Origin of the sequence: Sphingomonas sp. BK345 (genome assembly GCF_014193845.1) — a bacterium.
In the GTDB taxonomy this organism is placed as follows: Bacteria; Pseudomonadota; Alphaproteobacteria; order Sphingomonadales; family Sphingomonadaceae; genus Sphingomonas.
Map to the genome: position 1 here is coordinate 1 of NZ_JACHZX010000002.1, position 56514 is coordinate 56514.

Here is a 56514-nt window from a genome sequence, read left to right on the forward strand (position 1 = left end):
TCGCCCTCGCCGCCGTCATGCGAAAGATCGTCACCATCGCCAACGCGCGCCTCCGCGACCTCCCACACCCCGCGTCACAACTGACTTGATGACGCCGGCAGGAGGAGCAGGGCGGCCGCCGGCTCCAACCTCACCCAGCCGGGCAGGTGTCGCCCGCCCCCGCGTCGAGATCGAGGCAGCGGCCGTCGAGGCCGCTCACCTTCAGCCCGATCGTCGCCGCCAGCGTCGGCGCGATGTCGACCGTCTCCACCGACAAAGGCTGCTCGAATCCGGCCATCCCCTTGCGCCAGAACAGGATCGGCACGCGGCGGTCATAGTCCCATGGGCTGCCATGGGTCTCGACATAGCCCGGTCCCGGCGCCTTGATCGTGGTGACGCGCGGGCGCAGCAGCACGGTCAGGTCACCCGAGCGCTCCGGATCGAACGAGGCGCGCGCGCGCTCGATCAGCGTCCAGGTCTCGGGCGGGGTGGTGGCCATCCGGGTGGCGGCGAGCTCGTCGCGGGTGAAGGCGGCGGCGACCTGCGGCTGCGCGAGGAAGCGCTTCTTCGCTTCCGCCAGCACCTGGGCGCGCTTCGTCGCGGGCACCGAATCGGCGAGATAGACGTCTCCTTCCGGCCCGAGCAGCACCGGGCCGGCGATGCCGAGGTCGCGCCCGATCGCGGCGCCGATCGTTGTCGCCGAGGTGTCGGGCGCGACATGCTGCTCCATCGGCATCGCGCGCTGCTGCTGGCGCTCGGTCATGTCGTGCGCGCCGTGATCGGCGGTGAGCACCACCTCATAGTCGATGCCGGTGCGATCGAGCTCGGCGAGGAAGCCGCCGATCGATTCGTCGAGCTGCGCCATCTGGATGCACATTTCCGACCCCTGCGTACCGAGCGAGTGGCCGACATAGTCGGTCGCCGAGGCACCGACCGCGATCAGGTCGGTGGCGGGGCCGCGGCCGAGCTTCATGTCCTCGATCATCGCCGCCGCGAGCGCGAACACCGCGCCGTCGAGCGCGGGCGAGGCGCGGAACACCTTGGCGTCGCCCGCGGCGCGCTCGAACCGCCCGGTGCCGAGCGTCTGGCCGCCGACCGCGATCGGTCGCGACAGCGTCTTGCAGTAACCGGGCAGCGGCAGCGCCTCCTGCGGCTTGGCGAGCAGCGCCACGACGGCGGCGTTGGCGCGGGCCACCACCGCTGGTTCCTGCCGACCCGCCAGGGAGATGAACTTCTGCCCGCCCCAGAACCAGATCTGGTCGGTGCTGTGGCCTCCCATCATGATCGCGGCGCGGTCCTTGCCCGCCACCGCGACGACGCGCGACTGCGGGTTGGCGCGCTTCATCATGTCGCCGAGCGTCGGCACCTTCAGGTGGAGATCGGAGGGAGTGTAATGCTCGTGGTCGCCGCCGGCGCGCTCATCCTCGGCGCAATAGACCGTCTTGTCGGCGCGGCCGACCTTCTGGTCGAGCCAGTTGTTGGCGATGATCCCGGTATGAGCGGGCCGCATGCCGGTCAGGATGGTCGAGTGACCCGGGCAGGTCTCGGTCGCGGCATGGCTCTGATAACCCGAGGGGAACACCACGCCGGTCAGCAGCCGCGCCATGCCGTCGGTGAAATGGTTGCGATATTGCGCGAACAGGTCGGCGGAGAACTGGTCGACCGAGATCGCCACGATCAGCTTGGGCGGCGTGCGCGGCGCCGCGGCAGACGCCGGCGCGGCGGGGGTGGCAGTCTGCGCGGTCGCGGGAACCGCGGTGGCGGTGGCGAGCAGGGCGAGGAGGAGCGATTTCATGGCCAACCTTGATGCATGCGGGAGCGACCGCGGCTATGGTCCGCGTCCGATGGTCAGGCAAGCTGTGCGCGTGGCGCTTTTCATCCTCGTGACACTGCTCGGCGGCAGCGGTGCGCTCGCGCAGCCCGCGCGCCATGTCGCGCTGACTTTGGTGGCGGAGAGCGACCGCCCCGCCGCGGGCAGCGCGGTGGCGCTGGCGTTCCGCGCCGTACCGCAGCCGGGATGGCACGGCTATTGGCGCAACCCCGGCGACGCGGGTGTGCCGACTCGCGTGACCTGGACGCTGCCCGCCGACGCGCGCGCGGGTGAGCTCGACTATCCGGTGCCGTCGCGGCTGCTGATCGCGGGGCTGATGAACTATGTCTACGAGAAGCCTTGGGCGCTGCTGACCACGCTGCGTGTCCCCGCGGGGCTGGCGCCGGGCACGCGGCTGCCGCTCGTCGCCAAGCTCGATTATCTCGTCTGCACCGCGGAGATCTGCGTTCCCGAGACGCAGACGCTCACGCTCGACCTCGCCGTGGGTGACGGCGCGATCGATCCGGCGCGTCGCGCCGCGTTCGACGGCTGGCGCCGCGCGCTGCCGCGCCCGCTCTCGACGCCGGCGACGTGGCAGCACGCCGGCGATCGCTTCCGGCTTGCCGTGCCGTTCCCGGCCGACGCTGCCGCGAGCGGCGTGTGGTTCTATCCGGCGAGCGGCGGCGCGATCGACTATGCCGCGCCGCAGGCGGTCACACGCGACGGCGACACGCTGACGCTGGAGACCAAGGCCGCGGCGCAGCCGGCGACGGGCGAGATCGCGGGCGTGCTGGCCACGGGCGAGGGCGGCGGGCTGGCGCTCACCGCTCGGCCGGGCACGGTCGCGGCGCCGCGCGGCGGTGAGGGGATGCTGGCGACCGCGCTGGTCGCCTTCGCCGGGGCGGTCCTGGGCGGGCTGCTGCTCAACGTGATGCCTTGCGTCTTCCCGATCCTCAGCCTCAAGGCGCTCGGCCTCGCCCGCTCGGGCGAGAGCGCGGCGCACGCGCGGCGCGAGGCTCTGGCCTATACCGCGGGCGTGCTGCTGGTGTGCGTCGGGCTTGGGGGCGGGCTGCTGGCCCTGCGTGCGGCCGGATCGAGCGCGGGTTGGGCGTTCCAGCTGCAGGACCCGCGCGTGATCGGCGCGCTGCTGCTGCTCGTCACCGCGATCGCGCTCAACCTCGCCGGGCTGTTCGAGCTGCCGACTCCGCAGTTCGCTGCGAAGGGCGGCGCGGCGGGGGCGTTCGCGACCGGGGCGCTGGCGGCGTTCGTCGCGACGCCGTGCACCGGGCCGTTCATGGGCGCCGCGCTCGGCGCCGCGCTGGTGCTGCCCGCCGCGGCAGCGTTGGCGGTGTTCGCCGGACTGGGGCTGGGGATTGCTCTGCCTTTCCTGCTGATCGGCTTCGTACCCGCGCTGCGCGCCCGGCTGCCGCGCCCCGGCGCGTGGATGACCCGGCTGCGGCGCATCCTTTCGCTGCCGATGTGGCTGACCGCGCTCGCGCTCGCCTGGGTGCTGGGGCGCCAGGCCGGGGTGGACGGGATGACGCTCGGCCTCGGCGCGACCCTGCTCGCCGCGGTCGGTCTGTGGTGGACCGGACTGCGCCAGCACGCCGGGCGCGGCGCGACCTGGTGGCCCGCCGGCGTCGCGCTGCTGCTCGCGCTCGGCGGCGTCGCGCTGGTGCGACCGGCGGCGAGCGGCGCCAGCGCGGTGGCGGGGCTGCCCGGCGCGGAGCCGTTCAGCGAGGCGCGACTCGCCGCGCTGCGGGCGGAGGGCAAGCCGGTCTTCGCCTATTTCACGGCCGACTGGTGCCTCACCTGCAAGGTAAACGAGAAGGCCGCGATCGAGACCGCCACCACCGCCGCCGCGTTCAAGCACGGCAAGGTGGCGGTGCTGGTCGGTGACTGGACCGACGGCGACCCGGTGCTCGGCCGCTTCATCGAGGCGCACAACCGCGCCGGCGTGCCGCTCTACCTCTGGTACAAGCCCGGCGGGGGCGCGCCGCGCGTGCTGCCCCAGGTGCTCACCAGCGGGATGCTCGCCGCCCTGCCGGCCGAGCGCTGAGCCGGATCGGAGGCGATATGCCGCTTGTGCAGCGCAACCAACTTCGCCAGCATGGGTCGAAATCTCGGCTTGTGAGTTGACGGGGGTAGATGGGGACAGCGGCGTTCGACGAGATCATGGGGGCGGCCGATCGCGACGGTGCCCGCCCCGAGCTGGCGGACCTGTGTCGCTGGCTCGACGAGACGCCGTCCGACGAGCTCCGCCGGCGCCAGCGCTCCGCCGAGGTCACCTTCCGCCAGCTCGGCATCACCTTCGCGGTCTACGGTGAGAGCGAGGCAAGCGAGCGCATCATCCCCTTCGACATCGTGCCGCGCGTCTTCCTCGCTGACGAATGGGCGCGCCTGTCCGAGGGACTGGTGCAGCGGGTCGAGGCGATCAACGCCTTCCTTGTCGACATCTACGGCGAGCGCCGCATCCTCAAGGAAGGCGTGCTTCCCGCCGACCTGATCCTCGGCAACCCGCAGTTCCGCCCCGAGATCGCGGGCATCCGCCCGCCGCACGACGTCTGGGCGCATATCTGCGGCATCGACCTGGTGCGCACCGGGCCCGATCAGTTCTACGTGCTCGAGGACAACGCGCGGACGCCTTCGGGGGTGAGCTACATGCTCGAGAACCGCGAGGCGATGGTGCGGCTCTGCCCCGAGCTGTTCGCCAAGTTTCGCGTCGCCGCGGTCGACAGCTACCCCGACATGCTGCTCGAGACGATGAAGTCGGTCGCGCCGCGCGGCAGCGGGCAGCACCCCAATTGCGTGCTGCTCACGCCGGGCCACTATAATTCGGCCTATTACGAGCACAGTTTCCTCGCCGACTCGATGGGGATCGAGCTGGTCGAGGCCGCCGACCTCGTCGTCGACGACGATCTCGTCTACATGCGCACCATCGCCGGGCGCGTGAAGGTCGACGTGATCTACCGCCGCGTCGACGATGACTTCCTCGATCCTCTGGTGTTCCGCCCCGAGTCGCTGCTCGGCGTGCCCGGGCTGATCGCCGCCTATGCCGCGGGCAATGTCGCGATCATCAACGCGCCCGGAAACGGCATTGCCGACGACAAGGCGATCTACAGCTACATGCCCGAGATCGTGCGCTTCTATTCGGGCGGCGAAGCCAAGCTGCCGATCGTCGAGACGTGGCGCTGCCGCGAGCCCGACGCGCTGCGCTACGTGCTCGACCATCTCGACGAGCTGGTCGTCAAGCTGGTCGACGGCTCGGGCGGCTATGGCATGCTGGTCGGGCCGACCGCCTCCAAGGGCGAGATCGAGCGTTTCCGCGCCGCGCTGGTGGCCGAGCCGCATCGCTATATCGCACAGCCGACGCTGGCGCTCTCGACCGTGCCGACGTTGGTGGAGCAGGGCGTCGCACCGCGCCACGTCGACTTTCGCCCCTTCGTGCTGAGCGGCGCGCGCGGGGTGCAGGTGGTGCCCGGTGGACTGACCCGAGTCGCGCTGCGCGAGGGCTCGCTGGTGGTCAACTCGTCGCAGGGCGGGGGTACCAAGGACAGTTTCGTGCTGATGCCGGGCGCGCCTTCCATGTCCCAGTCCGCCGGCACCCAGACGATGGGCGGCATGACCCAGACGCTCGGCGGGCAGGGCTGATGCTCAGCCGCACCGCCGCCTCGCTTTACTGGCTCGGTCGCTACGTCGAGCGTGCCGACTTCATCGCGCGGCTGGTCGAGGCGACACTGCGGCTCGACGTGCTCTCCACCCGCCCCGCGGGCGAGGACGCGTGGCGCTCGGCGCTGGCCGTGACCGAGACTGAGCCCGCCTTCGCCGCGGTCGGCGGCGAGCTGACCCGCGAGGAGGTGGCGCGCTTCCTGCTCGCCGACGCCGGCCACCCCGGCTCGATCCTGCGCTGCGTTGGCATGGCGCGCGACAACGCCCGCGCGGTCCGCACCGCGCTCAGCCGCGAGGCGTGGCAGGCGATCAACGGCGCCTGGCTGCTGTTCGACCAGCGCGTCGCGCGGCTCGACCCCGCGACGACACTGGCGCTGGTCGATTCGGTCAAGGCGGAGACGCGCGGCTTCGAGGGCGCGGTCCACCGCATGCTGCGCAACCAGACGACCCTGTTCATCCGGCTCGGCCAGGCGGTGGAGCGCACCGACAACACCGCGCGGCTGCTCGACGTGAAGTATCATCTGCTGCTGCCCGCGGGCGAGCCGGTCGGCGGCACGGTCGACCGCGACCAATGGACCACGATTCTCCAGACCGTCTCGGCGGTGACCGCTTACCGCTGGCTCTACAGCGACGGGCTCGCCCCGGCGAACGTGATCGACCTGCTGCTCAGCCGCGGCGAGCTACCACGCAGCGTCGCCGCCGCGACCGAGGAGACCGTCACCGCGCTCACCGGCCTGGCGCGCTCGAGCGGCACCCAGGGGGAGGCGGACCGGATGGCGCGCACGCGCTCGGCGCGGATCGCCCGCACGCGCACCAGCGATGTGATCAGCGCCGGCCTGCACCAGCACCTCCAGGCCGTGATCGCCGAGAACGCGCACCTGCACGTTGCCATCGGCCGGCAGTTCAAGTTCGCCTGATGCGCCTCTCGATCGAGCATCGCACGAGCTATCGCTTCACCGCCCCGCAGGCGCGGATCGTCCAGCTGCTGCGCATGACGCCGCGCAACAGCCACGACCAGACCGTCGCCGAGTGGCATATCGCGGTCGACTGCGACGCGCGCCTCCGCGAGCACCGCGACGGTTTCGGCAATCGCACCACGATGCTCTACGCCGAGGGGCCGCTCGACGTCATCGAGATCGCGGTTGCGGGAGAGGTGGTGACGAGTACGTCGCGGGGCGTGCTGCACGGCACGTTCGAGCCGCTGCCGCCCGCGCTCTACCTGCGCGCGACCCCGACGACGGCGGCCGACGCGGCGATCGAGGACTTCGCGCGCGCGGCGGTCGGTGGCGCCGCGCCGATCCCCGCGCTGCACGCGCTCAACCGCGCGCTGCACGAGCGCTTCGCCGTCTCGTCGGAGCGCCCCGATCCGGGTCTCGCCGCGATCGACGCCTTCGCGCGCGAGAGCGCGACCCCGCGCGACCTGGCGCAGCTGTTCGTCGCCGCTGCGCGCGCGCTCGCGGTGCCGACGCGCTACGTCACCGGCTATTGCGACCTGCAGGACGGGCGCCGCGCCACGCCGCACGGCTGGGCCGAGGCCTGGGTCGACGATCTCGGCTGGGTCGGGTTCGATCCGACGCTGGGCGAGTCGCCCGAGGAGCATCACGTCCGCGTCGCGGTCGCGCTGGATGCGACCGGCTCGTCGCCGGTGGCGGGCTCGCGGCTCGGCGAGGGGCGTGAGTGCCTCGAAGTCGAGGTGCAGGTCAGCGCGCAGGAGTAGAGCGGCGGCTCACCCCAGCGCCCAGCGCGCCACCGCCTCGTAGCGCGCGCCCGCGGCGGTGAGGTGGCTCTCGTATAGCAGCAGGTGCTCGAGCCGGAAGTCGGGCGTCGTGAGCGCGGCATGCGCCTCGATCCAGCGCGCCACCGCGGCCGGGTCGGCTCCGCGGCGGGCCAGCCGCGCCAGCGTGATATGCGGCAGGTAGCGGCGATGATCGGGTACCACCGCGGCGCGGGTCAGCGCCTGGTCGACCTTGCGGTGGAGCGCGGCGAGCGGCTCGGCGGGCACGACCCGCGCCCACAAGGTGTCGACCCGCCCGCGCTGGTCAAACGCGCCAACGCCCTCAACCCGCACCGTTGGTACCGGTGCGGTAACGCCAGCGAGCGCGGCGGCGACGTCCTCGGCCTGGGCACGCTCGACCTCGCCGATGAAGCGCAGCGTCAGGTGTAGCTGCTCGTCGTCCTGCCAGCGCACCCCCGCGACCCCATCGCCCGTGGCGGCGAGCAGCGCGGCGCGGATCGCCGGGGGAGGGCGGAGAGCGACGAACAGGCGGTGCATGAAATCTCTGTAACGAACGGTTGCTGTCGTCGGAACGGGGAGGCCGTTCCTTGAAAAGGAAACGGCGCGCGGCGATATTCGAGCCATCCGGCATGAGTGCCGGGCGAAGGAGTTTTAAGACAATGGCCAACTGGTCCGATCCCCGGCCCTCCGCCGCCGCGTTCGGCGGAACCGCTTCGGGCACCCGCGACGCGGCGTTCGACGCCGGGCTGCGGTCGTACATGCTGTCCGTCTATAATTACATGGCGTCGGGCGTGCTGCTCACCGGCATCGTCGCGCTGGCGTTCGCGCTGTCGGGCTATGCCCAGGCCGCGTTTCAGTCACCGCTGCGTTGGGTGATCGCGCTGCTGCCGCTCGGCTTCGTCTTCGCGATGAGCTTCGGGCAGGGCAAGTTCACCACCTCGACGCTCAAGGCGATGTTCTGGGGCTTCGCGGTGGCGATGGGTCTGTCGCTGTCGTCGATCTTTTTCGTCTACTCGCCGGTCGCGATCGCGCAGGCGTTCGCGGCGACTGCGGCGGGCTTCGCCGCGCTGAGCCTCTATGGCTACACGACGAAGCGCGACCTGTCGGCGTTCGGCGCGTTTCTTATCATCGGTCTGGTCGGCCTGATCGTCGCCAGCCTGATCAACTTGTTCGTCAACTCGGGCCCGCTCGGCCTGGTGATCTCGATCGTGGGCGTGCTGCTGTTCGCCGGCCTCACCGCCTATGATACGCAGCGCACCAAGAGCCTGTACTTCCAGGTCGCGGGCTACGGCCCTGAGATGGTCGGCAAGGCGGTGGTGATGTCGGCGCTGAGCCTCTACCTCGACTTCATCAACATGTTCCTCTTCATCCTGCGGCTGTTCGGCGGCAATCGCGACTGAGCCGCGTAGCCGATCCCCGATCGGCGGCGTTACGGAGGGGCTCGGCGGGCGACCGTCGGGCCCCTTCCCTTGTGGGTTCGCGGTGGCGGGCCGGAGACCCGTTCCATGCGCCTGTCGATCCAGGTCCTTCTCGACTACGGCTTCCCGGAGCCGGCCGACGTGTTGCTCCAGATCGAGGCCGCGGCGCTGCCGGCGCAGCGGCTTGAAACGCAGGCGCTGATGATCGAGTCGGATCATCCGATCCGCGCGGTGGGGGGCGAGGAGGGGGTCGGGCAGCGCTGCTGGGCACGCGGTGAGGGTCGGCTCGTGGCACGCTACGAGGCGGTCGTGGCGATCGAGCGCGCCGTACTCGACCTTGCCGCCTTGCCGGCGACGCCGGTCACGTCGCTGCCCGCGGCGACGATCCCCTACCTTCTGCCGAGCCGCTACTGCGAGTCGAACCGCTTCGAGCATCTCGTCCGTCGCCGCTTCGCGGGACTGAGCGGCGGTGCGCTGGCACTCGCGCTCGCCGACTTCGTGCGCGGGCACCTACATTACGACGGCAGCGACACCGACTCGCGCACCTCGGCGATGGAAACCTTCGCGTCCGGGCGTGGGGTCTGCCGCGACTATGCGCACCTGCTCGTTTCATTGGCGCGCGCAGCCGAGATCCCGGCGCGCTGCGTCTCGGTCTACGCCCCCGGCGTCGACCCGCCCGACTTCCACGCGGTCGCGGAGCTGTGGCTCGATGGCAGCTGGCACCTGGTCGATGCCACCGGCATGGCGCGCGCCGACGAGATGGCGGTGGTGACCGTCGGCCGCGACGCCACCGACATCGCCTTCATGACCGTCTTCGGCACCGCCAACCTGTGGACGCAGACCGTGCGTGTCGAGCGCCTGACCGATTGATCGCGCAGGAACGCGCACCATGCGCGCCGCGTTGGGCGTGTCAGACTGTTGCCAGCATCGCAGGAGAGAGACATGACCGACCAGAGCCCGATCGATGACCGCGCGCTCGACAGCCTCTCGGTAGCGCCGGAGGCCGGCAACGCTGGCGGATCAAAGGACCCGCGGCAGGACGCCGGGCAGGATCGCTCGATCGAGAAGCGGCTGCAGAAGCACCCCGACAGCGCCGACGCGAAGGTCGACCAGGGCCTGGACGAGTCGATGGACGCCTCCGACCCGGTCTCGGCGACGCAGCCCGGCCGGAACGATCCCGCGCCGTCGTCGGGCTATGACGAGGCGGAGGAAGCGGAGCGTCAGCGCGACGCGTGAGAGTAGCGGGCGGGTCGTGGAAGTCGCGGCCCGCGCGTAAAACTATCGCCATTCCGGTTTAGTTCGGGGATCGGTGGGAGGCTGGCGCGGAGCGCGCGTCCGTCTCCTAGCATCGTTGCCTCTCCTGATCTGACGCCCGTATGCGCTAAACCGCGTCGGCGTTTTGATCCAACCCGCCACTTCGAGTAACCAACGCCAGCGTTCGAATGTTGCCCTAAAGTCGCGCCTCAGAGGTCTTTTCCGCCATGATACAACCGCTGGTCGCATCCATGTTGCGGTGCGGCACAGATCGTGATGGATTGATGACAATCGGAAGGCACGCGCGTTAAGGGCTGCGTTAACCCTTTTCGCGCATGATCCTCCCGGTTGAAACGCTGGGGCGGGGTACGGATCATGGGTGCCAGAAGGAAGCCGGCCGAGGGCGCGATGACATTGGCCGAGATGAAGGAGTTCGCGGGCTTCGCGGCGGCGACGCAGCGGTATGTGCGCCGCAGCCTCGACGTGGGCCTCGATCGCGACGACGCCATGACTCGTTGGTCGCGCGACGTCGTCGAGGCGGCGAGCATCCGCGCGCAGGCGCATCATTATCGCCGCCTGCCCGCGATCCGCGCACTGGTTCCGGACGACAGCGGGCTCGAGGCGGCCGAGCAGCTGCTCGCGCCGCTCATCACGCTCTCCGCCTTCGACCTCGGGCAAGGGCGGATTACCACCTTCTCGGCCTATCGCTTCCTCTACGAGCGGCTGGTCGGCGCGCAGGTGCGGCCGTGGCTGCCCTCCGCCTTCTGCGCCGCGGCGGCGATGCCGCATCTCCACCCCGAGCTGCGCCGCGCGCTGCTCCAGTCGATCAGCGAGGCGGCGGCGACCGCCTCGGGCTGGTCGTCGCGGCAGCCCGCCTTCTTCCCGGCCTGGGTCGAGAAGGTCGATGTCACCGCGCTGCCCAACTGAGCGCTGCTAACGCCACGACCGCGCCCGAGGGGGGCGCGATCGCGGCGGGGCGGGCGTGAAGCGCAGCTCGGCCTTCTCGCCCAACGCAGCGCCCGCGTCGGCGAACACCTCGCGGACTCGGGTCAGATACGCCACGAGCGCCGCAGGGCATTGTGCCGCGCCGACCAGCTCCAAGAGCAGCGGCGGGCGCACGCGATTTAGCCCTGATACCAGCGAGTCGAACAGCGCGTCGAGGCTGTCACCGTGCCACGCGGGCGCGCCGAGCGCGTCGAGCAGCGCGCGCCACATCGCCTCGCGTGAGTCCCAGCCGCGTGCGTCGAGGCGAAGGGTGAGTGGAGCCCTCATCCGCACGTCATTCGGGCGCGCGGACGGGACGGTACCGACGCGTCAATGACCTTGACGCATCCCTGTTGCGAGATCCCTGACTTACCGACACGCACGCCAGCCCGTCGCGCCGCGCGTGGCCTGGTCGAGGTGGAGGTGATCACGATGAGCGGCGTTATAGTCGGGCGAGAGCACCGTGGCGAATACGCGACAGGCGCCGTCGCGCACGTCGCGCAGGAACGCCGCTTTGGCACCGCCGCTACGCCAGTCGCGCAGCACACTGACGCGCGTGCCATCGTCGAGTTTAAAAGCGGCGATATCGAGCGCGTTGGCGGTAGCGTGCTCGCTCCAGCCGCCGCTGCTGCGACCGTACATGCGACGGCAGGAGTAGCTGCCGAGATGCTCGATCCGGCTGACGCGCGTGCCGAAGTGACGCTGCGCCGCGGGCGCGACCACGTCCCATTCCCACACGGCCAGCGCCGCGGCGACGGGGCAGGCGACTGCGACGCTGGCGGGGGCGAGTGCGATCCGCCGTGCGCCACCGTTCTCGAGCCGCACCGCCGAGTCATAGCCGCACTGCGACTCCGCGGGTCGCCGTGCCGGCACGGCGGCGTACCGCACCCCCGCCTGATGGAGCAGCGCGGCGCAGCGCGCCGGCGCGCCGTCGAGCGCGGCGAGCTTGCGACCGGTGAACAGGCCGATCGGCTGGCCGAGGTCGAGCGGCGTCCAGGGCAGGTCCTGCGGGCGCCCGCGCAGGTAGCTCCACGCCATCAGCCCCGCCGCGGCGAGCAGCACCAGCACCACCACCGTCGCGAGCGCGCGGCGCGTGCCGCGCATCAGGCGTGCGCCCGCGGTCAGCCGCGTCGCGCGACGGCCACCGGCTCGGCGGTGATGGGATAGCCGAGATCGTCGGGGATGCAGAGGTAGTCGACTCCGTCGCGCGGCTCGATCCACGGCGTGATCCGCCGCACCGGCGTGGCACGCGCGTGCGCCATCGCCTCGTCGTAGCTGGCAAACTGCGCCAGCCGCTCGAGGTTGCGGCGCGTCGGGAAGATCAGGGTACGATCGCCGCGCGCGGCCGCGTCGAGCGTCTCGCGCGCGCTGGCCCAGTCGAGCCGCACGTTCTCGGTCGAGTCGACGCGGGCGGGCAGGGCGTCGGTAGGCAGGCGCGCGAGATAGAAGAGCGCATCGAACACGCGGGCGTGGTTCTCGCGCGGCCGCCAACGCGCGAACGGCACCAACTGGCCCAAGTCAAGCGCGCTGCCGTCCAGCGCCTCGCGAAGCGCCGCGCCGTCGCGGAGCGCGGCGCGGATCGAGTCGACGGCGGCTGGTTCGGCCACGCCGATCGCGACGCCGGTCTCCTCGATCGTCTCGCGGATCGCGGCAATGCGCGCGGCGGCGTCGGCCGGGGCGGTCGGCCCGAGCGCGCCGGCGAGCGCCACGTCGCCCGGGTCGACCCGCCCGCCGGGGAAAACGGTGGCGCCGGGCGCGAAGGCGAGCCGCGGCGAGCGCTCGACCAGCAGCAGCTCGGGCGGCAGACCTGCGCGGTCACGAAACACGATCAGCGTCGCGGCGGGGATCGCCGGCGGCAGCATCGCGTCATCGTTGTGATCGGTCATGCGTGTTCCCGCGAATGCGCCTCATCGGCGGGGCGGGGAGCGATCGGGCGGGTGGTGGAGCTGAGGGGAATCGAACCCCTGACCTCTGCAGTGCGATTGCAGCGCTCTCCCATCTGAGCTACAGCCCCGCCCGCTTCCCCGGCATCGCCGGGGAGCGCCGCCCTTAGCCGGCGTGTCCGAGGGGCGCAACACGAAATCGTCGAAGTCTTAGAAATCCTGTCGCGCGGGCGAGCTGTTGGCCGGCTGCGACGAGGAGCTGTTGCGCGCGCGCAACGGTCGGAACGATCGGCCCAGTTGATCCTTGTCAGTCTGCCCGCTCGCGACGACGCAAGGCGCCGCGCGACGTGTCACGTAGGAGAACCATCATGGGTTACGAACGCTATCCGCGCGGTACCAATCCCCAGGGCGACTATTACGGCCGCAGTGAGACACAGGACTATGGTCGCGACTATGGGTCTGGCCGCAACCAGAGCTACTCCAGTGCGCGCGATTATCAGGCGTCCGGCGCGTTCGACCGCGACGATGACGACCGCGGCTCCTACGGCCGCCGCGAGTACGGCAACGCCGGTTATGCGAGCAGCTACCGCGACGACAATCGCGGCGATCGCGGCGATCGCGGCTACGGCGACCGCGGCTATGGTGAGGGCGGCTTCGGCGGCGGTGACCGCGGACGCTTTGGCGCGCAGCAGTACGGCCGGTCTGGTTCGAGCCAGGACCGCGACCGCTTCCAGCGTCAGGACTATGGCAATCAGAATTATGGCAACCGCGGCTACGGCCAGCAGGGCTATGGCTCGCAGGGCCGTAACTATGGCCAGCAGGGGCAAGGCTCCGAGTATCATGGCAGCTATGCCTCCGACGGGCGTCGCTTCGAGGACGTCGGCTCGCGCCGCCACGCCGACGACGACAATTATCGCGGCGGCCGTCAGCAGGGCGGACGCGACTATGGCCGCCAGCCGCAGGGCTATGATTACGACGAGCGCGGCTTTCTGGCCCGCGCGGGTGACGAGGTCCGCAGCTGGTTCGGCGACGAGGACGCCGAACGCCGCCGCGAGGCCGATAACCGCTACGACGAGCGCTATTACAACCAGCGCAACGAAGGTGATCGCGATCGCGACGGCGACTATCACAGCTGGCGTTCGAGCCAGATCGCGTCATTCGATCGCGACTATGATGAGTATCGGCAGGAGAACCGGACGAAGTTCCACAACGAGTTCGCCTCGTGGCGGACTGAGCGTCAGGGCCAGCGCGACTCGCTCGACAAGGTGCAGGAGCATGACGAGGTCGTCGGCTCGGACGGCAGCCATGTCGGGACCGTCGACAAGGTACGCGGCGACCGCATTCTGCTGACCAAGAACGACGTCGACGCGGGTGGGCAGCACCACTCGATCCCGTCGCGCTGGATCAAGTCGGTTGAGGACAAGAAGGTCACGCTGAGCAAGACCGCGGATGAGGCCAAGCAGCACTGGCGCACCGAGGAGAAGAACCAGGCGATGTTCGGCTACGGCGATCGCGGCAACGACAGCGACCGCCAGCGCGACGGTTCGCTGAGCCGCGGCGCCACGTCGGGCACGAGCGCGACCTCGGGCAGCAGCATGGCGGCGTCTGGTTCGACCACCGGCTCGTCAACGTCGGGTTCGGCGACGACCGGCGATGACAGCGGCTCGACCAACCTCAACCGTAGCTTCTCGGGCACGTACTGAACCGAGTCGGCTGCGCGTGCGGGTCGTTGACCTGCGCGACACGGAAGCCCCGGGCGGTGACGCCCGGGGCTTTCTCTATGCGCTCGAGCTCGCGGATCGTGTCGGACGGTGGCTCGCTGCGCCACGCGGTTGGCGAGCTGAAGACTCGCTCTACCGGATCGCTTTCGCGTCGAGCGTCACCTGTTTCCCCAGCGCGCTGCCGAGTGGCCGCTGCTTGACCACGTCCTCGTACACCTGCTTGGGCGATGGCAGTGCGGTGAAGGACGGGAAGGTGAGCGTGCGCCCGTCGACGTCACTCAGCGTCACGGCAAAGCTGGGGGCTTTGACCAACTTCTCGCCTTTGGTCTGCTGTGCCGCGAATTGAGAGGCCACGCTCAGCCGAGTCCAGGCGATCCGCCCGGCGTCGTGGATCGCCACCGCATAGCCGTCGGTCTCGTCCTCGTGGCGATAGGCGGCATAGCCGTCGCCGGGCTCGCCCTCGCGGCACAACGGTCGATACGAAGCAGGGGCGGCCTGGTCCGTGGGCTTCTTCTCCTCTGCCGCGATCGCCCCGATGAAGGACAGCAGCAGATCGGTCGTCTCCGGCTTGACCATCTTCGCCTTGCCGTAGGCGAGCGTGCTCGGGCAGGCGGCGATCGGCGTGACAGGACGCGCCGTGGCGTCCGCGGGCAGGCGGAGCGCGGCGATGACGTCGGTGAGCTGGCGATCGAGCGCGGCGCTGTTGCCGCGGCTCGTCATACGCAGCACCACCAGCCACTCGCCGAGCGGCATGACCGCGAGCGCGGTGCTGCGGTTGGGGCCGTCGACGATCGCGTAGGTCTGGCGCAGCGCGGCGGCGACGGTGCCGCTCGCGGCGAACGCGATCGGAGCCTCACTCGCCGGTGCGGCGTGGCGGAAGAGGTCGCGTGACTCGAGCGTGGCGCGGGCGCGATCGAACCACAGCGACACATCCGGCACCGCGGAGTGGAACAGGTACAGGGTCGCGACGGTAGCACGGTCGGCGCTCTCGAACTGTGCGGTGACGTCGTGCTCGGTGGAGGTCGAGTCGGTCAGCGACAGTCGAGTCAGGTCGGCGACCTGCGGGCGCAGTACCGGGCGGGTCTGCGCGTGCATCCATCCCTTGTCCGCCGGCACGGCGAGCGTGCGCGGCGCGGCGATCGCGGGGCTGGCCAACGTCATCGCCAGCGTCAACGCTACTCCCCAGATCGTCCGCATCCCGCGCCCCATGCGGGTTGATCCCGCTGGTCATCAGTCTAGCGCCGGCGCGCGACGCGCGTCACCACCATCCCATCCAGATCGGGTCAGGCCGCGAGCGCGCGACGCGGTGCCTCGGCGCGGCCGAGCGCGCGCGTGTCGACGACGAAGCGCGATACTTCCTGCGTGAGCGAATCGGCCTCGCTCTCGAGGTTGCGCGACACCGCGGTGATCTCTTCCACCATCGCGGCATTCTGCTGCGTCACGCCGTCGATCTGGTTGAGCGCCACGTCGATCTGGTCGAGCCCGCTGGCCTGCGCACGGGCCGACGTCGCGATCTCCGCCACGAGGCCGCCGATCGCGCCGATCTGCCCGGTGATCCGCCCGAGCGCGGCGCCGGTCTCGTTGACGAGGCGGACGCTGGCATCGACCTGCTCGCCGCTCTGCGTGATGCGCTGGCGCACGTCGGTAGCGGCGTCGGCGCAGCGCGCGGCGAGCGCGCGCACCTCGTTGGCGACCACCGCGAAGCCCTTGCCGGCGTCGCCGGCGCGTGCCGCCTCGACCCCGGCGTTGAGCGCGAGCAGGTTGGTCTGAAAGGCGATCGCATCGATCACCGCGATGATCGCGCCGATCTCGGCCGAGGCCTGCTCCAGCCGCCCCATCGCCGCGACCGCGTCGCGCACCACCGCGCCGCCGCGCTGCGCCTCGTCATGGACCGTCTCCATCGCCTCATGCGCCTTGGAGGCGCCGTCGGCGGCCTGGCGCATGGTGCCGGCGATCTCGCTCATCGCCGCCGACGTCTCCTCGAGGCTGGCGGCCTGGTGTTCGGTGCGGCGCGAGAGGTCGTCGGACGCCTGGCTCAGCTCGGCGGTGTGACCATGCACCGCGGCGCTGCCGTCGCGAATCGCGCCGATCGCGCCGCGGATCTCGTCGAGCGCATTGTTGTAGTCGGCGCGAAGCCGCTCGTAGCTGTCGGGAAAGGTGCCCTCGATGCGCGCGGTGAGCTGCCCAGCGGCGAGCGCGGCGAGGTGGCGTGCGAGCGTCTCGACGACCTCGTGCTGCTCCGCGTCGGCACGGGCCTTGGCCAACGCGCCCTCCCGAAAGACGCTGACCGACTTGGCCATGGTGCCGATCTCATCGCCGCGGTCGAGCCCGGGGACGGTGACCTGGAGCTCCCCGCGCGCGAGCTGCTCCATCGCGCCGCGCATCTCACCCAGCGGCCGGAACATGCGCCGCGTCACGGCGAGGCAGGCCAGCGCCGCCGCGACGGTGACGAGCAGCGCGGCGAGCGCGATGCTGAACTGCACCTCATGGAGGTCGGCGAGGAACTGCGCCGCGGGAATGCCGACGTAGAGCACGCCGATCACCTTGCCACTGGCGTCGATGATCGGATCATAGGCGGTGAAAAACGGAGTGCCGAGGATGTCGGCGCGGCCGCGATAGGGCTTGCCGTCGCGCAGCACCGCGTCGCGCACCGCCTGACTGGTGAGCGTGGTGCCGACCGCGCGCGTGCCGTCGGGGTTCTTGACGTTGGTGGCGACGCGCGTGTCGCCGCGGAAGATCGTGGCGGTGCCGCCGACCAGCGCCTTGACATGGTCGACCGCGTCATTGTCGCCGTTCAGCGCGTGCGCGCCCATCACCAGCCTGTCGCCCTCGACGTGAGCGGCGCGGCCGTGGCGGTGAAGCACGTCCCAGGCGACGCGCATGTTCGCTTCCTGGCGTTCGGTGGCGCGCTGCTCGGCATTGGCGCCCAGGATCGTCGCGGTGACGCCGGCGGTCACCAGCGCGAGCAGACCGAGCGATAGCACGATCAGCATCGTTACCTTGGCGGACAGGCTCCGCCCCACCAGCGTCTTCGCCACTGCTCGCATGTAAAGACCCGATCTTCATTCAGCTTAGGGAGGCGCGCCGCGCGCGCCGATCTTGGCCGTACGTGATCGAAAATGCTTAAAATGCGGCTACTAACCTGGGTGAGTACCGGTCGGCGGAGGAGGCGACCTTATCTTCTTACCGTCACCCCGGACCTGTTCCGGGATGACAGTGACAGAGGAGGGGAGAGCGCATCCGTTTCAGATCGCGCCCGAGAAGGTGTCGCATTGCGCCGGGTCGCCGCTCTCCATGCCACGCCGCAGCCAGGTCTGGCGCTGCGCCGAGGTGCCATGGGTGAAGCTGTCGGGCACGACGCGGCCCTGCGCTTCCTTCTGGAGCGTGTCGTCGCCGATCGCCTGCGCCGCGCGCATGCCTTCCTCGACGTCGCCGGGGTCGAGCCGCTGGCGGTTCTGCGCCGCCCACACACCCGCGTAGCAGTCGGCCTGGAGCTCGAGCCGCACCGACAGCGCGTTGCCCTCGCGCTCGCCGCCGCGCGCCTGGGCGCGCTGCACCTGATCGGAGGTGCCGAGCAGCTTCTGGATATGGTGGCCGAACTCGTGCGCGATCACGTAATATTGCGCGAAATCGCCCGGCGCCTTGAAGCGGTTGGTCAGCTCGTCGAAGAACTCGGTGTCGAGATAGATGCCGTTGTCGGTCGGGCAGTAGAACGGACCCATGGCCGACATCGCCTGGCCGCAGCCCGACTGGCCGCTGCCGTCGAAGAAGCGCAGCATCGGCGGGCTGAAGCGCTGCCCTTCCTTGGCGAAGATCTGCTCCCAGGTGTTCTGCGCGTTGCTGAACGCCTGGCAGGTCTCGCGCCGCTGCGGCGAGGCGTCGCAGATCTGACGAACCCCGCCACCCTCGGAGGTGCCCACCTGTGCTGTTGGCGCGGAGGTCGTGCCGCCTCCGCTGAGCAGACCGCCGAGGTTGCCCAGCCCGCCGAACACCGCGAGCAGCAGCAGCACCACGACGATGCCGCCGCAGCCGAACCGGCTGCCGATCAGCGGCAGCAGGCCGAGCAACAGTCCGCCGCCGCCTCCACCGCCGCCGAGCCCTCCGCCGCCGCGCGCCTCGCCGACGTTGATGTCGTTGTCATAATCGTCGAGCCGCATCGATCGGGTCCCCCCAGGCGTTTCGTGTCCGTCACGGCATGAATGCGTTCGGGGGCTGGCGGGTTGCAAGCGCGTGCCGGCTCACCGATGGGGCAGCCAGAGGAGACGAGCGGATGATCCTGACAGGTAAGAGCGCCGTGGTGACCGGGTCGACGTCGGGGATCGGCCTGGCGATCGCGCGTGCGCTCGCCGCCGAGGGCGCTCGGGTCATGATCAACGGCTTCGGCGAGGAAGAGGCGATCGCGACCGCGCTCGCCGAGCTCACGCGGGCGAGCGGCGCCGAAGCGCTGCACGATCCCGCCGACATGACCCGCCCCGACGAAATCGCAGCGCTGATCCAGCGAGCCCATCATGCCTGGGGCGGGCCCGACATTCTCGTCAACAATGCCGGGATACAATTCGTCTCGGCGATCGCCGACTTTCCGGCGGAGAAGTGGGACGCGATCCTCGCGATCAACCTGAGCAGCGCCTTCCACACCATGCGCGCCGCGGTGCCGCACATGCGCGCGCGCGGCTGGGGCCGGATCGTGTCGACTGCCTCGGCGCACAGTCTGGTCGCCAGTCCCAACAAGTCCGCCTATGTCGCTGCCAAGCACGGACTGGTCGGGCTGACCAAGACGGTCGCGCTGGAGACCGCGGCCGACGGAATCACCGCCAATTGCGTCTCGCCCGGCTATGTCTGGACCCCCCTGGTCGAGCAGCAGATCCCCGCGACGATGGCGGCGCGCGGGCTGACGCGCGAGCAGGTGATCGACGACGTGCTGCTCGCCGCGCAGCCGACGAAGCAGTTCGTCACGTCGGAGCAGGTTGCCGCGCTCGTGCTCTTCCTCTGCGGTGACGCGGCGAGCGCGATCACGGGCGCCAATCTGTCGGTTGATGGTGGCTGGACCGCGGCGTGAGGCGCACCACCGCGCTCGCGCTCGCCGCCGCGCTCTTCGGCTGCGGCAACAGCGCGGCGCCGCGGCTGATCCCGGTCGCTGCTGGCAGCGACTGGCGCCGCGTCGCGACGCCGGGCGACCGCGAGCGGCTGCGCGCGTGGCGCCAGACCTGGCAGCGCGCGCTCGCCGCCGCCCGCCGCACCGCGCCCGAGGCGCTCGCGGCGCAGGGCGCGCTGTTCGACTATGATCGCGCGCTGGATCAGCCCATCCCGCCGGCCGGGAGCTACAGCTGCCGTGTGTACAAGCTCGGCGCGCGCCAGCCGGGACAGCTCGATTACGTCGACTATCCCGCCTTCGCCTGCCGCGTCGTGGTCGACGAGCGCGGTACGGTCCGGCTGGAGAAGCTGACCGGCTCGCAGCGCCCCACCGGGGTGATCTTCGCCGACAACGGGCTGCGCGCCGTGTTCCTGGGGGTGATGATCCTCGGCGACGAGGCGCGGCCCTACCCTTACGGTCGTGAGCCGGCGCGCGACCTGGCCGGCTGGGTCGAGCGGATCGGCCCGGCGCGCTGGCGCGTGGCGCTGCCGCAGCCGGCGTTCGAGTCGCTGCTCGACGTGGTGGAGCTCGTGCCGGCGGGGTAGGGCGGCTACTTCTTGGTCTCGTCCGCCTTCTTCCCCGGCAGCGTGCCCGGCGTCGACACCGGCGCCGCCACGGGCACGACGCCGTCGAGCGGCGGGTGCTCGGCGAGGTAGGTCTTGCCGTCCTGCTCAATCACGCCGACCTCCGCCGCGTTGGCCGCCGCCACCGCACGCAGAAAGCTCGTCGGCTTCTTCATCAGCTTGGGAAAGTCCACGGTCGTCAGCCCGGCGCGTCGCGCCGCCTCGCGCACGAACGTGACGCAGTTGCGCTTGCCGAGATTGTAGGTCGAGTCGCCGGTTGTCGCGTCCCACTCGCGCACCAGCGCGAGCACCGCGCCATATTGCGCGTCGTTCAGCGTCACTGCGAAGCGCACCTTGCTGCCCTGCATGTAGCTGAGCCTGGGTCGTTCGATCCGCCCGGGAACGTTGCCGAAGAGGAGCGCGGGCGTGATCGAGCGCGCGGTGAAGCCGTAGCTCGCATCGACCGGCGCCCCGCCGGCGTCGAGCGTGCCGCGCAGTTGGAAGAAGGCGTGCGGAAAGTAGGTGCCGAAGTCGCGGCTCCAGAAGGTCATCGTCACCGCTGCCTGCGCCGGCCAGGCGACGAGCGCGAGCAGCAGCGCCGCCAGCGCCCCAAGTCGGCGTGCGATCACGCCTGCGCCTCGGGCGCCAGTGCGGCGGCGTCCTCGCGTCGCTCGGGCCGGATATAGATCGAGGAGAGCCGCGGTTCGGCCGCGCGCAGCTGATCCTCGATCGCCTCGATCATCCGCTCGCCTTCGCCCATGGTGAGCGAGTCGTCGAAGTCGGCGCTGATCGCGACGAAGATGCTGTCGGGCGCGGTGTGGATCGTGCGGACATGGTTCACCGCGGTGACGCCGCGCTGGCGTTCCACCACGGCGCGCACCGTCGCCACCACCGCCGGGTCGGCGCGCTCGCCGATCAGCAGACCCTTGCTCTCGCGCGCGAGCAGCACTGCGACCAGCGCCAGGATCGCGCCGATCGCGATCGAGGCGAGCCCGTCGATCCTCGGGTCGGCATAGGCGTGGCTCGCCCAGACGCCGATCGCGGCGATCACGAGCCCGGCGAGAGCGGCCGAGTCCTCGAACAGCACCATGAAGCCGGGCGGGTCCTTCGACTCGCGGATCGCGCGCCACCAGCCGGTGTCGCCCTTGGCCGCGGCGAACTCGCGCATCGCGATGAACCATGAGGTGCCCTCCAGCGCGAAGGCGATCGCCAGCACGATATAGTTGAGCATCGGATCGGCGAGCGGCTCGGGCTCGCGCCAGTGCTTCCAGCCCTCGTAGATCGACACGCCCGCGCCGACCGCGAAGATCAGGATCGCCACCACGAACGACCAGAAATACAGCTCGCGCCCATAGCCGAACGGGTGGGCGGCGTCGGGGGCGCGGCGTGCCTTGCTCTTGCCGTAGAGCAGCAGGATCTGGTTGCCGCTGTCGACCAGCGAGTGGACCCCCTCGGTCAGCATCGACGACGAGCCCGAGATCCCGGCCGCGACGAATTTGGCGATCGCGATCCCGACGTTTGCCGCGAGCGCGCCGTAGAGGACGATATTCTCGCGCACCTGCGCGGCGAGCGTGGCCATGCAGTCTCCTCGTTGCCGGCGCCGGACGCGTCGGTGATGCCGCCAACGCGCGAGCGCGACAAGGTGCCGCGTCCGAGCGACCGTTGACGCGATCACTGTCGTTTCGGAGGCGATGTAAGCGTGTCCTTCATCAATCCCGCGCTACACACTTCCTTCCGCGGCAGGGCAGCAGGGTTACATGGGGATCACCGTCTACGAGCCGGCGTCTGTGCCGTCCGACGAGCCGGCGCGCGAGCGTTTGGTCGAGGGGTCGGGCGCGCTCGGCGTCCGCGACGACGGCGCGCTCCAGTCGCTGGTCGAGGACGTGCGCGAGACGCTGCAGACCCATGCCGCGGCGGTGTCGATCGTCTACAAGGACTGGCATTACATCATCGCCGGGGCGGGCTATGCCGCCGGCGCCTACAGCCGACGCACCTCGCTGTGCGGCCACGCCATCCTGTCGCCGGGCGAGGTCTTCCACGTCGCCGACATCGCCGCTGACCGCCGCTTCGCGGGCAATCCGGCGCTGACCGAGCGCGACTCGCTGCGCTTCTACGCCGCGGCGCCGCTGCTCGCCGGCCCCGGCCTGCCGCTCGGCACTTTGTGCGTGTTCGATCGCGCGCCGCGCGAGCGCTTCTCCACCAGCGACCGCGGCTATCTCCGCCGCCAGGCCGGCATGGTGGTGGCGCGGCTCGAGCGACTCCAGGCGCGCTGAGCCGGCTCAGCCCTGCTGTGCGGCGCGGTGGTGGCGGATCACCTCGTCGATGATGAAGCGGAGAAACTTCTCAGAGAATTCGGGATCGAGCTCGGCCTCCTCGCTGAGCCGCCGCAGCCGCGCGATCTGCGCCTCCTCGCGCCCCGGATCGGCCGCGGGCAGGCCCGTCGTCGCCTTATATTCGCCGACCGCCTGGGTGATCTTGAAGCGCTCGGCGAGCAGGCAGACCAAGGCGGCATCGATATTGTCGATGCTCTTGCGGTAGCGTTTCAGGACGTCGTCGGTCATCGCTGGCTCCCTCGCGTGCGCGGTCTCCTTGCTGATCGAGATGACGAACAGCAAGCCCGCGCTTGCGTTGCGCGCGTGCGACCCCCTAAGGGCGAGCGTAGATGAGCGCCACTCTCCACCGTCTCGCCGGCACGTCGCCGTCGCTCGATCCGATGATCGATCTGGTCGCCGAGGACATGGCGGCGGTCAACCGCGTGATCGTCGACCGCATGCGCTCGGAGATCCCGCTGATCCCCGAGCTGGCGGGGCATCTGATCGCGGGGGGCGGCAAGCGCCTGCGCCCGATGCTGACGCTCGCCGGAGCCCGGCTGCTGGGCTATGGCGGGACTCGCCATCACCTGCTCGCCGCCGCGGTCGAGTTCATCCACACCGCGACTCTGCTCCACGACGACGTGGTCGACGGCTCCGACCTGCGCCGCGGCAAGCGCACCGCCAACATCATCTGGGGCAATCCCGCCAGCGTGCTGGTCGGCGACTTCCTGTTCTCGCGCTCGTTCGAGCTGATGGTCGAGGGCGGCAGCCTGCGCGCGCTCGAGATCCTGTCCAACGCCAGCGCGGTGATCGCCGAGGGCGAGGTCAACCAGCTCACCGCGGTGCGCCGGATCGACCTGGGCGAGGAGCGCTACCTCGACATCATCGGCGCCAAGACCGCGGCGCTGTTCGCCGCTGCCTGCCGCATCGCCGCGGTGGTGGCCGACCGCGGCGAGGCGGAGGAGCTGGCGCTCGACTCCTACGGCCGCAATCTCGGCATCGCCTTCCAGCTGGTCGACGACGCGATCGATTACACCAGCGACTCGGGCACGATGGGCAAGGACGCGGGCGACGATTTTCGCGAGGGCAAGATGACTTTGCCGGTGATCCTCGCCTACGCCCGCGGCGGCGAGGACGAGCGCGTTTTCTGGCGCGACGCGGTTTCCGGGCGTCGCGCCGGCGACGAGGAGTTCGCCCGCGCGGTAACGCTCGTGCGCCAGTCGCGCGCGGTGGACGATACCTTCGCGCGCGCGCGCCACTACGGCCAGCTCGCGATCGACTCGCTCACGGCCTTTCCCGAGAGTGCGGCGAAGGACTCGATGATCGAGGCCGTCGAGTTCGCGGTGGCGCGCGCCTACTGAGCCGCGGCCATTGGCCGTTAAGCCACCGCCGCCGCCCCGATCGTCTGGCGCGGCAGGCGCCGTAGCGACAGCGTCAGCCCCGCCAGCCACACCGTGCCGAACAGCACATGCGCGACGTTGGCGCCCATCGCGCCGATCCACAGCACCAGGAAGGGTGCGGTGAGATAGAAGGTCGCCGTCGCCGCACCGACGACGCGCAGCACCGCCGACTGCGCCCCCTTGGCGAGCAGCGCCGCACGGCTCGCCGCGCCGCTGATCGTCAGCGAGACCGCGAGGATCTGCACCGTCAGCAGAGGCGCCGCGGCGGCGAAGCCGGGGCCGGCGGCGAGCCGCAGCAACGTCGGCGCGAGCAGCAGCGCGCCGAGGAAGCAGGCCCCGCCGAACGCCGCCAGGATCGCCTCGGTCTGGAGCAGCACGCGGTTGAACTGGCGCTGCTCGCCCGCCGCGGCGAGCCGGCTGAGATCGGGGTAGACCACCGATTCGACCTGGCTGCCGACCTGCTGGACGACTCGGCTGATCCGCTTGGCGATGTGGAAGAGCCCCGCCGAGACCGGGTCGGCGAGCCAGCCGACCAGCAAGGTGTCGACCTGCTGCGCGCTGGCCCACAGGCTGAGCGACAGGTTGGAGCCGAGCGCGAAGCGCCACAGGCCGGGGAATCGCTCGCGCAGCCCTGCCAGCGAGGCGCGCCACAGCCGGTGACGTCCGGCGCGCCGCAGCAGCCACCAGGCGGTCGCGAAATTCGCCAGCGAGCCGAGCGCCTGAGTCACCGCCCAGATCAGCACGAAGCTCGCCAGCCCGGCGCCCGCCGCAAAGGCAGCGGCGACGCAGGCGAGGCGGACCATGGCGTTGATCACCTGCACCCGCGCGACCAGCCGGAACTGGCCGGTCAGCCGAAAGATCGCGGTGCTGATACCGTTCAGGTTGAACAGCAGCGACACCATATAGGCGAGCGCGAGCAGCACCGTGCCGCCGTCGAGGTGGAACAGCAGTCGGCCCGCCAGCACCAACAGGCTCGCCACCGCCCAGGCGAGCGCGCCGCCGCCGAGATCCAGCAGCAGCCCGAACTTCAGCAGGCTGCGATAGTCGGCCTCGTGCTCGGGCGAGTCGAGCGCGGCGCCGTAGCGGATCAGCGGCTGCCACGACTGGAAGCTGAGCAGTCGCTCGCACGCCTGCCCGAGCGTCAGCACCAGCGCGAGCACGCCGTAGCCAGCCGGTCCGAGCGCGCGCGCCGCGAGCCCCACCGTGATCAGCGTGATCCCTACCGTGGCGGCGGTGCCGGTGAGCAGATGCCCGACCGCACGGACGCGCCGCTCGCCGAGCAGCGCGCGCCACCGTGCCGGTGTGAGCGCCCATCTCGCCGCCGTCCTCAACCGCTCGCCCGCCACACCTTTCCCCCGTCGTGCGGATTCGTTCTAGCGCATACGGGCGGTCGCGGCGGCGTCCCGCGGGCGTAATCCCGAATCGCCGCCCGGTCGCGACTACGGCTTTGCTAGGATCCCGCCGACCGGGGGGACTGAACATGCCGATGACCGCAGCGCGATTCTTCGCGGCCGATCCGAAGGAGATCTGGCCCGCGCAGGAGGACAGCTTCTTCAACGAGCTGCGCACCAACAATGCCACCTACAAGACGACCGCGCACGATCGCTTCGCCGATCTCGACGCCGCCTGCATCGCGCTGCTGCGCCAGTCGGCGCGACCGATCCGCGAGGTGCTCGACATCGGTGTCTCCTCGGGCACGACCACGCTGGCGCTCTACGACCGGCTGCGCGAGGCGGGCATTGACGCGCGCGTGACGGGGACCGACCGGTCGGTCAGCGGGCATCTCGTCCGCGTGCTCCCGGGAGTGCGGACGCTGCTCGACGACGGCGGCGCGCCGATCCAGCACGATCTGTTCGGCCTGCCGGTGCGCCCGTGGTTCCGCCGCGCCGACCGCTACACCGGGATGCGCGGCGTACGCAGCGCGCTTAACGCCACGCTCGGCGGGCGCGCGCGGCGGCTGGTCGCGGCGGGCGCCTCCGGTGCCAGCGCGGTGCGGCTCGTCAGCCCGCGGCTGGCCGAGCGCCCGCGCGTGACGATCGAGTGCAACGACATCTTCGCGCCGACCGCGGCCTATCACCGCCGCTTCGACCTGGTGCGCGTCGCCAACCTGCTCCATCCGGGCTATTTCAGCGTCGAGCAATTGCGCCTCGGCATCGCACATACGGTGAGCTACCTGTCGGGCCCCGGCGCGTGGCTGCTGCTGGCGCGGACGCTCAAGCGGCGCCACGTCGCGACGCTGTTCCGCGTCTCGGACGACGGTGCGCGGCTCGAGATCGCCGATCGCTTCAACGGCGGCGCCGAAGCCGAGTGGCTCGCGCTGGAGGCACAGCTGCCCGCCTGGAACAAGTGAGTGACGACGGTCTGTTTCCCGTTCGTCGGTGACCTGATCGGCGGCAGCCACGTCTCGGCCGCCGGGCTGATCCGGCGGCTCGATCGCGCGCGCTACACGCCGCTGGTGCTGTTGCAGCATCCCGACGGCGCAATGGCGCGCTTCTTCGCCGAGGCCGGGATCGCGACCGAACCCGCGCCGCTGTCACCCGAGATGGTGCACGGTCGCGCCGTCTCGCCCGCCGGGGCGGCGCGACTGGTCGCCACCTCGCTGCGGCTGCGCGATTATCTGCGCGCGCGCGGGATCGGCATCGTTCACAGCAACGACGGGCGCAGCCATGCGACCTGGGGACTGGCCGCCAAGCTCGCGCGCGCGCGGCTGCTGTGGCACCACCGCGGGGCGCCCGATGCGATGGGGCTGCGCATGGTCGCGCCGCTGCTCGCCGACCGCGTCGTGTCGGTATCGGCCTTCTCCGCGCCGAAGCCGGGGCGCTACTCCGCCGCGGCGCGCACGCGCGTGATCCGTAGCCCGTTCGACCATCACATGCAGCATGACCGCGCCGAGGCGCGCGCCGCGCTGGCCGCGCTGATCCCGCCGGGCGGGGGAACGCGCTACGTCGCCTATGCCGGGGTGATGATCGAGCGGAAGCGCCCGCTGCTGTTCGTCAACGCGATCGCCGCGCTTCACGCGCGCCGGCCCGAGCTCGACGTCGCCGGCGTGATGTTCGGCGAGGCGCTCGACGGCATGGACGAGCAGGTGCGCGCGCGCGCCGCCGCCGCGGGGGTGGCGGATCGGATCCACCTCCTGGGTCACCGTACTCCGGGCGGCTATTGGCTGGCGGCGAGCGACGTCCTGATGGTCCCCGCGGTCGACGAGCCGTTCGGCCGCACCCTGGTGGAGGCCATGCTGGTCGGCACGCCGGTGGTGGCGACTCGCTCGGGCGGCAATGTCGAGGCGATCGCGCACGAGCGCACCGGACTGTTGGTGGCGGCGGAGGACGCCGACGCGCTCGCCGACGGCTGCGCGCGCGTGCTGGGCGAGCCGGCGCTCGCGGCGCGTATCGCGCGCGACGCCGCGACCGACGCGCGCGCCCGCTTCGGCGAGCAGGCGCATGCCGACGCGATCATGGCGGTCTACGACGAGATGCTGGCCGCCGGCGCCAGGTAGAGCGTACCGCTGCCGTAGCGATCGCTGAGCCACGGCAGCACGATCCGGCGGTACCGGCGCGACCGAGCGAAGGATGCGAGCGGCCCGTCCAGCTTGCCCTCGAAGCCGACCAGCACCGCCGCCGGCGGCGACGCGGCGAGCAGCTCGTCGATCGTGGTCGGCGATACCCAGTTCGCGTAGTGCTGGCGCTGCCTCAGTGGCACGTAATCGCCGACCCGGTACACCAGCGGCCCGGTGGCGAGTGCCGCGGGCACCGCCAACCCGCCCTCGACCGCGTAGAGCGGTGCCAGCGTCGCGATCGTCGCACCGCGGCGCTCGGCGCGGAGCAGGGCGGCGAGCCGCTGCCCCTGATCGTGCGTCACCGTGCCGGTCCAGCGCGCGCTGCGCACCGCGTCAGGCCAGCCGAGCGCCAGCCGCGGCGCCGACAGCAGCAGCGCGCCGAGCAGCAGCAGCAGCGCGGCGGCGCGGGAGCGGCCCTTGATCCGGCCCGCCAGCGTCACCGCCAGCGCGATCGCGAAGGGGACCGGCGGCGCGTAATATTGCGGGAAGGCGGGGCTCGGCACGAAGGAGACCAGCACGCCGCCGAGGAGCAGCGCGACGATCAGTCGATGCGGCCAGCGCACCCGCGCCGCGCCATAGCCGCGCAGCCGCCACGCCGCGGTCGCCGCGAGCAGCAGCGCGGCGGCGATCAGTCCGGCGGGCGAGACCAGCCACACCTTGGCGGCGAGCACGAGCTTGCCCGGCAGGTCGAGGATCTTGGCGCCGTCGAGGTCGGCGTTGGCGGTCCAGTAAGCGACGTGGGGGCCGCTGTGGTAGCCGAGCACGTGCGTGACGAAGCCGCCGGGGTCCTTCGCCAGGTAGATCAGCGGCGGCAGCGCGCCGACGATCCCGCCCGCGACGAAGGGCAGGGTCACCCGCCGCATACGCGTCGCGGCCCGCAGCCGCGCCGGTGCCAGCAGCGCGGCGAGCGCGAACGGCGGCAGCGCGAAGACGTAATTGGCCTTGAAGCCCGCGGCGACGCCGAGGCACAGCCCGCTCGCCGCGACGAGCAGCGGCGCGGGGACGTCGCGGTCGGCGCCGGCGATCAGCAGGTAGGTCGCCATCAGCACGAACGCGAGCGGCAGGAAGTTGTTGGTCACCAGCATCCCCGCCGGGCCGAGCAGCAGCGGGTGGGTCAGCAGCAGCAGCGCGGCCAGCGCCCCGAGCGGCCAGGAGCGGGTGAGCCGCCGCACCAGCAACAGCATTGCCGTCGCCGCCACCAGCCAGCCGGCGAAGATCGTCAGCCGCCCGGCGAGCAGCACCTGCTCCGCCCCGGTGACGCGCAGCACCGCGTGCATCAGCAGCGGCAGGTTGGGCAGGTTGTTGAAGCCGTAGTCGTCGTAGAGCCGGCCGTGCGCCAGCATGGTGGCGATCGGCAGGTACATCTGCTCGTCGTGCCGCAGCGGGTAAGTCATTAGCCGGCCGAACAGCCCGACCAACGCGAGTCCGATCGCCACCATCGCCGCGGGCAGCGCGCGCGATCGCGTCGCCACGCCTGCGCGCGCCGGTATCATCGCCGCAGCCACACTCGCCATTCATTCACCCCCGACCCCGTGTCTGCCCTGATCGTATCGGATGTCTCCGCGGGACGAAGCGCGCGGGCGGAGCGGGCGCGCGATCATTGGGGGTAGCCGGCGTCGATCGCATTAGCCCGGTTGCGCCGGGCTTTACCCGCCTGACCGTGCGACTTCGCGGGCGGGATCTCGCATCCTCGCCGCGGGGACGAAAGGTTGGGGGCAGCCGATGGACGACGGGACGACTCTGGCGATGGCGGAGGTGCGGGTTGACGCCCCGGCGCGATCCCGCCCGCTCGTCGTCGATCTCGATCACAGCCTGGTGCGGACCGACACGTTGCACGAGTGCCTGGTCACGCTCGCCTTCCGCTATCCCCGGCGGGTCCCGACGGTGGCGCGCGCGCTGGGTCAGGGCCGCGCTGCCTTCAAGCGTGCCGCGATGCTTCACGCCGGGCTCGACTGCGAGGCGCTGCCGCTCGATCCGGCGGTGGTCGAGGCGATCGCGCGTCGGCGTGCCTCGGGCGGCGAGGTTCATCTCGTCACCGCCGCCGACCAGCTCATCGCCGATGGCGTGGCCGCCGCGACCGGGCTGTTCGACAGCGCCACGGGCAGCGACGGCACCGCAAACCTCAAGGCAGAGGCCAAGGCCGAGGCGCTCGCACGAAGCTTCCCGAACGGCTTCGACTATGTCGGCGACAGCCTGGCCGACGTTCCCGTGTGGCGTCGCGCGGATGTCGCGCTGCTGGCGGGGGACCGGCGCGGCGTGGCGCGGCGGCTCGCGCACGAGCGGATCGTGCCCGAGTTGCTGCCGCGCCGTTCAGTGCGCGCACGCGACTGGGTGAAGGCGCTCCGCCTTCACCAGTGGAGCAAGAACCTGCTCGTGCTCGCGCCCATCGTGCTGAGCCACGAGTTCCTCGCGCCGGCCCTGCTGTTGCAGGCGATCGCCGCCTTCGTGTTGTTCGGCGTCGTGGCCTCGGCGACCTATCTGATCAACGACCTTGCCGATCTATCGGCCGACCGCCGCCACCCGAGCAAGCGCTATCGCGCGCTCGCCGCCGGCCTGATCCCCCTCGCTACCGCGGTGCCGCTCGCCGCGGGGTTGCTGAGCGCGGGCCTGATCGGCGGCTGGCTGCTCGCGCCGGCGTTCGGCGCGACACTGTCCTGCTACGCCGCATTGACCTTGCTCTATTCCTTTCGGCTCAAGCGCGAGCCGCTGGTCGACGTCGCCGCGATCGCAGCGCTGTTCACGCTGCGCGTCGTCGCCGGCATGGTGGTGATCGGCCACCCCGTCTCGCTGTGGCTGGCGACCTTCACCGCGACGCTGTTCCTCTCGCTCGCGCTGGCGAAGCGCTCGGCCGAGCTGGTGCAGGCGGCGCGCAGCGGGCGGCCGGTGCACGGTCGCGGCTATCTGCCCGGCGACGAGCCGCTGACGCTCGCGCTCGGCGTCGCCGCCGGCGTCGTGTCGGTGCTGGTGATGGTGATGTACATGTCGGTCGACGCGATGCCGAGCGGGCTCTACGCGCTCGACGGCGCGTTGTACGTGATCCCCGCGGTGCTCTGCCTATGGGTCATGCGCGTCTGGCTGCTCGCGCACCGCGGCGCGCTCGACGACGACCCGGTGATCTTCGCGCTGCGCGACCGGGTGAGCTGGTGGCACGCCGGCGCGGTGGCGGGGCTGTGGCTCGTCGCGGTGGGAGGACGGGTCGCGTGACGCTGGCGCTGTTCGCTCTCATCGTCGTCAGCGTCTCGCTCAACGCGCTCGCCCAGGTGGCGCTGCGCAAGGCGATGACCTTCCGCGCGCTTCCCGCGCTGTCCGAGCCAATCGCGCTCGGGACCAGCCTCGTCGCCAACCCTTGGCTGTGGGCGGGCATGGCCTGCTACGCCGCCAGCATCGGCCTGTGGCTGGTGGTGCTGAGCCGGACCCAGGTGAGCGTCGCCTATCCGATGCTGTCGATGGGCTATGTCCTCGCCGCCGTGCTGGGCGTGCTGTTCCTCAGCGAGACCGTCGGGCCAGCGCGGGCGGCCGGGATCGCGCTGATCTGCCTCGGTGTGCTCGTCGTGGGGAAGACGGCGTGACCCGCCGCCACGTCATTACCGGTGGCGCCGGCTTCCTCGGCGAGCGCCTCGCCGCCGCGCTCGCGGCGCGGGGCGAGCGGGTCACCGTGTTCGACCAGGTCGCGCCGCGCACCGCGATCGACGAGGTGGTGCTCGGCGACATCGCGAGCACCGACGACCTCGCGCGACTCCGGCTCGGCCGCGACGACGTGGTGCACCACCTCGCGGCGCGCCAATTCCACGGTGCGGTGCCGCGGCATGACCGCGACGGCTGGTTCGCCGCGGTGAACGTCGAGGGCACGCGCGCGCTGCTGGCGGCGATGCGTGCGGCCGGGACGCGCCAGCTGCTCTTCGTCTCGACCGACATGACCTATGGCGTGCCGGTCCACACCCCGGTGCCGCCGACGCACCAGCAGGTGCCGATCGGACCATATGGCCGCAGCAAGGTGGGCGCGGAGCGGCTGATCGCGGCCGCGGCGGACGAATTCGGTCTGCGCGCCACCGTCTTCCGCCCGCGCCTGATCGCGGGGGCGGGGCGGCTCGGCATCCTCGCCAAGCTGTTCCGGCTGATCGCGCTGGGGCTGCCGGTGCCGATGATCGGGAGCGGGCGCAACCGCTACCAGATGATCGCGGTGGAGGATTGCGTCACGGCGCTGATCCGCGCCGCCGACCGCGGGTTGCCGCCGGGGCCGTTCAACCTCGGCTCGAGCGAGCCGCCGACGGTGCGTGAGCTGCTGCGCTCGCTGATCGCGCGCGCGGGCTCGCGCTCGGTCGTGCTGCCGACCCCCGCCAGGCTGGTGCAGCGCACGCTGGCGACGATGGACGCGGCCGGCGTCCCGCTGCTCTACCCCGAACAGTTCGCGATCGCCGACGCGGACTATGTGCTCGACACCGCCGCGACGCGCGACGCGCTCGACTGGTCGCCGAGCCGCCGCGACGCCGACATCCTGTTCGACGCTTATCACCATTTCCGCTCGCAGCCCGCGCGCGGGCACGACGCCCCCGAGGTGTCGCTCGCCGCGCCGAGCCGCGGCATCAGCTAGGAGCGCGCGCGTGGGTTCGGCCTCGGTCGTTGGTAAGGGAGCGCGCGGCGAGCATGTCGTGGCCGCGCATGGGCTCCGCGGGCTCGCCTCGGCGATGGTGGTGTTCGCGCATATCATCGGCGGCCCGGCGCGCCACGTCTACGCCGACAACGCGGCCTATGTCGCGCTCACCCGCGCGCCCTGGCATCTCGCCACCTTCGGGGTCATGCTGTTCTTCGTCATCAGCGGCTTCGTCATCCTGCCGAGCGCGCTGCGCTACGCCCCTGGCGAGTTCGCGCTGCGGCGCGGGCTGCGCCTGTACCCGCTCTTCGCGGTGCTGTCGGTGCTGTTCGTCGCGCTCAACGCGGTGACGAACGCCTATCCCAAGATCAACACGCCGCTGGCGGTCGTCGCGGGCTTCACCTTCACCAACCTCTTCACCGGCACCGACCAGCTCACCCCCAACGCGTGGAGCCTGAGCTACGAGGTGATGTTCTACGCGCTCACCTGCGCGGTGGTGACCTTCGCGGTTAAGCGGCGCGACCGACTGACGGGGGCACTGGCGGTGACGGCGGCGCTGGCCTTCGTGCTGGCCTTCCCGATCGCGCTTTACTTCGTCGCCGGTGTCGCGATCCGGCTGCTGCGCTGGCGCTATCCCGACGGCAGCCGCGCGATGCGCTGGGTCGAGCTGCTCGCCTTCGCCGGCATGACCGCTCTGGCGAGCCGCGCACATTACGAATATTGGTGGCGCGACTTCCGCGACCCTGTCGTGGTGCCGCTGATCCTATTAACCGCCACATATTTCTACTGCGCGGTGGCACCGGGGAGCTGGACCGAGCGGCTGCTCGGCAACCGTGTCTTCGGCTATCTCGGCACGATCAGCTACAGCCTGTACCTGGTCCACCCTTATATCTATCTCGCGCTGCGCAAGCTGTTCGTGCGGCACGGGCTGTTCACCGACGACCTGCTCCACTCGATGCTGCCCTTCGCGCTGCTGGTCGCCGGCGGGTCGCTGGTGGCGAGCCATGTCGTCCATCTCTGGCTCGAACGCTGGCCCTATGAGCGCTTCTTCCGCCAGCGCATCTACCGCGCCGACCGGATCGCGCGCGGTGACCCCGCGACCGACGCGACCATGACGGCGCAGCGCGCGTGACCGCCGTCGCGCTTCCGTTGCCGCGGACGCAGGCCGCGACCGGCGCCGAGGTGCCGCGGCCGATCATCCTCGCGGTGGCGCTGTCCTCCTACCTGTCGTGGCGGCCCTCGCTCGACATCATGTTCACGCTGAGCGACCTGCTGTTCCTGCTCGGCCTCGGCCTGCTCGCCTCGCGCCACCGCCTGCCGCTGCAACCGTTCGGCGCGCTGCAGCCGGCGTGGCTGATGTCGTTCACGGTGATGATGGCGGGGCTGCTGGTCGCCTCGCTCGGCGCGCGCGACCCGTCGCGCTGGCTGATCGTGGCGATGCAATATGCCTTCGCCTGGGTGGTGCTGCCCTTCGCGATCGCCGGACATGGCCGCGAATACGCCACCACGCTGGCGCGCGCGCTGGTGGCGGGGATGGTGGCGATGGAGGCGTTCGGCATCCTCATCTACGTCTCGTTCCAGGCCTCGTTCGAAGTCGCGCGCAAGGTGCTGGGGCTCGACTTCCTCTCGGGCAATCGCCGGCTCGGCGTGTTCGCCACCGATGCCAATTGGAACGGCGCAGCGATTGCGATGACCCTGCCATTCGTCCTGTTCTTGTGGCGCGCCGGGCGGCTGCGCACCGCGGCAATGCTGGTCGCCTTCGCGGTGCTGCTGGTGTCCTTGCTGCTGACCGCCTCCTTCACCGCTTTCTCCAGCGCGGCGATCGGTCTGGCGATCTTCGGCGTGATCGCAGGCATCCGGCTGCCGCGCTGGGTGGTCGGCGGGCTGTTCGCCGCCGCCCTTGTGGTGAGCCAGACCGGGCTGATGCTGCCCGAGACCTTCAACAAGCGAGTCGCCGGCGCGATCGAGAACGGCGACATCAGCGAGGCCGGGACCTTCACCGGCCGCGTCGCGCTGATCGACGACGCCTGGTCGATGATCGAGCAGCACCCGTTCAGCGGCGTCGGCGTCGATCAGCATCGCGTGATCAGCAAGCTGAAGGCGCCGGTGCACAACATGTACCTGCTGGTATGGGTCGAGGGGGGGCTGGTCGCACTGCTCGGCTGGCTCGGCATGCTGGTGGTGCTGGTGATGGTGGCGCTGTCGACGCTGCGGCGCGAGCGCGACGTCGCCGGGCTGGTGCTGGCGGTGCTGGTGACCTTCCTGATCTTCTCGGCCGCCAGCCCGCACATGTACGCGCGTCTCTGGTCGGTGCCGGTGATCCTGTCGCTGGCGATGGCGCACGGGGGTGCGGTGCGGCGGACGCCGCGAGCGGTGGCCGCGCTGGTCTCGCGCCGCGCCGAGGCGTGAGATGACGCGGATGCGAGCCCTGCTGGTCGCCGCGCTGCTGCTGCTCGGCGCGCTGCTGCTCCCCGCGATCGAGGGCGGGGTCGCGGTGCCCGCGGCGGCGGAGGAAAGCTTCCCGGTCGACTGCGACACCAGTGATGCGCCGCACGCGCTGCCTGCCTTCCCCGGCGCGCAGGGTTTCGGCCGGTACGCGCGCGGCGGGCGCGGCGGGCGCGTGATCGCGGTGACGACGCTCGCCGACGCGGGGCCGGGCTCGCTGCGGGACTGCGCCGAGGCCAGCGGCGCGCGCACCTGCGTCTTCCGGGTCGGCGGCACGATCGTGCTGCGCGACTGGATCAAGGTGACGCAGCCGTTCCTCACCATCGCCGGCCAGACCTCGCCGGGCGGCATCGCGCTGCGCAACGGCGCCTCGGGCAATGCGCCGATGCTGGTGCGCACGCACGACGTGGTGCTGCGCCACTTCCGCCTGCGCCCGGGCGCCTCGCCGCGCGCATCCGACAACGTCGACACGATCCAGATCAGCGGCGGCGCGCACGACGTGATCCTGGATCACCTCTCGACCTCCTGGCCCACCGACGAGGGGATCAACATCGTCGGCGCCGGGCATGAGACCGGTCGCTGCGGCCAGACGCGCAACGTGACGGTGCAATGGTCGATCCTCGCCGAGGGGCTCAACCAAGCCAACCGCGGCCCGCACAGCCGCGGTACCTATTTCGGCTATGGCGCGCACGCGGTGACGTTTCACCACAATCTCATCGCCAGCAACGTCCGCCGCAACCCGCTGGTCAACCTGCGCGGGCAGTTCGACATGATCGACAACGTGATCTTCAACTCGGTGCGCTACAACGCCGAGCTGTACACGCGCTTCGGCGACCTCGACGTCAACGCCATCGGCAACAGCGCGATCATGGGCCCCTCGTCCGAGGCGACCACGCAGCTCTATTTGCTCAACTACTTCCGCGACTATCCGGCGCGCTTCCGCATCCACCTGCGCGGCAACCTCGACGTCCACCGTCCAGAGGACCTCGGCGACGAGCGGCTGGTGCTCGAGCCCGGCGACTGGCGCTATGTGTCGACGGCGCCGATCGGCACGCTCTCGATGGCGGCGGGCGAGATCGACGACGCCGGCACCGCTTACCGGCGCGTCGTGGCCGCGGTGGGAGCGACGCGGCCGCGCCGCGACGCGGCCGACGCGCGCGTCGTCGCCGGTCTGATCGCGTGCCGCGGCGCGGTGCTGGACGATCCGGCGCAGGTCGGTGGCTGGCCTGCGCTCACCGGCGGCGCCGCGCCGGCCGATCGCGACGGCGACGGCATCGCGGACGAGTGGGAGCTCGCGCACGGCCTGTCACCGACCAACCCGAACGATCGCAACATGCTCGGGGGCGACGGCTATACCAAGCTGGAGGCCTATCTGTCGGAGTTGGCTGGCGATCGCGCGACCATGACGGTGCAGCCGTCGCTGGTGCCGCGCCCGGCCTGCGGTCGCGCGATCGCCGACCCGGGGCCGCTGCCGTCGATCGCCCTCAGCGCGAATCCCGCGCAGGTCGGGATGGGCGGCGCGGTGACGCTGCGGTGGAGCGGCGAGAACATCCGCTCGTGCAAGCTCGACGGTGCGGCGGCGGGCGAGACGGGTGCGCGCGTCGTTCGGGTGAAGGCGACACGCGCCTATGAAATCGACTGTATCGGCCGCTACGGCGGTGATGCGATCGACTCGGCGCTGGTCACCGTGCGCTGAGGCGGACTACTCCTTCGGAGCCATCCCGCGCCCCGATACCCCACTTACCGCGATACCGCTTCGGACCTAATCTCCCGTCGCCGGTCACGCTGGGGGCGGACGGCGCTTTTCGGGGGAGGGGCGTATGGCAAACGGCGCATTCACGAGCGCGGGTAGCGAGTTCCGCGTCAACTCGACGTGGGCAGGGGTGCAGACCGACTTGTCCTTTGCCGCACTGGCGGACGGGGGCTTCGTCGCGATCTGGACTGACCTGAGCGGCAGCGGGGGCGATTCGTCGGGCACCAGCGTCAAGGCGCAGCGCTTCGACTCGGCCGGCGTCGCAGTCGGCGCCGAGTTCCTGATCAACAGCGCCACCGGCAACAACCAGGACCGGGCCAGCGTCACCGCACTGAAGACCGGCGGCTTCGTGGTGACGTGGAGCGATGCCAGCGGCCTCGGCGGGGATGCCGATCGTGGCTCGGTCAAGGCGCAGATCTACGACGCTGCGGGTCTGCGAGTCGGCGGCGAGTTCCTCGCCAACACCACCACCGTGGCGGGACAGTCGGACTCGACCATCACCGCACTCGCGGGCGGCAATTTCATTGTCAGCTGGGTCGATGCCAGCGCGACCGCGCCCGACGCCAAGGGCAGCGGCGTGCGCGCGCAGATGTTCTCCGTCACCGGCACCAAGATCGGCGGCGAGTTCCTGGTCAATAGCACCATCACCGGCAGCCAGGTCGCACCGGCGCTCGCCGGGCTGGCTTCGGGCGGCTTCGTCTCGACCTGGATCGACTATAGCGGGCTCGGCGGGGACTCGAGCGGCACGTCGATCAAGGCGCAACTCTTTACCAGCGCCGGCGCCAAGCTGGGCGGCGAGCTGCTCGTCAACAGCACGACGCTGGGCGCGCAGGACCAGCCGGTGATCACCGCGCTCGCCGGCGGCGGCTTCGCGATCGTGTGGCGCGACAACAGCGGACTCGGCGACACCAGCGCCTCGGGGCTGCGCGGCCAGATCTTCGATGCCACCGGCGCTCGGACGGCCAGCGAGTTCCGCGTCAACACCACCACCTTCAACGCGCAGGACCAGCCGAGCATCGCCGCCACTGCCGATGGGGGCTTCGCGGTGAGCTGGCGCGACAACAGCAACATCGCCGCTGACGCCAGCGGCTTCGGCATCAAGACCCAGCTGTTCGACGCGCTCGGGCAGAAACTGGGCGGCGAGTTCCAGGCGAACGAGGTGGTGAGCGGCAATCAGGAGATGCCCGCGGTGACGGTGCTCGCCTCGGGAGCGCTGCTGGTCGGCTGGACCGACTACAGCACCGCCTCAGGCGACGTCGACGGCGGCCTTAAGGCGCGGCTGTTCGCGCCGACGACGCCGGCGATCACCGACATCGAGGTGTCGCGCAACGCGCTCTCCGAGACCGAGGTGGAGAACAGCATCGTCGCGGTCTTCTCGGGCGTGGGCGCGCTCAACGCGAGCTACAGCTATCGCCTGGTGGACGATTCCACCGGCGGCGCCTTCGCGATCGAAGGCAACAAGCTGATCGTCGAGGACAGCCTTGCGCTCGACTACGAGACCAACCCGGTCGTGTCGATCACAGTGCGCGCGACCGACACGTTCGGCGACACGTTCGACAGAACCTTCACCTTCGGGCTGACCGACGCGGTCAACGAATATCGCTATTCCGGCGCGCCCGAGGTGCTGGCCAACACCAACATCGCCGCGAGCCAGCTCGCCCCCGCGGTGGCGACCCTGGCCGACGGCCGCTCGGTGATCGTCTGGACCGACGGCAGCGGCGTCGGCGGCGACTCGAGCTCGTTCGGGATCAAGGCGCAGCTCATCGCCGCGGACGGCAGCAAGATCGGCGGCGAGTTCCGCGTCAATGCGCAGACGCTGAATGCGCAGGACGCCCCGGCGGTGGCCGCGCTCGCCTCGGGCGGCTTCGCGGTGACCTGGAGCGATGCCAACGCCGGCAGCGACGGCTCGGCCAGCTCGGTCAAGGCGCAGCTGTTCGACGCGAGCGGCGCGGCGGTCGGTGGCGAGCTGCTCGTCAACACTGCCACGATCAACGCGCAGAAGGCGCCGGTGATCGCCGCGCTGGCCAACGGCGGCTTCGTCGTGTCCTGGACGGACGCGAGCCTGCAGGGCGGCGACGCCAGCGCCACCAGCGTCAAGGCGCAGGTGTACGATGCCGCGGGCAATCATGTCGGCGGCGAGCTGCTCGTCAACACCGCCACCAACGGCGCGCAGGACTCGTCGGCGGTCACCGGACTTCAAGGCGGCGGCTTCGTCGTGACGTGGCGCGACGGTAGTTTGCAGGGCGGCGACGCCAGCAAGGACGCGGTGAAGGCGCAGCTGTTCGGCAGCGATGGCAGCAAGATCGGCGGCGAGTTCCTGGTCAACACCGAGACCGCGGGCTCACAGCAGGCCCCCGTGGTGGCGGCGCTGTCGACCGGTGGCTTCGCGATCGCCTGGGCGGACAACAGCTCGCGCGGGGGCGACGCCGATTATTTCGGGATCCGTTTCCAGTTGTACGACGCCGCCGGTGGTCGAATCGGCGGCGAGACGCTGGCCAACACGACAACGCTCGCGGGTCAGCTCGCGCCGACCATCACCGCGCTCGCCGGCGGCAATTTCGCGATCGGCTGGGCGGATTACAGCGGCGTCGGCGCCGAGGGCGGCACCGCCGGGATCAAAGCGCAGGTGTTCGCCGGCGACGGCACCGCGGTGGGCGGCGAGTTCCTGGTCAATCATCAGACGCTCGGCAGCCAGGTCGATCCGGCGATCACCGGCACCGGCGACGGCGGATTCCTGGTGAGCTGGACCGATTACGGCGGTCAGGGCGGCGACGACCAGGCGACCGGCGTCAAGTACCGGCTGTTCGACCCGCTCGCCTCGCAGGGCACGCCGCCGGTGCTGATCGCGCGCGCCGACACGGTCGCGGCCACCGAGGACCAGACCACGGTTATCGCCGCCGCCGCGCTTCTGGCGAACGACACCGACTCCAACGGCGCGCCCTTCGCGCTGACGGGGGTGGCGGCGCTGTCGGGCGGCACCGCCGCGATCAACGCCGACGGCAATGTCGTCTTCACGCCGCTGGCCAACTTCGCCGGCACCGCGCTGCTGACCTACACGATCGCCGACAGTGCGGGTGAGTCCGCGATCGGGCGGGTCAACGTCCAGGTCGCCAACGTCAACGACGCGCCGGTGGCAGCGGCGGACCAGCTCTCGATCGACGAGGGCGCGACGAGCATCGCCGCGGCCGCGCTGCTCGCCAACGACCGTGACATCGATCCGGGCGACACGCTGCGCCTCACCGCGGTCGCGGGCACCACCGCCGCCGGGCTGGCGCTGACGCTCGCGGGCACGACGATCCAGGTGGCGACTCCCTCGAGCTACCAGGCGCTGCGTGCGGGCGAGACGGTAGTGGATCACTTCGACTATACCGTCGCCGATCGCGCGGGGGCGACCTCCACCGCCTCGGTCACGCTCACCTTCGTCGGCGCCAACGACGCGCCCTCGGCGCTGACGCTGGATCGCGCCCGCGTCGACGAGAATGCCGCGGCGGGCACGATCGTCGGCACGCTCAGCGGCTATGACGTCGATCACGACGAGACGCTGCGTTACCGTCTGGTCGACGACGCCGGCGGCCGGTTCGCGGTCGACGCGACGACCGGCGCGGTGACGGTCGCGAACGGCGCGCTGCTCGACTATGAGACCGCCACCTCGCACCTGATCCAGGCGCGAGTCACCGACGGGGCCGGCGCGACCTTCGACGCCAGCTTTACGATCTCGCTCAACAATCTGCCCGAGCCGAAGAGCTATACCGGCAGCAACAGCGCCAATACCTTCATCGCGCCCACCAACGACCTGTGGACCATGCACGGGCTCGGCGGGAACGACGTGCTGACCGGCAATGCCAGCTCCGACGTGCTGTATGGCGACGCCAACAACGACATATTGGACGGCGCGGGCGGGGCCGACCTGCTGTACGGCGGGATCGGATCCGACACCTTCTACGTCGATGACGTGGGCGATCGGGTGATCGAATATTACGGCGAGGGAACCGATCTGGTCTACACCAGCGTCGACTTCACGCTGGAGACCAATGTCGAGCAGCTCACCATGCTGGGCAGCGCCAACCTGAGCGCCACCGGCAACGACTTCGCCAACACGATGACCGGCAATGCGGGCGACAACGTCATGCGCGGCGGGCTCGGCGGCGACCTGCTGATCGGCATGGAGGGGAACGACACGCTCTACGGCGAGGCCGGCGGCGATTATCTCCAGGGCGGGGCGGGGGCGGACACGCTCGTCGGGGGCGCGGGCAGCGACGAACTGATCGGTGGCGCGGGCGCGGACCGCTTCGTGTTCGACTATCTCGGGGCGGCGAGCGAGCGCGACACGGTCAAGGACTTCGTGACGGGCGAGGACAGGCTGGTGCTCGCGGGCGCGGTCTTCACCGCTTTCGCCGGGCGCTCCGGCGCGATCACGGCGTCCGAGCTGGCGATCGGCGCCGCGGCGACCACCGCCGACCAGCATCTCGTCTACAACCAGGCCACCGGCGCGCTCTATTATGACGCGGACGGCGCCGGCGGCGCGGCGATGGTGCAGATCGCGCTCCTGTCGACCAAGCCTGTGCTGGGAGCGACCGATTTCCACATCATCTGACCCGCGCTCGATCGTCTTCGTGCTCGCCGGACTCGGTGCCGGCGGTGCCGAGCGCGTCGTCAGCCTGATCGCGGCCGCGCTGGTGCGCGGCGGCAACGAGGTGACGGTGGTGAGCTTCGACCGCCCCGCTGACCCGGTGTTCCACGCCTTTCCCGCGGGCGTCCCGCTGGTTCGGCTCGGCCTGCCGCCCGGATCGGCGCCCGGGCCGCTGCTGGTCGTGCGCCGCGCCGCCGCGCTGCGCGGGACGCTGGGCGAGCTCCGCCCCGACGTGGTCGTCTCGTTCCTCACCAAGATCAACGTGGTGGCGCTGCTCGCCTCGCTCGGCCGACGGCACCGGCTGATCGTGTCCGAGCGCAACAACCCGCGCGCGCAGCCGGCGAACCGCGGCTGGGGGATGATGCTGCGCGCGCTGCTGCCGCGCGCCGACGCGATCGTCATGCAGACACGCGCGAGCCTGAGCCTGCTCGACGCGCGTGCGCGGCGCCGCGCGCGCGTGATCGCCAACCCGATGGCAGCGCCCTTGCGCGAGCGCCGACCGGGTCAGACGATCGTCGGCGTCGGCCGGCTCGATCGCCAGAAGGGCTTCGACCTGCTGATCGACGCCTTCGCGCGTCTCGCGCCAGCGCATTCCGACTGGAAGCTGGTGATCTGGGGCGAGGGGCCCGAGCGCGCTGCGCTCGAGACGCACGTCGCCTCGCTGGGGCTTGGCCAGCGCGCCACGCTCCCCGGCAACAGTGCGGCACCGGGCGGCTGGCTCGACCAGGCGGAGGTGTTCGCTCTGTCGTCGCGCTACGAGGGCATGCCCAACGTGCTCGGCGAGGCGATGGCTGCCGGTGTCCCCGCGGCGGCCTTCGCCTGCGCCTTCGGCCCGGACGAGATGATCGCGCACGGCGAGACCGGGCTGCTTGCCCCCGCGGGTGACGTCGCCGCGCTCGCCGCCGCCCTGGAGACATTGGTGGCGGACGCCGCGCTGCGTGAGCGGATCGGCGCCGCGGCGAAGGCGGCATCGGCGCGCTACGCACCGGCCGCGATCACCGCCGAGTGGCGCGCGTTGATCGACTCGCTGCTCGGCGCGCGTGCCTCAGTAGGTGAGTCGCAACCCGAGCGTCGCGGTCCAGCGGCTGAACCGCTCGATCGGCTGGTCGGCATCGCGCCGGGTGAAGCTGCCGTTGCCCAGCACGGCTAGGTGGCGGTTGAGCAGGTAGGTGCCCTCCAGCTCGGCGAAGCGGAAGCGCTGGTCGCGGTCGATCGCGCCGCGATAGGCGATGTCGCGGATGCCCACCGCGGCGCGCGCGAGCACGTTGTGGCGCAGCTCCTGGTCGATCGCCAGGCTCAATCGGGTATCGACTCGCCCGATCGCACCCGCGCGGATAGTGGCCACGTCGCCGCGAAAGGCGTCCAGCGTGATCGCGGTGCGCACGCGCGGCTGCCAGGTGAGCTGCCCGCTCGCGGCGAGCCCGGAGAAGGCGCGGAGCGTCGGGTCGGACGGGTCGGAGCGGAAGGCGCCGATCCCGAGCTCGCCCTGCACGCGGGAGCTGACGTCGAACGAGACGCCGGCGAGCGCGCCCGCGGTCGAGGCGTCGCGGTCGATCCCGTAGCGATCGACCCGGAGCCGCGCGTCCCGCCGTACGGCATAGCCCTGCAGATACACGCTGGTGCGTCCGCTCACCGCATAGGAGCCGCGCAAAGCGACGCGGTAGACGGCGAGGTCGCGATCCGCATCGGCGACGGGGAGAAAGTTGTAATTGGTCGCGGTCGCGCTCGCGAGCATGCCGAGCCGCGCGCCGGTGAAGCGATAGTCGAGCCCGGCCTCGGCGACGTCGATGAGCGTCGGCCGGCGCCCGGCGCCGAAGTCCGCCTCCGGGTCGCTGCGCCGTTGGTAACTGCGGTCGAACGAGGCACGCGCGCGGATCGACTGGCGCGGCGCGACGTCGCCGCGCCAGTCGGCCAGGCCACGGAAGGTGGTGACGTTCTCGCGGTCGTAGCGCGCATAGCGGATGAGGTTGGCGTTGGCGGCGAGCCGCAGGTCACTGCTCGTCGTCTGGCGCCGCCCCTCCAGCGCGGGCTGGAGATTGAACACGACGTCGCCGATCTCGCCGGTCCGCGTCGCGAAGATGTTGTCGTTGTAGGTCGCGCCCAGATCGACTCGCGGCGTCACCACGATCCCGCCGAGCGTCAGGGTGCGCGGCTCGTAGCCGGGGCGGGGCAGATCGGCGATGGCGGTGGAGCGCTGCGGGTCCGCGGGCGACTGCGCGCAGCACATCGCCCCGCCGGCGGTGAGCAGCACGCAGCGCAGCAGCCTCAGCGACACGGCGGCGCTCCCGCCCCGTACGATGCCGTCACAGCGTGCTCTCGGCCACGGTGACGACGTCGCCCGGCAGGATGCGCGCATCGGGCTGCGCCACACCCTTGCTGCCGCCGCGGCGCACGACCGCGCGGTCCGTGTCGGCGCGGAAGGTGTAGCCGCCCGCGATCGACACCGCGGTCATCAACGTCATGCCGGGCACATAGGCGTATTGCCCCGGCTTCTGCACCTGGCCGGTAATGAAGAAGGGGCGATAGCTCTGCACCTGCGCGCTGACGCGCGGCTGGTTGACGAGCTGGCGGCGGCTGATCTCCGCGGCGATCGCGCGCTCGGCCTCGCGCACCGTCTCGCCGCTCACCGCGATTGGCTCGAGCAGCGGCAGTGCGATCGCCCCGGAGTCACTGACGATATAGGTGTTGTTCACCGCGTCGAGCCCGAAGACGCTGACGCGCAGCTCGTCGCCCGGTCCGAGCCGGTAGTCGCTCGCCGCCACTTCGGGCAGCGGCGCCAGCCCGCGATACTCGCTCGCACATCCCGCCAGCGACAGCCCCGCCGCCGCCAGCCCCAGCCACGTCCGCATCCTTCATCCCCCCTCACGCGTCACTCGGTCGATCGTCCGCTCAGGACGCCGCCGTCACTCGATCGTCGTTGGCCCCCGCCGCGGCGCCCGTGCGCCAGCGCGACAGGTCGCGCCCGATCATCGACTCCAGCTGTAGCACATCGTCGCGGTAATAGTCGCGCAGCAGCGCGCGCAGCTCCACCGTCAGCGGCGGGTAGCGCACCGGTCGCGCCATCGTGCCGCGGAGCCGCGCCAGCAGCGGGTTGCTCCGCAGGGGATCGAGCAACGGGCGCATCGGGCGCAGCACACGACGGACGGGCAGCGGCAGCATCGCCGCCGCGCCGTCGTTACGGCGGCTCGCCACCGCGGCGGGCTCGATGTGCGGGTCCACGCCGATATGCTCGCACACGCGCGCGATCACGCCCTCGGGCTGCTCGATCACGTCCTCGTAGAGGAACACGGCGATCCGATCGCGCGCGTGATGGGCGTGGAAGCGCGCGAGATGCTGGGCGTAGAGGCCGCCGTCGAGGAAGCGCTTGCCGGCCGGGTCTCGCTTCTCGAGGTAGCGGCGCGGGTCGCCGGCGACGCGACCGTGCCGGAAGAGCATGCAATAGTCCGAATAGGCGCGCTCGACGGGATCGCGCAGCTGCACCACCATCGGCACGCCGGGCAGCACCGTCGCGATGCGCGCGGCGGCCTCGGGGTGCGCGAGATAGTCGGCCGATTTCTCACCGATCCGCCGCCCCGCCGGGGCGGGCGCGAACAGCGAGCGATAATGGTCGAGCCCGCGCTCGTAGTCGTCACTGAAGAAATGCGGCTCGGCGTCGGGAAGCCACAGCTCGGGGTGGCAGCGCAGCTGGTGCGAGATCCAGGTCGTCGCGGCCTTGACCGCGCCGATGACCAGGAAGCTGGGCAGACCCTCAACCATGCGTCCGCCCCATCGCCTCGAGCGCGATCGCGCGCAACGTCTCGCCCATGTAGCGGCATTCCTCCTGGTCGAGCGTCGGGTCGACCGGCAGCATCAGGCTGGTCTCGCCGAGCAGCTTCGCCACGGGCAACGGCGTGTCGCGGCCGAGCCCGCGCTCGACGAAGGCGCGCTCGCGATAGATCTCGGGGCAGCTGCCGGTGAGGCAGGGAACGCCGCGCGCGATCGCCTCGGCGACGATCCGCTCGCGCGTCCAGCCCGGCGCGAGCGCCTCGGGCCGGACGAAAGCGTAAAATTTGTAATAAGCATGGCCCACCTCGGCCGGCGGTTCGGCCAGTCGGACGGCGTCGAGCCTGCGGAGCGGATCGAGGATGGCCGCGGCGTTGCGCCGGCGCGTGTCGAGCCACGCCGGCAGCTTGGCCAGCTGAGCGACGCCGATCGCCGCCTGCATCTCGGTGAGGCGATAGTTGCTGCCGACCTCGTGGTGCAGCCAGCGAAAGCCCGTGTTGCCGCCCCCGCCGCCGAGGTCGCGCACGTCCTTGCCATGGTCCTTCATCGACCAGGCACGACGCCACGCCGCCTCCTCGCGCAGCAGCAGCAGCCCGCCCTCACCGCCGGTCGACATGATCTTGTCGGTGCAGAAGGAGAAGGCCGCGGCGTCGCCGAAGCCCCCGACCGCGCGGCCGTCGATCGTCGCGCCGTGTGCCTGGGCGCAGTCCTCGATCAGCAGGAGCCCGTGTGCGCGCGCCAGTTCAACGATCGGTGCCATGTCTGCCGGCCGTCCGCCGAGATGGACGACGATGATCGCCTTGGTGCGCCGCGTGAGCTGCGCCGCAATCGTCTCGGCCGAGAGCGCCTGGGTGTCCGGATCGACGTCGGCGAACACCGGGGTGGCGCCGCGCGTGACGACGCAGCTCGCCGAGGCGACGAAGCTGCGCGCGGGCACGATCACCTCGTCTCCGATGCCGACGTTCAACGCGTGCAGCGCCAGTTCCAGCGCCAGCGTGCCGTTCGCCAGCGCGATCGCGTGCGGCATCGCGCAGAGCGCGGCGAAGCCGTCCTGCAGCAGCGCGTTGTGCGCGCCGTGGTGGAGCGCGTTGACCTTGCCCGAGCGCAGCACCGCCTCGACGGCGGCGATCTCGTCGGCCTCGTAGCGGGGCCAGCGGCTCGCGATCGGGGCGGGGACGGCGTGAAGCAGCGCGGCCGATGCCGCCGCCTGATGAAGCCCGGCGCTCATGCCGCCGCCCCCTCGCGGTTGCCGTGAAGCGAGCGCACGACGGCCCCGGCATGCTCGTCCGCGGGCTTGGCGGCGACGATCCGATCGGGGTCGAGCAGCTCGAACAGCAGCGCGCGCGCCAGGTCCTGATCATGCTCGCCGACCGCCTCGGCCAGCCGCGTGAACTGCGCCTGGAGCGCGGGCAGGGGGACGGGGATCGGCTCGGCCTCGAACACGCCCTCGATCGCGGAGGGCAGCCGCTGCTCGCGCGCGTCGAACAGCTCCTCGTACAGCTTCTCGCCCGGGCGCAGCCCGACGATATGGATCGGCACGTCGCGGTCGGGCACCAGCCCGGCCAGCTTGATCATCCGCCGCGCGATGTCGAGGATGCGGATCGGCTCACCCATGTCGAGCACCACGATCCGTCCACGCTGCACGTTGCGCTCCATCGTGCGCGCGGTGCTGTGCAGCACCAGCTGCACCGCCTCGTGGACGGTCATGAAGAAGCGGGTGATCTCCGGATGCGTGACGGTCAGCGGCGCGCGGCGCGCCAGCTGGCGCTGGAACAGCGGGATCAGCGAGCCACTCGAGCCCAGCACGTTGCCGAACCGCACCGTCATGAAGCGCGGGCTGTCGGGTCGGCCCGAGCCCTGCAGGTCCATCGCCTGGACATACAATTCCCCGAGCCGCTTGGTCGCGCCCATCACGCTGACGGGATTGACGGCCTTGTCGGTCGATACCTGGACGAACGCACGCGCGCCGAAGCGCAGCGCTGCGTCGGCGACGTTGCGCGTGCCGATCACGTTGGTCATGATCCCGGCGCAGACGTTCAGCTCGACCAGCGGCACGTGCTTCAAGGCGGCGGCGTGGAAGACGTAGTCGGGCATATATTGCTCGAACACTGCCATCACGTGCTGGCGCTGGCGGATCGAGCACAGCACCGCGGTGCACGGCACCTGGGGGTAGTTCTCCCGCAGCTCCATCTCGACGAGGTAGAGGTTGTACTCGCCGCAATCGACCAGCACGATGTCGGAGGGCTTCATCGCCGCGATCTGGCGGGTGAGTTCGCGTCCGATCGTGCCGCCGGCGCCTGTGACCAGCACGCGCTTGCCCTCGATCGCGCGCGCCGCGACCGCGGCGTCGAGGTCGGTGGCGGGGCGCTCGAGCAGGTCGGCGAGGTCGATCGACTCGGCGTCGAGCGACTGGCGCACGCTGGCGTCCGGCGTGGCGCTTCGCACCGACAGGTGAAGCGCCTGTGCCGCGTTGACGAGCTGGACGCGGCGTGCGCCTGGCAGCCCACCGCTGCCGTTGCGCCCTTCCGCGATGATCACGACGCTGGGGCGCTCGTCGCGCGCGGTGAGCATATCGACCGCGTGGTCGATCGCGTCGACCATGCCGAGGATCGGCACGCCGCGCAGCCGCAGCGTGGCGTCATGGCTGTCGAGGTCGAGGATACCGACGGGCAGATAGGCGGGGCTCTCCTCCTGCTCGATCTGGCGCAGCAGCACCTCGACGTCCTCCGGCCGGCCGACGAGCAGCGCGCGCTGCTGACTCACGATCGTCGCGGCGCCGCGCGGTGCGGCCGAGGCGGCGCGGGCGCGGCGCGGCAGCTCGCTGGCGACGCGGCGCCACAGCCGCGCCGCCGTCATCGTCGCGGAGAGGACGAACCAATGGATCACCGGCACCGACAGCGGCAGCCAGGTGGCGTGCCCTGAGACCGAGAGTAGCCCGACCGACAGCAGCACCGACAGCGCGGCGGCGCCCACCAGCAGCAGCGCGTCGGGCAGCGAGGCGAGCCGCCAGACGCGGCGGTAGATGCCGGTGGCGTTGAACACCAGGAACCCCACCGCGATGAACACTGGCGCGCTCCAGACCAGGCCTTCCCACATCGAGGCGGGAACCGCGCCGCTCATTCGCAGCAGCAGCGCGATCGCGAGCGACGCGACGATCGCCACCGCGTCGAACAGCTGGTTGGCGGTGCGACGCACGCGCCGCGAGTAACGTTGGTAGTTCAAGATCCGCGGCATAAGCTCCCCCTGCCTGCCCCCAGGCGCCGGACGCGACCGCAGGAGAGTAGACCGTTGCGGCGCAGCATGGTGGGACGCATCCGGCGATGCGCGCCGTCGATTCCGGTGAGAGCCACGCTGCTCCTTCGCTCCCGGCGGCTCTCCGATCGGTCAGCGACGCTGCTCTTCCGGTCCCGCGCGCTCCCTCGAAGGGGTGATGTGCCCAATCGTCACGCCATGGTGCCGCCGGGTGCGGCTAGGATGCGCGGCGTACGGGGGAGTGTGTTGATCGTGGCGGGACGACGTAGCGGGCGGTGCGGCCGGTGAGGGTGCTGCACGTCATCACGGGATTGGATGTCGGCGGCGCGGAGACGATGCTGGCGCGGCTGCTCGAGCACGGGCGCCGCCACCCGCATCTGTGTTCCGAGGTAATGTCGCTGATCGCGCCCGGGCACGGCGGCGCGCGCATCGCGGCTACCGGTACGCCGGTGGCGGATCTTGGCATGTCCGCGGGGATGCCGTCGCCGCGCGCCTTGCTGTCGCTCGCGCGCGCGATCGCGGTGCGGCGCCCCGACGTGATCGTCGCCTGGATGCACCACGCGCAGCTCGCCGCGACGCTCGCCGCCGCGCTGGCGCGGCCGTGGCTGCGCGTGCCGGTGATCTGGAACGTGCGCCACTCGGTCGCCGATCTCGCCGAGGAGAAGCCGCTGACGCGGCTGGTCTTGCGAACGCAGGCGCTGCTGTCGCGCGGTGCGCGCGCGATCGTCTACAACTCGCACGCGGCGGCCGATCAGTACCGTCGCCTCGGCTTCCGCGCGCCGGATCAGCGCGTGATCCCCAACGGCTTCGACATCGTCACACCGGTGACGCGCGCCGCCGCCCGCGCGACGTTGCGCGACCGGCTCGGGGTCGACAGCGGCGACGGTCCGTTGATCGGCATGGTCGCGCGCGCGGCGCCGATGAAGGACGTGCCCAATCTGCTCCGCGCCGTGGCGATGGCTCGCGGGCAAGGGCTCGCCGCGCGGGTGCTGCTGGTGGGCAAGGGGATGGAGGAGCATCCCGCGCTCGCGCCGGCCGCTTTCGGACTGCCCGAGGACATCGTCATCCGTCGCGGTCACCGCGGCGACGTCGCCGACTGGCTCGGCGGACTCGACCTGCTCGCGCTCTCCTCAGCCTGGGGCGAAGGCTTCCCCAACGTAGTGGGAGAGGCGATGCTGGCGGGCGTACCATGCGTCGCCACCGACGTGGGGGACAGCGCCAAGCTGATCGGTGACACCGGCGCGGTGGTGCCGCCGCGCGATGCCGCCGCGCTGGCGGCGGCGCTGGTGCGGCTCGGCACGCTGCCCGCGACGCAGCGCGTGGCGCTTGGCGAGCGCGCGCGCGCGCGCGTCCGCGCCCGTCATGACATCCGCGACGTGGTCGACCGCTACGCCGCGCTCTACCGCGACGCCGCGCGCTCGACGCCGACCGCGCGTGACTGGGCGAGGGCACGCGCATGAGGGTCGTGGTGGTCGCGAGCCTGGCCTACTCGCTGGTCAATTTCCGCGGGCAGCTGCTCGCCGACATGGTCGCGGCCGGCCATGAGGTGATCGCCTGCGCGCCCGATGACGACCCGCAGGTGCGCGCGCGTCTCGCCGACATGGGCGTGGCGCTGCGCCGGGTGCCGATGGCCCGGGTGGGGCTCAACCCGCTCGTGGACCTCGGCACGCTGCGCGCGCTCGTCGCTCTGCTGCGCGCCGAGCGACCCGAGGTGGTGCTCGCCTACACGCAGAAGCCGATCATCTACGCCGGGCTCGCGGCGCGGCTGACGCGCACGCGCTTCTACGCGATGGTGAGTGGTCTCGGCCATGTCTACGGCGAGGACGCCTCGCCGAGGATGCGACTGCTGCGCCGCGGCGTGTCGCTGCTCTACCGCGCGGCGGTGCGCGAGGCGCGCGCGGTCTTCGTGTTCAACCGTGACGATCGCGCCGAGATGCTCCGCCACGCCATCGTCGTGCCGGACGCGCGCGTGATCCAGGTGCCGGGCTCCGGCGTCGACGTCACGCGCTTCGCGGGCACAACCCCGCCGCCCGGGCCGGTGTTCCTGATGATCGCGCGACTGCTGCGCGCCAAGGGCGTCGACGATTTCGTCGCGGCGGCACGCGCGGTGCGCGCGCGCTACCCTCAGGCGCGCTTTCGTCTGCTCGGGCCGACTGACCCCGGTCCTGACGGCGTGACCGCCGGCGAGATCGCGCGCTGGGCCGAGGAGGGCGTGATCGACTATCTCGGCGAGACGCGCGACGTCCGCCCCTTCCTGGCCGAGGCGAGCGTGTTCGTGCTGCCGAGCTGGTACCGCGAGGGGCTGCCCCGCACGATCCTCGAGGCGATGGCGAGCGGGCGAGCGGTGATTACCACCGACCGCCCCGGCTGCCGCGATCCGATCGATCAGGGCGCGAACGGGCTCGTCGTGCCGGCGCGCGATCCGGCCGCGCTGGCCGCCGCGATGGAGCGGTTCTGCGCGGATCCCGCGCTCGCGTCGCGGTTGGGCGCGGTGGCACGCCGCGTCGCCACCGAGCGCTACGCCGTGGAGCGGGTTAACCGGCTGCTGCTCGACACGATGGAGCTGTCAGCAACCCGACCGGACACGGCGGCGGCGGCGGGACCGGCATTCGCGGAAGCCGCGGCGTGACCGCGCGGCGATCGGTGGACATCGTCGTCGCGGCGGTCGGGCTGGTCTTCGTCGCGCCGCTGCTGCTGCTGCTCGCGCTGGTGCAGGCGGCCGTGGCGGGGCGGCCGATCCTGTTCGTGCAGGCGCGCTCGGGGCTGGCACAGCGACCCTTCCCGCTCCGCAAGTTTCGAACGATGAACGACCGGCGCGACGCCGCCGGCGCGCTGCTGCCCGACGACCAGCGGCTGCTGCCGACCGGGCGCTTCCTGCGCGCCACCCGCATGGACGAGCTGCCGCAGCTGTGGAACGTGCTACGCGGCGAGATGAGCCTGATCGGCCCGCGCCCGCTGCTGCCGGTGACGATCGCCGCCGCGGGCGAGCAGGGCGCGGCGCGCGCGCGCGTGCGGCCCGGGCTGACCGGCTGGGCGCAGGTCAACGGCAACACGCGGCTGAGCGAGGCGGAGAAGCTCGCGCTCGACCTGTGGTATATCGAGCATCGCGGGCTGCGGCTCGACCTGGAGATCCTATTCCGCACCCTGCTCGTCGCCGGCGGCGGCGGCGAGCGGCGCAACGCGGACGCCATACGGAGTGCCTATGCGGGCGATCCTCGTCGGCGCGGTTGAGAGCACCCATGTGGCGCTGCGCGCGCTGGCGGCGGCAAGGGACTGGACGCTCGCCGCGCTGGTCACGCTGCCGCCCGAGCTCAGCACGCGCCATTCCGACTTCGTCGACCTGGGCGACGCGGCACGCGCGCTCGGCGCCGAGGTCGTGCATGCCGCCAATTGCAACGAGCCGGCGGTGCTCGACCGGCTGCGCGCGCTGGCGCCCGACGTGATCCTCGTGATCGGCTGGTCGCAGCTGTGCGGCCCCGACTTCCGCGCCGTCGCGCCGATGGGCACGGTCGGCTACCATCCCGCGGCCCTGCCGCGGCTGCGCGGGCGCGGCGTGATCCCCTGGACGATCCTGCTCGACGAGCCGATCACCGCGGGCAGCCTGTTCGTGATCGACCAAGGCACCGACAGCGGTCCCATCCTGGCGCAGCACTTCTTCCACGTCGCGCGCGACGAGACAGCGCAGACGCTCTACGACAAGCACATGGCCGCGCTCGCCACGATGTTGCCGCCGCTGCTGACGCGGCTCGCCGCCGGCGATGCCGCGGGCGCGCCGCAGGACGAGCGCTATGCCACCTATGCCGCGCGCCGCCGTCCCGAGGACGCCGAGATCGACTGGCGCGACGACGCGGCTTCGATCGACCGGCTGATCCGCGCCTGCGGCGAACCCTATCCGGGCGCGCGCACCCGCTCGGCGGGCGGCGAGGTGACCATTCTCGCCGCCGAGCCGCGGCCGGGCCGCGGCCACGACGCCGCGTTCGCGGGGCAGGTGGTGGCGCGCGACGAGGTCACCTTCACGGTGCGCTGCGGCGACGGCGAACTGCTGCGCGTGACACGCTGGCAGCGCGACCGGCCCGGCCCGCCGCCGCTCCACGTGCGGCTGGGATAACGAGCGTGAGCGAAGGGGGAATGATGCTGGACCGGATCGAGCGCGCGCTGGTGCTCGCGCCTCATCCCGACGACGAGGTGCTCGGCTGCGGCGGCACGATCGCGCGGCTGACCGCGCGGGGGCGTCACGTCGAGGTGGCGGTGGTCACGCGCGGCACCGCGCCGCGCTTCGCCGCCGAGCAGGTAGCGGCGGTGCGGCGCGAGGCGGCGGCCGCGCACGCGCTGCTCGGTGTGGCGACGACGCATTATCTCGATCTGCCCGCGGTCGAGCTCGACCGGGTGGCGCAGGCCGACATCAACGCCGCGGTCCGCGCCGCGCTGGTCGCGTCCCGCGCAGACACGTTGTTCGTCCCATTCGTCGGCGACCTGCACCGCGATCATCAGCTGATCTTCGACGCGGCGATGGTGGCGGCACGGCCGCGCGGCAGCGATTATCCGGCGCGCGTCCTCGCCTATGAGACGGTGTCGGAGACCAACTGGGCCGCGCCCTATCTGGCGCCGTCGTTCCAGCCCAACGTCTTCGTCGACGTCGCCGACACGCTGGAGGCCAAGCTCGACGCCTTCCGCTGCTTCGAGTCGCAGTGCCACGCCTTCCCCGACGAGCGGTCGATCGAGACGCTGCGCGCGCTGGCGATGGTGCGCGGCTCGTGTGTCGGGCGCCACGCCGCCGAGGCGTTCGTGCTCGTCCGCGAGGTCGGGTGATGGCCGATCTCCGCCTCTTGCTAGGCTCGGCTGGGCGCCGGGTCGCGCTGCTGCGCTGCTTCCGCGAGTCGGCCGCGGCGCTGGGCGCGACGCTCGAAGTCCATGCCACCGACCTCGCGCCCGAGTGGAGCGCCGCCTGTGCCTCGGCCGACGCCGCGCATGCCGTGCCCGCGGCGACGACCGAGGCCTATGTCGAGGCGACGCTGGCGATCTGCGCGCGCGAGCGGATCCACCTACTGGTGCCGACGATCGACACCGAGCTTCACGCGCTGGCGCGCGCGCGTGACCGCTTCGAAGCGGTCGGCACGCACGTCGCGGTGGCCGACGCCGAGCTGGTCGCGATGGCGCGCGACAAGCTCGAGACCGCGCGCTTCCTCGATCGCGCCGGCGTGCCCACCCCGACCACCGCGGCGGCAGAGACGGTCGACGCCGGCTGGCGCTGGCCCGCGATCGCCAAGCCGCGCGGGGGCAGCTCCAGCCGCGGCCTGGCGCGGCTCGGCTCTCTCGCCGAGCTGGCGGCGCTGCCGCGACCGGAACCCTATATCGTCCAGCACCTGCTTGAGGGGCAGGAATATACCGTCAACCTCTTCTTCGACGCCGCCGGCACGCTGCGCTGCGCGGTGCCGCACCGCCGCGTCACGGTGCGTGCGGGCGAGGTCGAGAAGGGCGTGACCGAGCGGCACGAGGCGCTGCTCGAGGTGGCGCGACGGCTTGGCGAGGCGGTGCGCGGACGGGTGCGCGGCGCGTGGTGCTTCCAGGCCTTCGTCGATGCAGACGGCGCCCCCTCAGTATTCGAGATCAACGCGCGGTTCGGCGGCGGCTACCCGCTGGCGCATCGCGCGGGCGCGACCTTTGCGCGCTGGTTGCTCGAGGAGCGGCTCGGTCAAGCGACGAGCGCGGCGGCCGCGTGGGACGCCGGGGTGACCATGCTGCGCTACGACGATGCCGTCTTCCTCTGAGTCGCCCCCACTCGAGCGGGTCGTGGTGTTCGACCTCGACGATACGCTCTACCTCGAGCGCGACTATGTCGTCAGCGGGCTCACCGCGGCGGGTGACTGGGCGCGTGCGCGGCTCGGGCTCGACCGGCTCGGCCCCATGATGCGCGAGCGTTTCGAAACGGGAGCGCGGCAACGGATCTTCGACGACTCGCTCGCGGCGCTCGGTCAGCCCGCCACGCCCGCGCTGGTGGCGCGCCTGCTCGCGGTGTATCGCCAGCACCGCCCGCGGATTGCGCTGGCGCCCGACGCGGCGCGCTACCTTGATCGGCGCAGCGCGGGCACCGCGGTGGCCATTGTGACCGACGGTTTCATTGACGCGCAGCGCCGCAAGCTGCGCGCGCTCGACCTGTTCCGCCGCGGCGTGCGCCAGGCGGTCTGTACCGATCGCTGGGGGCGCGAGGCCTGGAAGCCGAGCCGGCGCGCCTTCAACCATCTCGAGGCAGCCTTTGGCCTGGATAGCGGCCGCTTTACCTATGTCGCCGACAATCCGTCGAAAGACTTCGTCGCGCCGCGCCAGCTGGGGTGGCAAACGGTGCGAATCGTGCGTGCCGGCGGTCTCCACGCCGAAGTGCGAGCGGCCTCCGCTGCGGACGAGGCGGATCGGGTCATCGAGAGCCTCGACTCGCTCGATTGAGCGGCTGCCCCGATCGGACCGCGATCGTGCCAGAGAGGTATATCACGAAGAGATGTTGCCGCTGCTCCGCTGGGGCAGCACGGTTGTGACGGGCGCGTGATTTCGCGCGCCGTGGTCCGGAGTGAATGAATGTCGCCGTTCCCCCCCGCGCTGGACGGCGAGACCCGGACCAAGCTGCTGCGGCGTGCGCGCCGTTACGCGCTGCTCGCCGAGCAGGCGCAGGATCCCGAACTGATGCGTGCCTATCGTGACGAGGCCGCCGACTGCCTGCGTCGCGCCGAGCCGCCGCGCGCGCGATGACGTCCGGTTAACCGGAGAGACCCGGGTCGCGGTGTGGCGGCGACACCCTCGCCCTCGTCGTCGCTACGCCATCGACCGGCAAGATGGAGGTGCACGATGACAGATCGGGCGCGTGCATCGCGTCGGCTCAGGGACCAGCATGCTGCTCGACCCAGCAGCCTTCACAGAGACCTTCTTCGCCGATGGGCAGCGTGCCGCAGTCGGCGCAATAGCCGGCGGCGACCCGCGCGGCCGCGACTGCCTCCCGCTTGCGCACACAGGCCAATGGCAGGGCGGCGAGCGTCCGCAGCAGCCCTGCAGTCGGGAGGGTCTTTGGCTCAGGCCCTTTCCCGACGTTGTTACGACCATGCGATAGCGGCGCGCCGACGACGCCCCGGATGAGACCCATGACCACGATGATTCTTCCCCCTCTGGCTCAGGTACCAGAAAGGAAAATCAATAAGGATAAGCTATCTAAACCGAGATGGCCCAACTTTGTACAGGCGCTCGGCGAGAAGGGGTGCGGCGCTGCCGCGTCTGATCCATGCCGGCGGGAGAGCGCCACGGATGCTTCCGAAGAGCCCAGGGCCGCAGGGAAGCCTTAGCATCAGCGAGCGGGCGGGTGGCAGCACGGCCCCACCGAATTTGACCTCACCGGTACAACAGGTCCGGTCAAGCGCCGCTCGATCGCGCCGGACACAGTCCACATGGTGGACGATCCGAAATGGTGACCCCTACGGGACTCGAACCCGTGTTTTCGCCGTGAGAGGGCGACGTCCTAGACCGCTAGACGAAGGGGCCGTACGCGGTGTGGAGGCGCGCTGTTAGGAGGCGGTGAACGCGTCGTCAAGCGACTTTCGCGGCGGCGCACCCAAGGTCGCGTGCTTTTCTCGCGCGGTCCTGGGTGCGACATCGATCAGGCCGCCTTGCGACGCTCCGCCATCTCCGCGTTGAGCATCTCCGCGAGGAGGAAGGCCAGCTCAAGGCTCTGCCCGGCATTGAGCCGCGGGTCGCAGTGGGTGTGATAGCGGTCGGCCAGGCTCTGCTCGGTCACGTCGATCGCGCCGCCGGTGCACTCGGTGACGTTCTGCCCCGTCATCTCGGCATGAATGCCGCCCGCGTGCGTGCCCTCGGCGCGGTGGACCGCGAAGAAGCCGCGCACCTCCGCGAGGATGCGGTCGAACGGCCGGGTCTTGTAGCCGCTCGCCGCCTTGACGGTGTTGCCGTGCATCGGATCGCAGCTCCACACCACCGAATGGCCCTCGCGCGTCACCGCGCGCACCAGCCGCGGCAGATGCGCCTCGATCTTGTCATAGCCGTACCGCGTGATCAGCGTCATCCGACCCGGCACGCGGCCTGGGTTGAGCGTGTCGAGCATGCGCAGCAGCGCGTCGGGGTCGAGCGATGGCCCGCACTTGACGCCGATCGGGTTGCCGATGCCGCGCAGGAACTCGACGTGCGCCGAGCCCTCGAAGCGCGTGCGGTCGCCGATCCAGAGGAAATGGGCCGAGGTGTCGTACCAGTCGCCGGTGAGCGAATCCTGCCGCGTCAGCGCCTGCTCGAACGGGAGCAGCAGCGCCTCGTGGCTGGTGTAGAAGGTGGTCTGCGACAGCTGCGGCACGGTGTCGGGGCTGATCCCGCAGGCTTCCATGAAGTCGAGCGCCTCGCCGATGCGGTCGGCCGTCTCGGCATATTTCTTCGCCCAGGGGCTGCGACCCATGAAGTCGTGGGTCCAACGATGCACCTGGTGGAGGTTGGCATAACCGCCCTGTGCGAAGGCGCGCAGCAGGTTGAGCGTCGCGGCCGATTGCGCGTAGGCGCGCACCATCCGCTCGGGATCGGGCAGGCGCGACTCGGGCGTGAAGGCGATGTCGTTGACGTTGTCACCGCGGTAGCTCGGCAATTCCACGCCATCGACCACCTCGGTCGGGGTCGAGCGCGGCTTG

51 protein-coding genes and 2 tRNA genes (1 of these 53 only partly in view) are annotated in these 56514 nt (G+C 71.2%); 31 read left to right on the forward strand and 22 right to left on the reverse strand.

Annotation, left to right across the window (positions count from 1 at the left end; translation table 11 throughout):
- Window positions 1-130: 130 nt before the first annotated feature.
- Window positions 131-1774, reverse strand: coding sequence for an alkaline phosphatase family protein (locus FHY03_RS05195; RefSeq protein WP_183929286.1), 1644 nt, complete (start codon window positions 1772-1774; stop codon window positions 131-133).
- Between the two features lie 49 nt (window positions 1775-1823).
- Between FHY03_RS05195 and FHY03_RS05200 the strand changes: the two genes are divergently transcribed.
- The 4 genes from FHY03_RS05200 (at window position 1824) to FHY03_RS05215 (ending at window position 7175) form a co-directional block, all read left to right on the forward strand.
- Window positions 1824-3848 (forward strand): protein-disulfide reductase DsbD, encoded by a 2025-nt coding sequence (locus tag FHY03_RS05200; protein ID WP_183929288.1) that lies wholly within the window; start codon window positions 1824-1826, stop codon window positions 3846-3848.
- Between the two features lie 89 nt (window positions 3849-3937).
- The gene (locus tag FHY03_RS05205) at window positions 3938-5440 is read left to right on the forward strand and encodes a circularly permuted type 2 ATP-grasp protein (RefSeq protein ID WP_183929290.1); all 1503 of its coding nucleotides are present in this window, start codon (window positions 3938-3940) and stop codon (window positions 5438-5440) included.
- Window positions 5440-6375 (forward strand): alpha-E domain-containing protein, encoded by a 936-nt coding sequence (locus FHY03_RS05210; protein WP_183929292.1) that lies wholly within the window; start codon window positions 5440-5442, stop codon window positions 6373-6375. The genes FHY03_RS05205 and FHY03_RS05210 overlap by 1 nt, the downstream gene beginning before the upstream one ends.
- Window positions 6375-7175 carry a transglutaminase family protein gene (locus tag FHY03_RS05215; RefSeq protein ID WP_183929294.1) on the forward strand — a complete coding sequence of 267 codons (801 nt, stop codon included), beginning with the start codon at window positions 6375-6377 and terminating at the stop codon, window positions 7173-7175. The genes FHY03_RS05210 and FHY03_RS05215 overlap by 1 nt, the downstream gene beginning before the upstream one ends.
- Window positions 7176-7184: 9 nt before the next feature.
- Here the strand turns inward: FHY03_RS05215 and thpR are convergent, their stop codons facing one another.
- On the reverse strand, window positions 7185-7730 hold the full coding sequence (thpR, locus tag FHY03_RS05220; protein WP_183929296.1) for an RNA 2',3'-cyclic phosphodiesterase: 546 nt from the start codon (window positions 7728-7730) through the stop codon (window positions 7185-7187).
- A gap of 122 nt (window positions 7731-7852) precedes the next feature.
- On the opposite strand from thpR, the gene FHY03_RS05225 reads away from it, so the two are divergent.
- The 4 genes from FHY03_RS05225 to FHY03_RS05240 all read left to right on the forward strand — a co-directional run bounded on the left by FHY03_RS05225 (window position 7853) and on the right by FHY03_RS05240 (window position 10792).
- On the forward strand, window positions 7853-8593 hold the full coding sequence (locus tag FHY03_RS05225) for a Bax inhibitor-1/YccA family protein (RefSeq protein WP_183929298.1): 741 nt from the start codon (window positions 7853-7855) through the stop codon (window positions 8591-8593).
- A 105-nt stretch (window positions 8594-8698) separates the two neighbouring features.
- Window positions 8699-9481 carry a transglutaminase family protein gene (locus FHY03_RS05230; RefSeq protein ID WP_183929300.1) on the forward strand — a complete coding sequence of 261 codons (783 nt, stop codon included), beginning with the start codon at window positions 8699-8701 and terminating at the stop codon, window positions 9479-9481.
- A 72-nt stretch (window positions 9482-9553) separates the two neighbouring features.
- Window positions 9554-9847 carry a hypothetical protein gene (locus FHY03_RS05235; RefSeq protein ID WP_183920974.1) on the forward strand — a complete coding sequence of 98 codons (294 nt, stop codon included), beginning with the start codon at window positions 9554-9556 and terminating at the stop codon, window positions 9845-9847.
- Between the two features lie 393 nt (window positions 9848-10240).
- The gene (locus FHY03_RS05240) at window positions 10241-10792 is read left to right on the forward strand and encodes a hypothetical protein (RefSeq protein ID WP_183929301.1); all 552 of its coding nucleotides are present in this window, start codon (window positions 10241-10243) and stop codon (window positions 10790-10792) included.
- 6 nt (window positions 10793-10798) lie between these two features.
- Here the strand turns inward: FHY03_RS05240 and FHY03_RS05245 are convergent, their stop codons facing one another.
- From FHY03_RS05245 to FHY03_RS05260, 4 genes are all read right to left on the reverse strand, one after another.
- Window positions 10799-11137: a barstar family protein gene (locus FHY03_RS05245; RefSeq protein ID WP_183929303.1), complete on the reverse strand. Its 339-nt coding sequence runs from the start codon at window positions 11135-11137 to the stop codon at window positions 10799-10801.
- Between the two features lie 81 nt (window positions 11138-11218).
- Window positions 11219-11953 carry an extensin family protein gene (locus tag FHY03_RS05250; protein WP_183920971.1) on the reverse strand — a complete coding sequence of 245 codons (735 nt, stop codon included), beginning with the start codon at window positions 11951-11953 and terminating at the stop codon, window positions 11219-11221.
- 17 nt (window positions 11954-11970) lie between these two features.
- Window positions 11971-12735: an NUDIX domain-containing protein gene (locus tag FHY03_RS05255; RefSeq protein ID WP_260158722.1), complete on the reverse strand. Its 765-nt coding sequence runs from the start codon at window positions 12733-12735 to the stop codon at window positions 11971-11973.
- Window positions 12736-12787: 52 nt separating this feature from the next.
- Window positions 12788-12863: transfer RNA gene (locus tag FHY03_RS05260), tRNA-Ala, on the reverse strand.
- A 237-nt stretch (window positions 12864-13100) separates the two neighbouring features.
- Here FHY03_RS05260 and FHY03_RS05265 point away from each other — a divergent pair.
- Complete coding sequence (locus FHY03_RS05265) at window positions 13101-14435, forward strand: DUF2171 domain-containing protein (RefSeq protein ID WP_183929305.1); 1335 nt, start codon at window positions 13101-13103, stop codon at window positions 14433-14435.
- 150 nt (window positions 14436-14585) lie between these two features.
- Here FHY03_RS05265 and FHY03_RS05270 read toward each other — a convergent pair whose 3' ends face one another.
- The 3 genes from FHY03_RS05270 to FHY03_RS05280 form a co-directional block, all read right to left on the reverse strand.
- Entirely contained in the window at window positions 14586-15662 is a 1077-nt protein-coding gene (locus FHY03_RS05270; protein WP_183929307.1) for a hypothetical protein, read from the reverse strand.
- A 74-nt stretch (window positions 15663-15736) separates the two neighbouring features.
- Entirely contained in the window at window positions 15737-17491 is a 1755-nt protein-coding gene (locus FHY03_RS05275) for a methyl-accepting chemotaxis protein (protein ID WP_183920968.1), read from the reverse strand.
- A 207-nt stretch (window positions 17492-17698) separates the two neighbouring features.
- A complete protein-coding gene (locus FHY03_RS05280; protein WP_183920967.1) occupies window positions 17699-18610 on the reverse strand; it encodes a neutral zinc metallopeptidase in 912 nt (303 codons plus the stop codon).
- A 113-nt stretch (window positions 18611-18723) separates the two neighbouring features.
- Here FHY03_RS05280 and FHY03_RS05285 point away from each other — a divergent pair, with 113 nt between their 5' ends.
- Both FHY03_RS05285 and FHY03_RS05290 read left to right on the forward strand, forming a co-directional pair.
- Entirely contained in the window at window positions 18724-19509 is a 786-nt protein-coding gene (locus FHY03_RS05285) for a 3-hydroxybutyrate dehydrogenase (RefSeq protein WP_183929309.1), read from the forward strand.
- Window positions 19506-20129 carry a DUF4893 domain-containing protein gene (locus FHY03_RS05290; RefSeq protein WP_183929310.1) on the forward strand — a complete coding sequence of 208 codons (624 nt, stop codon included), beginning with the start codon at window positions 19506-19508 and terminating at the stop codon, window positions 20127-20129. Before FHY03_RS05285 ends, FHY03_RS05290 begins: the two co-directional genes overlap by 4 nt.
- Before the next feature lie 5 nt (window positions 20130-20134).
- Here the strand turns inward: FHY03_RS05290 and FHY03_RS05295 are convergent, their stop codons facing one another.
- Window positions 20135-20776: a hypothetical protein gene (locus tag FHY03_RS05295; RefSeq protein WP_183929312.1), complete on the reverse strand. Its 642-nt coding sequence runs from the start codon at window positions 20774-20776 to the stop codon at window positions 20135-20137.
- Window positions 20773-21726, reverse strand: coding sequence for a cation diffusion facilitator family transporter (locus FHY03_RS05300; protein WP_183929314.1), 954 nt, complete (start codon window positions 21724-21726; stop codon window positions 20773-20775). Before FHY03_RS05300 ends, FHY03_RS05295 begins: the two co-directional genes overlap by 4 nt.
- 178 nt (window positions 21727-21904) lie before the next feature.
- Between FHY03_RS05300 and FHY03_RS05305 the strand changes: the two genes are divergently transcribed.
- Window positions 21905-22420 (forward strand): GAF domain-containing protein, encoded by a 516-nt coding sequence (locus FHY03_RS05305; protein WP_183920962.1) that lies wholly within the window; start codon window positions 21905-21907, stop codon window positions 22418-22420.
- A 6-nt stretch (window positions 22421-22426) separates the two neighbouring features.
- Here FHY03_RS05305 and FHY03_RS05310 read toward each other — a convergent pair whose 3' ends face one another.
- Window positions 22427-22708, reverse strand: coding sequence for a chorismate mutase (locus tag FHY03_RS05310; RefSeq protein WP_183920961.1), 282 nt, complete (start codon window positions 22706-22708; stop codon window positions 22427-22429).
- A gap of 101 nt (window positions 22709-22809) precedes the next feature.
- Between FHY03_RS05310 and FHY03_RS05315 the strand changes: the two genes are divergently transcribed.
- Window positions 22810-23820, forward strand: coding sequence for a polyprenyl synthetase family protein (locus tag FHY03_RS05315; protein ID WP_183920960.1), 1011 nt, complete (start codon window positions 22810-22812; stop codon window positions 23818-23820).
- A gap of 17 nt (window positions 23821-23837) precedes the next feature.
- Here FHY03_RS05315 and FHY03_RS05320 read toward each other — a convergent pair whose 3' ends face one another.
- Window positions 23838-25190 (reverse strand): lipopolysaccharide biosynthesis protein, encoded by a 1353-nt coding sequence (locus tag FHY03_RS05320; RefSeq protein ID WP_221190032.1) that lies wholly within the window; start codon window positions 25188-25190, stop codon window positions 23838-23840.
- 155 nt (window positions 25191-25345) lie between these two features.
- Between FHY03_RS05320 and FHY03_RS05325 the strand changes: the two genes are divergently transcribed.
- Complete coding sequence (locus tag FHY03_RS05325) at window positions 25346-26209, forward strand: hypothetical protein (RefSeq protein WP_260158724.1); 864 nt, start codon at window positions 25346-25348, stop codon at window positions 26207-26209.
- Window positions 26210-27355, forward strand: coding sequence for a glycosyltransferase family 4 protein (locus FHY03_RS05330; RefSeq protein ID WP_183929320.1), 1146 nt, complete (start codon window positions 26210-26212; stop codon window positions 27353-27355).
- Here FHY03_RS05330 and FHY03_RS05335 read toward each other — a convergent pair.
- Window positions 27322-28887, reverse strand: a complete 1566-nt coding sequence (locus FHY03_RS05335; RefSeq protein ID WP_183929322.1) for a hypothetical protein — start codon at window positions 28885-28887, stop codon at window positions 27322-27324. The two genes, FHY03_RS05330 and FHY03_RS05335, sit on opposite strands and share 34 nt — an antisense overlap.
- 250 nt (window positions 28888-29137) lie before the next feature.
- Here FHY03_RS05335 and FHY03_RS05340 point away from each other — a divergent pair, with 250 nt between their 5' ends.
- From FHY03_RS05340 to FHY03_RS21310, 8 genes are all read left to right on the forward strand, one after another.
- The gene (locus tag FHY03_RS05340) at window positions 29138-30619 is read left to right on the forward strand and encodes a UbiA family prenyltransferase (RefSeq protein WP_183929324.1); all 1482 of its coding nucleotides are present in this window, start codon (window positions 29138-29140) and stop codon (window positions 30617-30619) included.
- A complete protein-coding gene (locus FHY03_RS05345) occupies window positions 30616-30984 on the forward strand; it encodes an EamA family transporter (RefSeq protein ID WP_183920954.1) in 369 nt (122 codons plus the stop codon). Before FHY03_RS05340 ends, FHY03_RS05345 begins: the two co-directional genes overlap by 4 nt.
- Window positions 30981-32006 carry an NAD-dependent epimerase/dehydratase family protein gene (locus FHY03_RS05350; protein WP_183929326.1) on the forward strand — a complete coding sequence of 342 codons (1026 nt, stop codon included), beginning with the start codon at window positions 30981-30983 and terminating at the stop codon, window positions 32004-32006. Before FHY03_RS05345 ends, FHY03_RS05350 begins: the two co-directional genes overlap by 4 nt.
- A gap of 10 nt (window positions 32007-32016) precedes the next feature.
- Complete coding sequence (locus FHY03_RS05355) at window positions 32017-33138, forward strand: acyltransferase (protein ID WP_183929328.1); 1122 nt, start codon at window positions 32017-32019, stop codon at window positions 33136-33138.
- Entirely contained in the window at window positions 33135-34415 is a 1281-nt protein-coding gene (locus FHY03_RS21305) for an O-antigen ligase (RefSeq protein ID WP_183920951.1), read from the forward strand. The genes FHY03_RS05355 and FHY03_RS21305 overlap by 4 nt, the downstream gene beginning before the upstream one ends.
- A gap of 1 nt (window position 34416) precedes the next feature.
- Window positions 34417-36147, forward strand: a complete 1731-nt coding sequence (locus FHY03_RS05365; protein WP_183929330.1) for a hypothetical protein — start codon at window positions 34417-34419, stop codon at window positions 36145-36147.
- 124 nt (window positions 36148-36271) lie between these two features.
- Complete coding sequence (locus FHY03_RS05370; protein ID WP_183929332.1) at window positions 36272-40798, forward strand: tandem-95 repeat protein; 4527 nt, start codon at window positions 36272-36274, stop codon at window positions 40796-40798.
- Between the two features lie 19 nt (window positions 40799-40817).
- Window positions 40818-41984, forward strand: a complete 1167-nt coding sequence (locus FHY03_RS21310) for a glycosyltransferase (protein ID WP_311721313.1) — start codon at window positions 40818-40820, stop codon at window positions 41982-41984.
- Here FHY03_RS21310 and FHY03_RS05380 read toward each other — a convergent pair.
- The 5 genes from FHY03_RS05380 to FHY03_RS05400 are packed head-to-tail and all read right to left on the reverse strand — an operon-like array spanning window position 41880 to window position 47818.
- Window positions 41880-43109, reverse strand: a complete 1230-nt coding sequence (locus tag FHY03_RS05380) for an outer membrane beta-barrel protein (protein WP_183929336.1) — start codon at window positions 43107-43109, stop codon at window positions 41880-41882. The two genes, FHY03_RS21310 and FHY03_RS05380, sit on opposite strands and share 105 nt — an antisense overlap.
- 28 nt (window positions 43110-43137) lie before the next feature.
- Window positions 43138-43683 carry a polysaccharide biosynthesis/export family protein gene (locus FHY03_RS05385; protein ID WP_183920946.1) on the reverse strand — a complete coding sequence of 182 codons (546 nt, stop codon included), beginning with the start codon at window positions 43681-43683 and terminating at the stop codon, window positions 43138-43140.
- 40 nt (window positions 43684-43723) lie between these two features.
- Window positions 43724-44590 carry a sulfotransferase gene (locus FHY03_RS05390; RefSeq protein WP_183920945.1) on the reverse strand — a complete coding sequence of 289 codons (867 nt, stop codon included), beginning with the start codon at window positions 44588-44590 and terminating at the stop codon, window positions 43724-43726.
- On the reverse strand, window positions 44583-45824 hold the full coding sequence (locus FHY03_RS05395; RefSeq protein WP_183929338.1) for a DegT/DnrJ/EryC1/StrS aminotransferase family protein: 1242 nt from the start codon (window positions 45822-45824) through the stop codon (window positions 44583-44585). The genes FHY03_RS05390 and FHY03_RS05395 overlap by 8 nt, the downstream gene beginning before the upstream one ends.
- The gene (locus FHY03_RS05400) at window positions 45821-47818 is read right to left on the reverse strand and encodes a nucleoside-diphosphate sugar epimerase/dehydratase (protein WP_260158727.1); all 1998 of its coding nucleotides are present in this window, start codon (window positions 47816-47818) and stop codon (window positions 45821-45823) included. Before FHY03_RS05400 ends, FHY03_RS05395 begins: the two co-directional genes overlap by 4 nt.
- Window positions 47819-48132: 314 nt before the next feature.
- On the opposite strand from FHY03_RS05400, the gene FHY03_RS05405 reads away from it, so the two are divergent.
- The 8 genes from FHY03_RS05405 to FHY03_RS05440 all read left to right on the forward strand — a co-directional run bounded on the left by FHY03_RS05405 (window position 48133) and on the right by FHY03_RS05440 (window position 54589).
- On the forward strand, window positions 48133-49308 hold the full coding sequence (locus FHY03_RS05405) for a glycosyltransferase (RefSeq protein ID WP_183920942.1): 1176 nt from the start codon (window positions 48133-48135) through the stop codon (window positions 49306-49308).
- On the forward strand, window positions 49305-50477 hold the full coding sequence (locus tag FHY03_RS05410; protein WP_183929342.1) for a glycosyltransferase family 4 protein: 1173 nt from the start codon (window positions 49305-49307) through the stop codon (window positions 50475-50477). The genes FHY03_RS05405 and FHY03_RS05410 overlap by 4 nt, the downstream gene beginning before the upstream one ends.
- Entirely contained in the window at window positions 50474-51079 is a 606-nt protein-coding gene (locus FHY03_RS05415; protein WP_183920940.1) for a sugar transferase, read from the forward strand. Before FHY03_RS05410 ends, FHY03_RS05415 begins: the two co-directional genes overlap by 4 nt.
- A complete protein-coding gene (locus FHY03_RS05420; RefSeq protein WP_221190033.1) occupies window positions 51051-51956 on the forward strand; it encodes a methionyl-tRNA formyltransferase in 906 nt (301 codons plus the stop codon). Before FHY03_RS05415 ends, FHY03_RS05420 begins: the two co-directional genes overlap by 29 nt.
- Before the next feature lie 5 nt (window positions 51957-51961).
- Window positions 51962-52657 carry a PIG-L deacetylase family protein gene (locus tag FHY03_RS05425; protein WP_311721314.1) on the forward strand — a complete coding sequence of 232 codons (696 nt, stop codon included), beginning with the start codon at window positions 51962-51964 and terminating at the stop codon, window positions 52655-52657.
- A complete protein-coding gene (locus FHY03_RS05430; protein ID WP_183929346.1) occupies window positions 52657-53616 on the forward strand; it encodes an ATP-grasp domain-containing protein in 960 nt (319 codons plus the stop codon). The genes FHY03_RS05425 and FHY03_RS05430 overlap by 1 nt, the downstream gene beginning before the upstream one ends.
- Complete coding sequence (locus tag FHY03_RS05435; RefSeq protein ID WP_183929348.1) at window positions 53600-54289, forward strand: HAD family hydrolase; 690 nt, start codon at window positions 53600-53602, stop codon at window positions 54287-54289. The genes FHY03_RS05430 and FHY03_RS05435 overlap by 17 nt, the downstream gene beginning before the upstream one ends.
- A 129-nt stretch (window positions 54290-54418) precedes the next feature.
- Window positions 54419-54589, forward strand: a complete 171-nt coding sequence (locus FHY03_RS05440; RefSeq protein WP_183929350.1) for a hypothetical protein — start codon at window positions 54419-54421, stop codon at window positions 54587-54589.
- A 127-nt stretch (window positions 54590-54716) separates the two neighbouring features.
- Here the strand turns inward: FHY03_RS05440 and FHY03_RS05445 are convergent, their stop codons facing one another.
- The 3 genes from FHY03_RS05445 to FHY03_RS05455 all read right to left on the reverse strand — a co-directional run.
- Window positions 54717-54983, reverse strand: coding sequence for a hypothetical protein (locus FHY03_RS05445; protein WP_183920935.1), 267 nt, complete (start codon window positions 54981-54983; stop codon window positions 54717-54719).
- A gap of 310 nt (window positions 54984-55293) precedes the next feature.
- Window positions 55294-55369, reverse strand: a tRNA-Glu gene (locus FHY03_RS05450).
- A 115-nt stretch (window positions 55370-55484) separates the two neighbouring features.
- On the reverse strand, window positions 55485-56514 hold the 3' portion of the coding sequence (locus FHY03_RS05455) for a class II 3-deoxy-7-phosphoheptulonate synthase (RefSeq protein ID WP_183929352.1). The gene runs 341 nt beyond the window's last position; the window shows 1030 of its 1371 coding nt (coding positions 342-1371); its start codon lies beyond the right edge, outside the window — the gene reads right to left on this strand; the stop codon is at window positions 55485-55487.

What these genes read in the sequence shown, in the direction of transcription:
- FHY03_RS05245 (WP_183929303.1), bottom strand. Translation starts at nt 11,137, where the DNA reads ATGAGGGCTCCACTCACCCTTCGCCTCGACGCACGCGGCTGGGACTCA.
- FHY03_RS05265 (WP_183929305.1), top strand. Translation starts at nt 13,101, where the DNA reads ATGGGTTACGAACGCTATCCGCGCGGTACCAATCCCCAGGGCGACTAT.
- FHY03_RS05310 (WP_183920961.1), bottom strand. Translation starts at nt 22,708, where the DNA reads ATGACCGACGACGTCCTGAAACGCTACCGCAAGAGCATCGACAATATC.
- FHY03_RS05385 (WP_183920946.1), bottom strand. Translation starts at nt 43,683, where the DNA reads ATGCGGACGTGGCTGGGGCTGGCGGCGGCGGGGCTGTCGCTGGCGGGA.
- FHY03_RS05215 (WP_183929294.1), top strand. Translation starts at nt 6,375, where the DNA reads ATGCGCCTCTCGATCGAGCATCGCACGAGCTATCGCTTCACCGCCCCG.
- FHY03_RS05240 (WP_183929301.1), top strand. Translation starts at nt 10,241, where the DNA reads ATGGGTGCCAGAAGGAAGCCGGCCGAGGGCGCGATGACATTGGCCGAG.
- FHY03_RS05300 (WP_183929314.1), bottom strand. Translation starts at nt 21,726, where the DNA reads ATGGCCACGCTCGCCGCGCAGGTGCGCGAGAATATCGTCCTCTACGGC.
- FHY03_RS05395 (WP_183929338.1), bottom strand. Translation starts at nt 45,824, where the DNA reads ATGAGCGCCGGGCTTCATCAGGCGGCGGCATCGGCCGCGCTGCTTCAC.
- FHY03_RS05325 (WP_260158724.1), top strand. Translation starts at nt 25,346, where the DNA reads ATGACCGCAGCGCGATTCTTCGCGGCCGATCCGAAGGAGATCTGGCCC.
- FHY03_RS05200 (WP_183929288.1), top strand. Translation starts at nt 1,824, where the DNA reads ATGGTCAGGCAAGCTGTGCGCGTGGCGCTTTTCATCCTCGTGACACTG.
- FHY03_RS05440 (WP_183929350.1), top strand. Translation starts at nt 54,419, where the DNA reads ATGTCGCCGTTCCCCCCCGCGCTGGACGGCGAGACCCGGACCAAGCTG.
- FHY03_RS05390 (WP_183920945.1), bottom strand. Translation starts at nt 44,590, where the DNA reads ATGGTTGAGGGTCTGCCCAGCTTCCTGGTCATCGGCGCGGTCAAGGCC.
- FHY03_RS05270 (WP_183929307.1), bottom strand. Translation starts at nt 15,662, where the DNA reads ATGGGGCGCGGGATGCGGACGATCTGGGGAGTAGCGTTGACGCTGGCG.
- FHY03_RS05210 (WP_183929292.1), top strand. Translation starts at nt 5,440, where the DNA reads ATGCTCAGCCGCACCGCCGCCTCGCTTTACTGGCTCGGTCGCTACGTC.
- FHY03_RS05365 (WP_183929330.1), top strand. Translation starts at nt 34,417, where the DNA reads ATGACGCGGATGCGAGCCCTGCTGGTCGCCGCGCTGCTGCTGCTCGGC.
- FHY03_RS05235 (WP_183920974.1), top strand. Translation starts at nt 9,554, where the DNA reads ATGACCGACCAGAGCCCGATCGATGACCGCGCGCTCGACAGCCTCTCG.
- FHY03_RS05420 (WP_221190033.1), top strand. Translation starts at nt 51,051, where the DNA reads ATGCGGGCGATCCTCGTCGGCGCGGTTGAGAGCACCCATGTGGCGCTG.
- FHY03_RS05280 (WP_183920967.1), bottom strand. Translation starts at nt 18,610, where the DNA reads ATGCGGCTCGACGATTATGACAACGACATCAACGTCGGCGAGGCGCGC.
- FHY03_RS05315 (WP_183920960.1), top strand. Translation starts at nt 22,810, where the DNA reads ATGAGCGCCACTCTCCACCGTCTCGCCGGCACGTCGCCGTCGCTCGAT.
- FHY03_RS05410 (WP_183929342.1), top strand. Translation starts at nt 49,305, where the DNA reads ATGAGGGTCGTGGTGGTCGCGAGCCTGGCCTACTCGCTGGTCAATTTC.
- FHY03_RS05225 (WP_183929298.1), top strand. Translation starts at nt 7,853, where the DNA reads ATGGCCAACTGGTCCGATCCCCGGCCCTCCGCCGCCGCGTTCGGCGGA.
- FHY03_RS05250 (WP_183920971.1), bottom strand. Translation starts at nt 11,953, where the DNA reads ATGCGCGGCACGCGCCGCGCGCTCGCGACGGTGGTGGTGCTGGTGCTG.
- FHY03_RS05305 (WP_183920962.1), top strand. Translation starts at nt 21,905, where the DNA reads ATGGGGATCACCGTCTACGAGCCGGCGTCTGTGCCGTCCGACGAGCCG.
- FHY03_RS05430 (WP_183929346.1), top strand. Translation starts at nt 52,657, where the DNA reads ATGGCCGATCTCCGCCTCTTGCTAGGCTCGGCTGGGCGCCGGGTCGCG.
- FHY03_RS05255 (WP_260158722.1), bottom strand. Translation starts at nt 12,735, where the DNA reads ATGACCGATCACAACGATGACGCGATGCTGCCGCCGGCGATCCCCGCC.
- FHY03_RS05230 (WP_183929300.1), top strand. Translation starts at nt 8,699, where the DNA reads ATGCGCCTGTCGATCCAGGTCCTTCTCGACTACGGCTTCCCGGAGCCG.
- FHY03_RS05370 (WP_183929332.1), top strand. Translation starts at nt 36,272, where the DNA reads ATGGCAAACGGCGCATTCACGAGCGCGGGTAGCGAGTTCCGCGTCAAC.
- FHY03_RS05205 (WP_183929290.1), top strand. Translation starts at nt 3,938, where the DNA reads ATGGGGACAGCGGCGTTCGACGAGATCATGGGGGCGGCCGATCGCGAC.
- FHY03_RS05195 (WP_183929286.1), bottom strand. Translation starts at nt 1,774, where the DNA reads ATGAAATCGCTCCTCCTCGCCCTGCTCGCCACCGCCACCGCGGTTCCC.
- FHY03_RS05435 (WP_183929348.1), top strand. Translation starts at nt 53,600, where the DNA reads ATGCCGTCTTCCTCTGAGTCGCCCCCACTCGAGCGGGTCGTGGTGTTC.
- FHY03_RS05285 (WP_183929309.1), top strand. Translation starts at nt 18,724, where the DNA reads ATGATCCTGACAGGTAAGAGCGCCGTGGTGACCGGGTCGACGTCGGGG.
- thpR (WP_183929296.1), bottom strand. Translation starts at nt 7,730, where the DNA reads ATGCACCGCCTGTTCGTCGCTCTCCGCCCTCCCCCGGCGATCCGCGCC.
- FHY03_RS05340 (WP_183929324.1), top strand. Translation starts at nt 29,138, where the DNA reads ATGGACGACGGGACGACTCTGGCGATGGCGGAGGTGCGGGTTGACGCC.